The following is a 56,245-nucleotide window of genomic DNA, read 5'->3' as shown; positions in this document are numbered from 1 at the left end:
CCGTCCAGCGCCTCCTCGAGCGCGTCCGCGAACGACGCCGGATCGCTCCCGTACCGGACCGTATCGCCGAACACCTCGCGGATCACCGGCAGCTCCCGCGCGAACACCGGCACTTCCGCGGCGAGCGCCTCCATCGCCGCGAGCCCGAAGCCCTCTTTCGTCGACACGAAGCCGAGCGCTGAGGCTCCCGCGACCAGGGGCGCCAGCCGCTCCTCCGGGATCGTGCCGAGGACGACCGGGGCGACGCCCGACGCCGCCGCGCGCCGGTCGAACTCGGCACGGTACGGCCGGTAGTCGAACAGCGTCTCGCCACCGCCGAACACCAGCGCGATGTCGCGACCGCGCTCGCGCAGGAGCGCCCACGCCTCCAGCAGCTCGATGCTGCCCTTGCGCGGCTCGATGCCGCCCAGCGCCAGCACGTACGGCCCGAGCTCGTCGCGCCAGGCGGCGGTCAGCGGGTCGGAGGCGGCGGCCGCGAAGCGCTCCGCGTCCACTCCGTTCGGGATCACCGTCGCCCGGCGGCCCCAGCCGTCGCGCACCTCCGAGGCCACCGACGACGAGACGCAGAGCAGGGCGCGCGGCAGACGCACAGCCCGGTCGTGGCACGCGCGCAGCTCCGGAGTCGTGAAGTCGTCGAGGTGGTGCACCGTCCGCACCGGGGCGAGCCCTGCGGCGAGCGCCGCGTTCGCCGAGATGCAGTCCTGCGCGTGCACGAGGCCCGTCTCGCCGCGCAGCGCCGCGGCCATCGCGTCGATCGACCGGAGGATCCGCGCGCCGACCGGCTCGTCGTCGAGGGAGGCGAACGGCACCACCTGCAGCTCCACCGCCGGGTCGACCGCTCGGAAGAACGCGTCATCGCCGCCGCGGGCGAGCGTCCACACCGTGACGTCGTGGCCGGCCCGCGCGAGCGCCTCCGCCAGGGCGAGCGTGTGCACCACACCGCCGCGGGGACGAGTGGAGTAGGTGAGCAGGGCGACGCGCATCAGACCCGGTAGGCGTGCTCCGCGCGGTCGCGGAGGTGGTTCATCGTGCGCCGGGCGCGGGCCACCGAGACCGAGACGTCGGCCGAGGCGAGCGCCAGCCCGCCCTTCGCCCAGGTCTTCGCGATGATCTCGCCCGCCGGGTCGACCACCTTCGCCTGCCCGAGGAAGCGCAGGCCGCCGAGCACGCCGGTCTGGTTCGACGAGACGAGGTAGACCTGGTTCTCGGCGGCGCGGGCGCAGTCGTAGAGGTCGAAGAGGTGCGCCTGCCGGTCGTTGCGGATCCGGTCGGAGCGGTCGGTGACACTCGCGGGCCAGGCGCTCAGGCAGGCGAGCACCTCGGCGCCGTCGAGCGCGAGCGACCGCGCCGACTCGGGGAACGTCTTGTCGAAGTCGATCAGCATGCCCAGCCGGCCGACGGGCGAGTCGAAGGAGGCGAACGAGTCGCCGGGCAGGTACGCCTCCGATTCTCCCAGCGGCAGGTGCACCTTGCGGTGCGTGCCGATGACCCGGCCGCCCTGCACGCAGACCGCCGTGTTGTAGCGGAGGTCGCGCCCGCCCTCGAGCACCCGCTCCGAGATGCCGAAGCACACCGTCATGTCGCCGGCCAGCTCGGCCACGGCGGCGACCTCCGGCCCGTCGAGCTCGACGCTGGGCGGGAGGTCGCCGGTGCCGGGGTGGTGCATGTCGAGCAGGTAGCCGCCGAGCGTCGCGTCGGGCAGCACCAGGAGGTCGACGGAGCGCTCCCTCGCCTGCGCGATCATGCCCGGGAGCTTGGCGAGGGTGCGGCCCACGTCGCGGCCGAAGTGGGCCGCGACCGCTGCCATCACCGTCTCCGCCATGCGCCGAGGCTACCCGGCGAGGTCGGACTCGCGCGGCCGGCTGAAGCGCACGCGGCGGATCTCGGACGCGAGGTGCGCCGCGTCGCGGGCGATGGCCTCGAAGCGCCCGGATCCCCAGGTGTGCAGCCAGGGCAGGCCGAGGAACGAGAGCCCCGGGGTGCTCGTGACACCGCGCTGGTGCGTCGGGTGCCCCGCGCCGTCGAAGACGCCGACCTCGACCCACCGGTAGTCGGAGCGGAAGCCGACCGCCCAGATCACGCTCGTGATCCCCGCGGCGGCGAGGTCGAGCTGCTCCCCCTCGACCGGCGGACGCCAGACCGGCTCGTAGCGCGCCTCCACCGGGGCCTCGATGCCGCGGGCGGCGATGAAGCGGTCGATGTCGTCCTTGATCGACTCCGCGACCGAGTCGGCGTAGTCGAGCGACGCCTCCGCCGTGGGCGCGAAGCGGAGGCTCGAGCCCTCGACCGCCGAGAGCCGGCCGTAGAGGTGCATGCCGTCGCGCGCGAAGGCGCGCAGGTCGATGTCGCGACCGCCGCCGCGCCCCGTGACGTAGTGGTTCGTCGACTCGCGCTTGGTGAGGCCGCCGACCTGCGCGTGCACGGGGATGTCGTAGACGCCCATGTCCTGCAGCCAGGCGACGCAGTCGCGCCCGCGGTAGAAGCGGGCGACGCGCGGGGCGCTGCCGAGCGCGAGGTGCACGTCGCGACCGGCGAGGAAGAGGTCCTCGGCGATCTGCGCGCCCGACTGCCCGGAGCCGACGACGAGGACGCCTCCCGGTGGGAGCGCCTCGGCCGAGCGGTAGTCGGCCGAGTGCAGCTGGACGAGGTCGAGCGGGAGGCGCGAGGTGATCGCCGGCAGGACGGGCCGGTGGTAGCCGCCCGTGGCGATGACGACCTGGTCGGCCGTGATCGATCCCGCGCTGGTGACCAGCTCGAAGCCCCCGCGCTCGTGCTCGCGCAGCCGCGAGACCTCGGTGTGCTCGACGACCGGCGCGTCGAAGGAGGAGGCGTAGCGCCGCACCCAGGCGTGCACCTCGTCGCGGGTCATGAACCCGTCCGGATCCGGTCCGTCGTAGGGGTAGCCCGGCAGCCGGCACTGCCAGTTCGGGGTGACGAGCGTGAACGCGTCCCAGCGGCGGTCGATCCAGTCGTGGCCGATGGTGTCGCGCTCGAGGACGACGTGGTCGATCCCGTCGTCCGAGAGGTGACGGCTGAGCGAGAGGCCGGCCTGGCCGCCTCCGACGACGGCGACCTCGACGTGCATCCCCGGAGTGATCGAGGCGGTCACGGTCGCACCGGATCCATCGCCAGCACTCGGACCGTGCCGCCGTCGAAGCGGCGGGCCGTCTCGACGATCTCGCTCCGCTGCTGCATCGCCGAGGTGCAGGCGAAGCCGAACTTCGCGCGCACCCGCTCGGAGGCGATGTCGAGCGCCTCGACGGAGCGGGCGACGAAGTCCTCGACCGGGTACTGGTCGCCGGCCGCGAGGTAGTCGTGCATCACGAGGCTCGGCGAGTAGCAGCGCTCCTCCGAGCCGTCCGGCCAGCGGACGTGGAAGGTCATCTCAGGCATGGACGAGCCCTCCGCCCCAGACGCGGTCGAGCCCGCTGTAGGCCTCGGGGCGTCGATCGCGGAGGTGGAACATCCCTCCGCGCATCGCCTCGAACGTGCCGCGCACGTCGATGTCGGCGACGGCCATGCCCGCACCGAGGAGCGTGGTGGCCAGGATGTTGCCGCCCGGGTCGACCACCTTGGCGTTGCCCACGTAGCGGAGCGAGCCGAAGGTGCCCGACTGGTTCGACGCCAGCCAGAAGACCTGGTTGTCGAGCGCCCGGGCGATGTCGAACTGGTTGAAGCGGTAGGTCCAGCGGTCGTCCTGCAGGTTCTCGGCGGTCGCCGTGCGGGCGGCCGGCCACGCCGAGAGGGAGGCGATGATCTCCGCTCCGTCCAGCGCCATCGAGCGCGCCGCCTCCGGGAACGCCTTGTCGTAGCAGATCTGCAGACCGACGCGGCCGACGGGGGTGTCGAACGTGCTGTACCCGGGGCCGGGCGAGTACGACATGTGCTCGCCGAGCGGCTGGTGCACCTTGCGGTAGCTGCCGTAGACCTGCCCGCCGTCGAGGAGGGCCGCCGCGTTGTAGCGCGTCTCTCCGTCGTCGTCGAGCTCGCAGAAGCCGATCGCGACCATCAGGTCGCCGACGATCTCCTGCACCCGCGCGAGCTCCGGTCCGTCGACGCGGATGGCCGGCGGGAGCGAGCGCGACGTGGTCTTCACCGTGTCGCCGTGGTTGCCGAGCGAGGAGAGGTAGCCGCCGATCGCGGCCTCGGGGAGGACGAGGAACTCGACTCCCCGCCCGCGCGCCTCCTCGGCGAGGGACGCGATGAGGGCGTAGTTCTGATCGAGGTCGCGGGTGAAGTTCGCCGCGACCGAGCCGACGAGGGTCATGGTCTACAGGTTGTAGGTCGAGTTGATGATCGCGCCCTTGCGGGCGTAGTGGATGAGCGCGTCCTGCACGTCGAGCGGGTGGCAGGGGATGCAGCCCTCGATCAGGTCCTCCTCGCGGAGGCCGTGCAGAGCCATGCCGAAGCGGCAGACGAAGACGCGGTTCCCCTCCTGGATGAAGGTCTCGATCGCGTTGTTGAGGTTCTGCTCTCCGGGGAAGCCGGAGTCGCCGACCGTCGGGAACCCGCGGGTGGCCATCGCGTTGATGGTGCCCGGTCCGTAGAAGTAGAGGGCCGACTCGTAGCCCTTGCGGGCGGCGCGGGTCGCCTGCAGCACGGCGACGAAGCTGACGGAGGACTCGTGGGCGATGCCGTGCACGAGGGTGAGGTACGACTCCCCCTCCTCGGCCTGGTAGTCGGGGAACACCTTCGTCGAGCCGTAGAGGTTGCTCCCCTTGGGGAGCGAGGGGTGCGCGATCTCGCCGCGCGACTTCTCGATGTTGGCGCTGACCTGGTCTTCGATCTCCTGCGAGACGGACATGGTTCCTCCTGTTTCCGGGTGTTTCCGGGTCGCCGATGAGACGGCGGGCGAGTGTGCGGGCTCCGGCGGGAGGCGCTGAGACGACGCGGGGAGACGTCCGCCGGATGGAGCGGTGGTGCGGAGTGGAACGTCACCAGTCAACGACCGGGGTGTTTCGAATTGGTTTCGGCCGGAAGAAGCTCGTGTGACGTCGCTTCGTAACGAGACCGCGTTCCGCCCGACATCGAGCCGAAACACGGCGTGCCTTGAATGGGAGGCGAGACGAACGCATCGACATCCCGGCCGCCCCCGCGCGGCCCGTCAGGCCCGCTTCCGCGGCGCCACGAAGGAGTCATCCGTGACCGATCTCGGAATCCCCACGCTCCGCACCCGCGTCGACATCGCCCTGCAGGGCATCCGCGTCGAGGCCCCCGTCCACCGAGAGGCCGGCGCCGGCCCGAGCGACGACGGGCACGTGATGCTCGGCGGCCTCGGCGCCGCCATCCCGATCAACCCGAAGAGCCCCTACACGGTGCGCGGCGATCGCCTGCTCCTCGAGGGCGCCGACATCGGCCTCGACGTCACTCCGGTGCGCCGCCCCCGCTTCTACGACCTCGAGACCGCGGACGGCGTCTCGTACGAGAAGATCGCCCGGCTGCACGGCCGCGACATCCTCGCCACGACCGTCGTGCAGACCTGCATGCGCTACGACGAGGCCGAGCGCTGCCGGTTCTGCGCGATCGAGGCGTCGCTCGAGGCCGGTTCGACCATCGCGGTGAAGACGCCCGCGCAGCTCGCCGAGGTCGCGGAGGCGGCGGCCCGCCTCGACGGCATCCGCCAGATGGTGATGACCACCGGCACCTCCAAGGGGCGCGACCGCGGAGCGACCCACCTCGCCCGCTGCGTGCGCGCGGTGCTGGAGGCGGTGCCGGGTCTGCCGATCCAGGTGCAGTGCGAGCCTCCCTCGGACGTCTCGGCGCTGCAGGCGCTGAAGGACGCGGGCGCGGTGTCGATCGGCATCCACGTCGAGTCGATGGACGACGCGGTGCGGCAGAGGTGGACGCCCGGCAAGGCCCGGGTCACGCTCGACGAGTACCGCTGGGCCTGGCGCGAGGCGGTGCGGATCTTCGGGCGCAACCAGGTCTCGACCTACCTCCTGGTCGGCCTCGGCGAAGACCCCGACGAGCTCGTCGCGAGCGCACAGGAGCTGATCGAGATGGGCGTCTACCCGTTCGTGGTCCCGTTCCGGCCGCTGCGCGGGACGCTCGCGACCGAGGTCGACCACGTGCTGCCTCCCGCCGGCTCGCTGCTCGAGAAGGTCAGCGCGCAGGTCGCCTCGCTGCTGATCGCCGCCGGGATGCTCAGCACCGGGCAGTCGGCGGGCTGCGCGGCCTGCGGAGCGTGCGGCGTGCTCAAGACGGCCGGCGCCTGATGGAGCTCTCGATCCTCGAGGGGGTGCGGCGGGCCGCTCCGTTCACGGTGATGCGGGCCGACGCACGGGAGCTCGGGGCCTACCGGGCGCTGCGCCGCGAGGTCTTCGTCGCCGAGCAGGGCCTCTTCGCGGGCTCGGACGCCGACGACATCGACGACGATCCGCGGGCCGCGGTGCTCGTCGCGGTGACCGCCGAGGGCGCGGTGCTCGGAGGCGTGCGGCTCGCGCCGGTCGGTCCCGGCCGCGATCTCGGCTGGTGGACGGGGAGCCGTCTCGTGGTGTCGCGCGAGGCGCGCGGAGGAGCGGGCATCGGAGCCGCGCTGGTCCGCGCCGCCTGCGCCGAGGCCGAGGCGCGCGGGGTGCTGCGGTTCGAGGCCTCGGTGCAGGAGCGCAACGAGGTGCTGTTCCGCCGCCTCGGCTGGCAGCGGATCGGCGCGCTGACGGTCGCCGGTGCTCCGCACGTGCGGATGCGCTGGCCCCTGGACCGCCTCGATCGCACGGCGCGCGCGGCGAAGGCGGCGCTCGGCTCCCTCCTCGCTCCGTTCGCGGCCGGCGGCGGACTCGGCGGCGCGGGCTTCGTCGGCGACGACGGGGCGCCGGTGCCGGGGACCGATGTGGTCGCGGTCTGCGACGCGATCATCCCCTCGATGGTCGAGCGGCACCCGGAGTGGGCGGGCTGGTGCTCGGTGCTGGTCAACGTGAACGACCTCACCGCGATGGGCGCGACCGGAGTCGGGCTGCTCGACGCGATCGGCGCGCGCGACGCCGCCTTCGCCGCGCGGATCGTGAGCGGGATCCGCGACGCCGCCGAGGCGTGGGGCCTGCCGGTGCTCGGCGGGCACACGCAGCTCGGGGTGCCCGCGGCGCTCACCGTGACGGGGCTCGGGCGGGCGGCCGCGCCGGTGCCGGGAGCCGGGGCGATCGGCGACGAGCTCTCGGCGACGGCGGATCTCTCCGGCGGCTGGCGGCCCGGCTTCGCGGGCGCCCAGTGGGACTCGACCTCGGGTCGCCGCGGCGGGGAGCTGCGGGCGATGGCCGCCTCGGTGGGTCTCGCGCGGCCCCGGGCGGCGAAGGACGTCAGCATGGCCGGGCTCGTGGGCACGGTCGGCATGCTCGCCGAGGCGTCGGGCGGGGGCGCGGTGCTCGATCTCGCGGCCGTTCCGGCTCCCGAGGCGGCCGGTCTCGGAGACTGGCTCGCCTGCTTCCCGGGCTTCGCCATGATCACCGCCGACCGCCCGGGCGAGGGGCGGATGGGCACGCCGCTGACCGCGACCGCCGCGGTCGGGCGGATCGTCGCCGAGCCGGGGGTGCGCCTCCGCTGGCCCGACGGAGCCGAGACGGTGGGCGTGGCCGGGCCCGTCACGGGGCTGGGCGCGGCGTAGCGGCGGCGGTTCGTCGGGAGGTGGGTCTCGAGATCCACCGCCGCCGCAGTCGCCCGAGCGCAACCCCTCCGACAGCGGCGAGTGCGCGGCGCAGACTGGCCGACGAGCCCGCACGACGCGGGTGTCCAGCGACGGAAGGAACGACTCCCATGGTGGATCTCGGAGGTCTGGCCGACAAGGCGAAGAACGCCGCGAACAGCGACAGGGGCGAGGAGCTGACCGACACCGGTCTCGACAAGGCCGGCGACGCCGCCGGGAAGGCGACCGGCGGGAAGTTCGACGACAAGATCGACGGCGCCGAGAAGGCCGCCGACGGTCGCGTCGGCAACGAGTAGCAGCCCTCACCCCCGCCGAGGGAACCCGTTGCCGCCGAGACACCGCCCCCGCGGCGGTGTCTCGCGCGGAACGGGTTCCCTCGGCAGGCCGGCAGGCAGCTGCTAGGAGGCGGGCAGCGCGTCGAGCAGAGCGAGCACCACCACGGCCGAGCGGTCGGCGGCGTCGTCGACGTGGGCTTCGAACTCGCCGGGCGCGCAGAGATCAGAGATCCCGCGCACCGAGACGAACGGCAGCCCGTGCACGAACGCCGTCTGCGCCAGCGACACCGACTCCATGTCGGTCGCGAGAGCGCCCGAGAAGTGCCCGCGCACCCGCTCGACGTGGTCACCCGAGACGAAGGTGTCGCTCGAGACGATCAGTCCGCGGCGGACCGTGATCGTCGGCTCACCGGTGGAGACCGCGGCGGCGAGGGCGGGCGCGTGCCCCGAGTAGCGCTCGGGCATCCCCGGCACCTGGCCGAGCGCATAGCCGAAGGCGCGCGCGTCGGCGTCGGTCTGCACGTACTCGTCGCCGATGACGACGTCACCGACGCGCACCTCGGCGCCGAGCCCACCGGCCGAGCCGGCGCTGACCACCAGGGGCGCGTCCGGCTGAGCCCGGAGGATCGCGGCCGTCAGTCCGCCCGCCGCGTTCACCAGGCCGACTCCGGTGCGCACGAGCAGCACCCGGTGGGCGCCGAGCTCGAGATCCCACTGCAGCGCGTTGCCGACGGCACGCGGTTCGGAGGCGGTGCCCGCCTTCGCGAGGAACGGCTCCGCCTCCTCGTCCATCGCGACGAGGACGATCGCGTCGATCACGCGGTCACCGTCTCCCACTCGTCACGACGCGAGAGGAACGTGCGCGCCGCCTCCTGAGCGCCCTCGAGCGAGTGGTTCGCGCCCCAGCCGCACTGCGTGTCGTTGGCCGCGGGCACCTCGGTCGCCTCGGTGATGTCGCGGAGGGTGTCCTCGACGAGCGAGAGCACCTCGTCGAGCGCCGGCTCGCCCTGCAGGATCAGGTAGAAGCCGGTCTGGCAGCCCATCGGCGAGAAGTCGATGACGCGGTCGGAGTGGTTGCGCGACTTCTCGGCGAAGAGGTGCTCGAGCGAGTGCACGGCCGGCATCTCGAGGTGGGAGGCGTTGGGCTGGGTGAAGCGCACGTCGTACTTGACGATGTGGTCGCCTCCCGGGAGCGTCTTCGCGTCGGCGAGGCGCACGTAGGGCGCGGCGACGGTGCGGTGATCGAGGTTGAACGACTCGACGTTCATGCGCGGCTGATCCACGGTGCTCTCCTTGTGCTGGGGGTCCGTCCATTGTCCCCCCGTCTCTCGACCGGCACGCGTGCCGGGCTCTGTTCCCCGTGGTCCCGCGGCGAGCCCGTCACTCCCCCGAGATCGACGGCGGGCGCGCCGGATCGAGCACCGAGGCCGGGTCGAAGAACGAGTACAGCGTGTCGTTCCGACCCTCGATCGCCGCGCGCAGGCTGATGCCGTCGACGTTGATGCGCGCCTCCCGCAGGTACCCGGGGCCCCACTGCCCCCAGGCCGGCCGCGAAGCGTCGACGGTGAAGAACGCGGTGAACCCCTCGGCCGCCAGCAGGTCGTAGGTCGCTCCGGAGTAGCCGCCCACCCCCGCGATGTCGGCGCCGAACGGGTAGACGAACAGGTCGGTGGCGCCGACGATCGGCTGCACCTCGTCGCGCCACTTGCCGACGTCGGCGGTGATCCGCTCCATCGACGACTCCCGCATGTCGATGTGCCCCCAGCTGTGCGACGCGAACTCCCAGCCGTCGGCCGTCATCGCCGCGGCGACGGCGGTCGCGTCGGCGGTGTCCTGCTCGATCCGCGGGTTCGTGTCTCCGTAGGCGAGGCGGGAGGTGCGGTAGCCGAGCACCCCGTTGTAGCCCGTGAGCGCGATCACGCCCTTCGCGCCCTGGAACGAGAAGTCGGGGTGCGCGGCCACGAAGTCGTCGACGATCGGCACCAGGTCGTCGGCGCCGACCCGGGTGCGACCGGAGGCGTCGGTGTAGCGGGTGCGCACGTCGCCGTTCCGATCGAGCACCAGGGCGTCGGCGAAGCCGTCCCCCTCCATGTACTCGTAGTAGTCGACGTCGTCCTGCGAGATCACGAGCGGCTTCTTGCCGACCGGCAGGGCGAGCGGCTGAGGGGTGACCGTGCCGTCGACCGCGCGTTCGTAGAGGTCGTGCGGGCTGACGAGCACGTAGCCGTTCGCGTAGACCTGCTCGAGGAGCGCCGCGAACTCGTCCTTCGTCACCATGTAGTCGAGGTAGCCCGCGCCGTCCTCGGGCGAGGCGAACGCGCGCGCGGGATCGACGACCAGCGAGTGGAAGAACAGGTGCGAGACCTGCGCGTTGTCGGGCCACACGGCGGTCGCGACGGTCGGGACGGCGCTGGGCGTGAGCGTCGCCGAGGGCGTGGCCGAGGGCGTGGGCGTGGGCGTCACTGTCGGCGGTCTCGAGGGCGCCGGAGTCGAGGTCTGCGTCGCCTGCACCGCGGCCACCGTGCCTGCCGGCACGTCGATCGGCTCAGCGGCGCAGCCCGCGAGCAGCAGCGCGATCACGGCGGCGGTCGCCGCCCGGCGCACCCTCGCGCCCCGTGTCCGTCTTCGCACGGCGCGATTCTGGCACGACCGACGCCTCCGGGCGAGGAGCGCCGTGCCCGGAGGACACCGGGTCTCTGGGGCCCGCCCCCGACCTGCCGTTCGAGCAGCCCGACGACCTGCAGCCGCCGCGCCTCACTGACCCGGCACGAACCGGTAGCCCATCCCCGCCTCCGTCAGCAGGAATCGCGGGCGCGCCGGATCGGGCTCGAGCTTCTTGCGCAGCTGCGCGAGGTACAGCCGGAGGTAGCCCGTGTCGGTCACGTGCGACGGCCCCCAGATCTCGTCGAGCAGCGAGCGCCGCGTCACGAGCTTGCCGGCGTTGCGCACCAGGATCTCGAGCACCTGCCACTCCGTCGGCGTGAGCCGCACGGAGGCGCCGCCCCGCGTCGCGCTCTTGGCCACCAGGTCGACGGTCACCTCACCGATCACCACGAGCGGCTCTCCGTCGGCGGGCTGCACCCGCCGCGACAGCGCCCGGATGCGCGCGAGGACCTCGTCCATCGAGAACGGCTTGGTCACGTAGTCGTCGGCGCCGGCGTCGAGCGCGTCGACCTTGTCGGCCGCTCCCGTGCGCCCGGACACGACCAGGATCGGCGCGCTCGTCCAGCCGCGCAGCCCGTGGATGACCTCGACCCCGTCGAGCCGCGGCATGCCGAGGTCGATCATGTAGAGATCGGGGTGCTCGTCGACCGCCTTGTTGATCGCCTCCGTGCCGTCGCCCGCGGTGACCACCTCGTAGCCGCGCGCCGTCAGCGTGATGCGCAGCGCCCGCAGGATCTGCGGGTCGTCGTCGGCGATCAGGATCTTCATGCGGCTCCCTCGGGGGTCGGCGGTTCGGAGGTGGCGGGCCCGGTGGGGAGGGGCAGCGTCACCACCATCGTGAGCCCGCCTCCCGGAGTGTCCTCGGTCTCGAGTGTGCCGCCCATCCCCTCGGTGAACCCCTTCGACAGCGCGAGCCCGAGCCCCAGTCCGGTGAGGTTGTCGTCGTCGCCGAGCCGCTGGAACGGCACGAAGATCTCGGCCCGCCGCTCCTGGGCGACTCCCGGCCCGTGGTCCACGATCCGGATCTGCGAGGCGCCGCCGAAGGTGCTCGACGAGACCCGCACGCGCGTCCCGGGAGGCGCGAAGCGCACCGCGTTCGCCAGCAGGTTCACCACCACCCGCTGCAGCAGGACGGCGTCGGCGAGCACCGGCGGCCCGTCGAGATCGAGGTCGAGGTCGACCTCCGCGGGGCCGAGCCCCAGTTCGTCGAGCGCCGGCAGGACGACGTCGGCCGCGTCGAGCGGAGCCAGAGCCACGGCGAGCGCCCCCGCCTCGAGCCTCGTGACGTCGAGCAGGTCGGTGACGAGCGCGGCCAGGGTCGTGAGGCTCTCGTCGGCGGTCGCGAGCAGCTCCTCCCTGTCGCGGTCGCTCCAGTCGACGTCGCGCGAGCGCAGGCCGCTGATGGCCGCCGTCGCCGCCGCGAGCGGGCGGCGCAGGTCGTGGCTCACCGCCGACAGCAGGGCGCTGCGGACCCGGTCGGTCTCGGCGAGCGGGGCGAGTGAGCTCGCCGTCTCGCTCAGCGCCGCGTTCTCGAGCACCGAGTCGAGCTGCGCGGCGACCACCTGCAGCAGCCGCCGCTCGCTGCCCTCGAGCTGGCGCCCGTGCAGCTCGAGCTCGGCGTGGGCGCCGACGGCGATGCGCACCGGCTCCCCCTCGGGCTGCGGTTCGCCGTCGGCGGCCACCACTGCGCCGTCGCGGACGAGGCGCACCCCGGTCAGACCGAACGCCTCGCGCGAGCGCTCGAGGATCACCTGCAGAGCCCCCTGCCCGCGGATGACTCCGCCGGCGATCGTCGCGAGCAGCTCCGACTCCGCCGCCGAGCGCTTCGCCGCCCGCGCCCGCCGTGCGGCCCGGTCGACGACCGCGCTCACGAGAGCCGCGTTCAGCACATAGAGGACGAGGGCGAGGGCGTGCAGCGGCTCGTCGACGGTGATCGTGTAGAGCGGGTCGACGAAGAAGAAGTCGAGCGTCAGCCCCGAGAGCACGGCGGCGAACAGCGCGGGCCAGATCCCGCCGACGAGCGCGACGAGCACCACCAGCAGCTGGTACGAGAGCACGTCGCTCGTGATCGACTCGTCGCTGCGGAGGCTCGAGAGCAGCCAGGTGATCAGCGGGCCGCCCACGAGCGCGAGCGCCATGCCCAGGATCTTGCGCCGCAGGGTCAGTGCTCCGTCGAGTCTCGGCAGCACCGCCGTGCGCCCGGCGGCCGAGTGGTTGACGATGTGCACGTCGATGTTGCCCGACTCGCGGATCACGGTCGCGCCGATGCCCGGAGTGAGCGCGGAGGCGAGGCGGCTGCGCCGGCTCACGCCGAGCACGAGCTGCGTCGCGTTCACCGACCGCGCGAACTCCACGAGGGTGCGCGGGACGTCCTCGCCGACCACCTGGTGGTAGCTGCCGCCGAGCTTCTCGACGAGCGCCCGCTGCGCCTCGAGCACGTGCGGCCGCGGGGTGCGCAGCCCGTCGGGCGTGACCACGTGCACGGCGACGAGGTCGCCTCCGGAGGCTCGCGCGGCGATCCGCGCACCGCGGCGCAGCAGGGTCTCGCCCTCCGGCCCTCCGGTGAGCGTGACGACCACGCGCTCGCGCGCCTCCCAGGTGCTGTCGATGCCGTGCTCGCCGCGGTAGTCGCGCAGCGCGCTGTCGACCTCGTCGGCGAGCCAGAGCAGGGCGAGCTCGCGCAGGGCGGTCAGGTTGCCGAGTCGGAAGTAGTTCGAGAGGGCCGCGTCGATGCGCTCGGGCGGGTAGACCCGGCCGTCGGCGAGGCGGTCGCGGAGGGCCTGCGGGGCGAGGTCGACGACCTCGATCTGGTCGGCCGCGCGGAGCACCGCATCCGGGATCGTCTCGCGCTGCGGCGCCCCGGTGATCGCCTGCACGACGTCGTTGAGCGACTCGATGTGCTGGATGTTGACGGTCGAGAAGACAGTGATCCCGGCGTCGAGCAGGGCGCGGACGTCCTCCCAGCGCTTCTCGTGGCGGGAGCCGGGGGCGTTGGTGTGGGCGAGCTCGTCGACCAGCGCGACATCGGGGCGGCGCGCGAGCACCGCCTCCAGGTCCATCTCGTCGAGCCGGACGCCGCGGTGCTCGACCTCGCGCCGCGGGATCACCTCGAGCCCCTCGACCATGGCCGCGGTGGCCGCGCGGCCGTGGGTCTCGACGACCGCGACGACGACGTCCCTGCCCTCGGCGGCGAGCCGGCGGCCCTCCTCGAGCATGGTGTACGTCTTGCCCACGCCGGGGGCCGCGCCGAGCAGCACGCGCAGGCGGCCCTTCGTCATGCTCCGGCCCCCACCTTCGGCTCGCAGGATCGACTCCGGCTCGCGGAATCGGCGGACTCCGACGAGCCGAACGCGATTCTACGAGCCGGAGGTGCGCCGGGGGCCGGAGCGAGGATCACAGGCGGGCCAGGGCGAGGTTGAGCTCGAGCACGTTCACGGTCGGGTCGCCGAGGTAGCCGAGCTCGCGCCCCTGCACCTGCGACTCGACCAGGGCGCGCACGTCGTCCGCGGCCAGGCCGCGCGCCTCGGCGACGCGGTCGACCTGCAGCAGCGCGTAGGCGGGGCTGATGTCGGGGTCGAGCCCCGAGGCCGAGGCGGTGAGAGCGTCGGCGGGCACGTCGGCGGGGTCGACTCCCTCGAAGGAGGCGATCGCCGCGCGACGCTCCTCGATCGCGGCGACGAGGTCGGCGTTCTCGGGTCCGAGGTTGCCGCCGCTCGAGGCGCTCGCGTCGTAGCCGTCGCCCGCGGCCGACGGCCGCGACTGGAACCACTCGGGCAGCGGGGCGCCGTCGGCGTCGGTGAACGACTGGCCGATCAGCGAGGAGCCGACGACCTCGCCGTTCTCGGTGAGCATCGAGCCGTTCGCCTGGTCGGCGAACGCGACCTGGCCGATGCCGGTGATGGCGAGGGGGTACACGACGCCGAGGGCGACGGTGAGGACGAGCATGGCGCGGAGCGCGACTCCGTACTGCCGGAGTCCCGTTCGGGTGGAGGTCATGAGGGTGTCTGCTTTCTGCTGACGGTGGTCCGGCGCTCAGAAGCCGGGGATGAGGGAGACGACGAGGTCGATGATCTTGATCCCGATGAACGGCGCGATCACTCCGCCGAGCCCGTAGACCAGCAGGTTGCGGCTGAGGACCTTCGAGGCGCTCAGCGCCCGGTAGGCGACTCCCCGCAGGGCCAGCGGGATCAGCACGATGATCACCAGCGCGTTGAAGATGATCGCCGAGAGGATCGCCGACGCCGGGGAGTGCAGCTGCATGATGTTGAGCAGTGCGAGACCCGGGAACACTCCCGCGAACATCGCGGGGATGATCGCGAAGTACTTCGCCACGTCGTTCGCGATCGAGAACGTGGTCAGCGCTCCGCGGGTGATCAGCAGCTGCTTGCCGATGCGCACGATGTCGATGAGCTTCGTCGGGTCGGAGTCGAGGTCGACCATGTTGCCGGCCTCCTTCGCGGCCGACGTGCCGGTGTTCATCGCGACGCCGACGTCGGCCTGCGCGAGGGCGGGCGCGTCGTTGGTGCCGTCGCCGGTCATCGCGACGAGGTTGCCGCCCTCCTGCTCCTTGCGGATGTAGTCGAGCTTCTGCTCCGGAGTCGCCTCGGCGAGGTAGTCGTCGACCCCCGCCTCCGCAGCGATCGCCTTCGCGGTCAGCGGGTTGTCGCCCGTGATCATCACGGTGCGGATGCCCATGGCGCGCAGGTCGGCGAAGCGCTCGGCGAGCCCCTCCTTCACGACGTCCTTGAGGTGCACGACTCCGAGGATCCGTGCTCCGGAGGCGTCCTTCACGGCGACGACGAGAGGCGTCCCACCGCTCTCCGACACCGTGTCCACGATCTCGGCGAGCTGGTCGGCGACGGGCCCGGCGAGCGGTCCCTCCTCCTCCACCCAGGCGCGCACGGCGCTGCCGGCGCCCTTGCGGATCGAGGTGCCGTCGGGCAGATCGAGCCCGCTCATGCGGGTCTGGGCGGTGAACGGCACGACGACCGCGTGGCCCGGCTCGGCGACGGCGCGCCCCGAGGCGACCGCGAGGTCCACGATCGATTTGCCCTCCGGAGTGGGATCGCTGAGCGAGGAGGAGGCCGCGGCGTCCGAGAGGTCGGCCTCGCGCACTCCGTCGAGGGTCAGGAACGCGGTCGCGCGCCGGTTGCCGTAGGTGATGGTGCCGGTCTTGTCCAGCAGCAGCGTGGTGACGTCGCCCGCGGCCTCGACCGCGCGGCCCGACATGGCCAGCACGTTGCGCTGCACGAGCCGGTCCATGCCGGCGATGCCGATCGCCGAGAGCAGGGCGCCGATGGTGGTCGGGATGAGGCAGACCAGGAGCGCGACGAGAACGGGCACGCTGACGGGCGCTGCGGCGTAGGACGCGATCGGGTTCAGCGTCAGGGTGACGACGACGAAGACGATCGACAGGCTCGCGAGCAGGATGTTCAACGCGATCTCGTTCGGCGTCTTCTGGCGGGAGGCTCCCTCGACCAGACCGATCATGCGGTCGACGAAGGTCTCGCCCGGCTTCGACGTGATCCGCACGATGATGCGGTCAGAGAGCACGCGGGTGCCGCCGGTGACCGCACTGCGGTCGCCGCCCGACTCGCGGACGACGGGCGCCGACTCCCCGGTGATCGCCGACTCGTCGACGGAGGCGATGCCCCAGACGATGTCGCCGTCGCCCGGGATCAGGTCGCCGGCCTCGACCACGACGTGGTCGCCGAGCTGCAGGTCGGAGGAGGAGACCTCCCGGATCTGCGCGTGCGTCGCGGCACCGTCTCCGGCCCGGTACTCGAGCAGGCGCCGGGCCATGGTGCTGGTGCGCGTCTTCCGGAGGCTGTCGGCCTGCGCCTTGCCGCGACCCTCGGCGACCGACTCGGCCAGGTTGGCGAACACGACGGTCAGCCAGAGCCAGATCGCGATGCCCCAGGTGAAGGAGCCGGGGACGGGCGCGCCGCCCGACTCCTGGGCGCCGCCGACGAACGGCTCGGCTATCGCGAGCAGGGTGGTGAGCGCGGCCCCGACCTCGACGAGGAACATGACCGGGTTCTTCACCATCAGGCGCGGGTCGAGCTTGCGGAACGCTCCGGGGAGCGCGGCGAGGATCTGCTCGACGCTGAACGCCGAACCGCCTCGCTTCGGAGTCTTCTCGCGGTCGGGCGACGAAGCGGGCTTGTCGAGTGTCGTGGTCATGGTGTTACTGGAGTCCTTCTGCGAGGGGTCCGAGTGCGAGCACGGGGAAGTAGGTGAGTGCGGTGACGATCACGGTGACGCCCACGAGCAGGCCGACGAACTGCGGCCGGTGGGTGGGCAGCGTTCCCGCGGTCGACGGAGTCGTGCCCTGCTTCGCGAGCGAGCCGGCGAGCGCCAGCACCATCACGATCGGGAGGAACCGGCCGAGCAGCATCGCGACTCCGAGCGCCGTGTTGAACCACGGAGTGTTCGCTGTGAGCCCCGCGAACGCCGAGCCGTTGTTGTTCGCGGCCGAGGTGAAGGCGTAGAGCACCTCCGAGAGGCCGTGCAGCCCCGGGTTCCAGATCGACGTGCTCTCGACGTCGGCCCGCACGGCGGGGATCGCGAAACTGAGCGCGGTGCCGGCGAGTACGAGGGTCGGCGTGATCAGGATGTAGATGCTGGCGAGCTTGATCTCGTAGGGGCCGAGCTTCTTGCCCAGGTACTCCGGGGTGCGCCCGACGAGCAGCCCGCCGATGAAGACGGCGAGGATCGCGAGGACGAGCATGCCGTAGAGGCCCGAGCCGACGCCGCCGGGGGCGACCTCGCCGAGCATCATGTTGAGCATCGGCAGCATGCCGCCGAGGGCCGTGTAGGAGTCGTGCATCGAGTTGACGGCGCCGGTCGAGGTGAGCGTGCTCGTCGCCCCGAACAGGGCGGATCCGGCGATGCCGAAGCGCGTCTCCTTGCCCTCCATCGCACCCCCTGCGGCCTGCGGAGCGGCGCCGCCGCCCGCGAGCTCGAGCAGGGTGAGCGCCGTGAGGGAGGCGAGGAAGATCGTCGCCATCGCGGCGAGGATCGCGTACCCCTGCTTCGCGTTGCCGACCATGCGGCCGAAGGTGCGCGGGAGCGAGAACGGGATCGCCAGCATCAGGACGACCTGCAGCAGGCTCGTCCACGCGGCCGGGTTCTCGAACGGATGCGCGGAGTTGGCGTTGAAGAAGCCGCCGCCGTTGGTGCCGACCATCTTGATCGCCTCCTGCGAGGCGACCGGCCCGCCGGGGATGCTCTGCGTCGCGCCCGTGATCGTCGTGACGTCGGTGAATCCGGCGACGTTCTGGATCACGCCCCCGGCCAGCAGCAGGATCGCCGTGACCACCGACAGGGGCAGGAGGAGGCGGAGGGTCCCGCGGGTGAGATCGACCCAGAAGTTGCCGATGGAGTCGCTGCCGCGGCGCGCGAATCCGCGCACGAGGGCGATGGCGACGGCGATGCCGACTCCGGCCGAGACGAAGTTCTGCACGGCGAGGCCGATCAGCTGGACCGTGTAGCCCATGGTCACGTCGGGCGAGTACGACTGCCAGTTCGTGTTGGTGACGAACGACACCGCCGTGTTGAACGACAGGCCCTCGGGGATCGCCGGGAACCCGAGCGAGTACGGCAGGACGGCCTGCGCGCGCTGGATCGCGTAGACGAGGAGGACCCCGATGAGCGAGAACGCGAGCACACCGCGCAGGTAGGCGCTCCAGCTCTGCTCGGCGCGCGGGTCGACCCCGATGAGCCGGTAGAAGCCGCGCTCGACGGCGAGGTCCTTCGCCGAGGAGTAGAGGTGCGCCATGTAGTCGCCGAGCGGGCGGTGGAGCAGCACGAGGATGAGGACGACGGAGGCGACCTGGAGGATCGCGAGGACGGCGGCCATCAGAAGCGCTCCGGCTTCACGAGGGCGAAGACGAGGTAGCCGATCGCGGCGATCGCGAGGACCGCGGCGAGGGAGTCGAAGACGATCATCCCCGGCCCCCTCCAACCTTCGCTGCGCGAAGGCCGGAGCCTCCGGGCCGTGGGCCCATGATGTCCTCGCTGATCGCCGCGCGAGAGCCGGAGGTGCCGCGCGGCTTGGGCGCGAGCTTCTCGACCCCCTTGGCGATGACGCCGACGAGCGCGAACACGGCGAGGATGCCGATCACGTAGACAAGGTCGAGCACGAGAGAACTCCATCCGCGGGCGGAGGGCGCCCCCGAGTGCGGAGGCGTCCGGCCGGACCACGACGCACGCGGCACCGGCACGAGTCCTGATGCAACACCCGGACCGGCGGTCCCCTGCGGGCCCTAACGCCTTCCATACGCGTTCCCGGTCGACCCTCACGCTCTGCTCACAGTCGGGTCCTGCCGATCCCGTGCGCACTCCTCCCCCGAGGGGATCGATCGGTCGGAGACGGCCCGTCCGAGTCGGCCGCACGGGCCTTCTGCGACGGATCGACCGTCCGACCCGAGGACGGGCGCTCGGGCCAGTGCGGGCGCTCGACCAGGATCCTCGTGAGGGTCCGCCTCCACTCCGTGAGAGCGATCTCCCGCCGCCGCGGCGCGGATCGCCGGGCGCGAAGGTCACGGTTCGGCAACACCCGCGACTCGGGCCGTTCCGTCCTTTACAGAGCGGGATGGAGCCAATATGTTGTCTCCGTGGACAAAGCCCCTCGGGGCTCCCCGCCCTTCCGGGCGACGACACGACGGTGTGCACGACGTGCACACTCTCGCGCCGTCCTCCCCCACAGGACACTGCTTTCAGAGAGGAATGCACTCCATGAAGTTCTCCCGCGGCATCACGACGCTGGCCGCAGCCGGCATCATCTCCCTCGGCCTCGCCGCCTGTTCGGCGAGCCCCGCCGCCTCCGGTGGCGGAGGAGGCGAAAGCGCTGAAGGCGACTGCACCGTCGGCATCTCGATGCCGACCCGCAGCCTCGAGCGCTGGATCAACGACGGCGAAGGCCTGCAGTCGAAGCTCGAGGACGACGGCTGCACCGTCGACCTCCAGTACGCCGACAACAAGACCGACCAGCAGATCTCGCAGATCCAGAACCAGCTCGCCGGCGGATCGAAGATCCTCGTCATCGCCGCCATCGACGGTGAGGCGCTCGCCCCCGTCCTGGCCGAGGCGAAGAGCCAGAACGCCACTGTCATCGCCTACGACCGCCTGATCAACGGCACCGCCGACGTCGACTACTACGCGACGTTCGACAACTACAAGGTCGGCCAGCTCCAGGGCGAGTACATCGAGGACACCCTCGACCTCGCCAACGCCGCGGGCCCCTTCAACCTCGAGCCCTTCGCCGGCAGCCCCGACGACAACAACGCGAAGTTCTTCTTCTCGGGAGCCTGGGACGTCCTCCAGCCCTACATCGAGAGCGGCAAGCTCGTCGTCCCGTCGGGCAAGTCGCCCGCCAGCGACGACGATTGGGCCTCGATCGGCATCCAGGGCTGGGCGTCCGACAAGGCGCAGGCCGAGATGGACAACCGCCTCTCCTCCTTCTACACCGGAGACCAGAAGGTCGACGTGGTGCTCTCGCCCAACGACAGCCTCGCGATCGGCATCGAGGCCTCGCTCAAGTCCGCCGGCTACGCGCCCGGCGCCGACTACCCGGTGATCTCCGGACAGGACGCCGACAAGGCGAACGTCAAGGCGATCCTCGCCGACGAGCAGTCGATGACGGTCTGGAAGGACACGCGCGAGCTCGGCGACCGCGTCTTCCAGATGGTGCAGTCGATCGTCGCGGGCGAGGAGCCCGAGGTGAACGACACCGAGACGTACGACAACGGCGAGAAGGTCGTCCCGTCCTACCTCCTCGAGCCGCAGGTCGTGACCAAGGACGACGTGCAGTCGGCCCTGATCGACTCCGGCTTCCTCAAGGCCGGCGACGTCGGACTCTGATCCACCCGCGGGGGCGGGGAGGCGCCGTCCTCCCCGCCCCCGCACCCCGCTCGCACCCACCACTCCACAACGAAGTGAGGCCCTGTTGGCCAGTCCCATCCTCATCATGCGCGACATCGTCAAGGAGTTCGGGGGCGGCGTCCGCGCCCTCGACGGCGTCTCGCTCTCGGTCCAGCCCGGCGAGGTCCACGCCATCTGCGGCGAGAACGGCGCCGGCAAGTCGACGCTGATGAAAGTCCTCTCGGGCGTCTACCCCGTCGGCAGCTTCGAGGGCTCCATCGAGTTCGAGGGCAAGGAGGCGCAGTACCGCTCCATCAACGACAGCGAGGCCGACGGCATCGTCATCATCCACCAGGAGCTCGCCCTCAGCCCCTACCTCTCGATCGCCGAGAACATCTTCCTCGGGAACGAGAAGTCGACCCGCGGAGTCATCAACTGGAACGTCACCAACGCGGAGGCGGCCAAGCTGCTCGCCCGCGTCGGTCTCGCCGAGAACCCGGCGACCAAGATCCTCGAGCTCGGAGTCGGCAAGCAGCAGCTCGTCGAGATCGCCAAGGCCCTCGCCAAGGAGGTCAAGCTCCTCATCCTCGACGAGCCGACGGCCGCCCTCAACGACGAGGACAGCGACCACCTGCTCGGCCTCATCGATCAGCTCCGCAAGCAGGGCATCACCTGCATCATCATCAGCCACAAGCTGAAGGAGATCCGCGCGATCGCGGACACCGTCACGATCATCCGCGACGGCCGCACGATCGAGAGCTTCGCGATGGCCGGCGAGGACGCCTCCGAGAGCCGCATCATCCGCGCGATGGTCGGCCGCGATCTCAACAGCATGTTCCCGCCGCGCGATCCGCAGATCGGCGACGAGAAGCTCCGCGTCGAGCACTGGACCGTGCACCACCCCGTCGACATCAACCGCGTGGTCGTCGAGGACGCCTCCTTCACCGTCCGCGCCGGCGAGATCGTCGGCTTCGCCGGTCTCATGGGCGCCGGTCGCACCGAGCTCGCGATGAGCATCTTCGGGAGGAGCTACGGCACCGGTATCTCGGGTCGCGTCTTCAAGGACGGCCGCGAGATCCAGACCCGCACCGTCGAGGAGGCGATCCGCAACGGCCTCGCCTACGCCACCGAGGACCGCAAGCGCTACGGCCTCAACCTCATCGGCGACATCACCGTGAACGTGTCGGCCGCGGCGCTCTCACGGCTCGCCCGGCTCGGCGTGATCGACAAGCACCGCGAGTACAAGGTCGCCGACTCCTACCGCTCGAAGATGAACATCAAGGCTCCGAGCGTCTCGGCCGTGACCGGCAAGCTCTCGGGAGGCAACCAGCAGAAGGTCGTCCTCTCGAAGTGGATCTTCTCGGGCCCCGACGTGCTGATCCTCGACGAGCCCACCCGCGGCATCGACGTGGGAGCGAAGTACGAGATCTACGGGATCATCAACGAGCTCGCGGCCCAGGGCAAGGCGGTCGTCGTCATCTCGTCCGAGCTGCCCGAGCTGATCGGGCTCGCCGACCGCATCTACACCATCTCCGAGGGGCGCATCACGGGCGAGATCGACCGTGCCGACGCCACCCAGGAGCACCTCATGCACTACATGACCGCCGGAAGGGACCAGGCCCGATGAGCGCCACGACCACCACAGCGCCGGCAGGCACGCCGGCGAACACGCCGTCGACTCCGCCGAAGCGCGCACGCCGACTCAACATCAACCTCCGCCAGTACGGCATCCTCGCCGCGCTCGCCATCATCATCCTGCTGTTCCAGATCCTGACGAACGGCCGCCTCCTGCTGCCGGGCAACGTCAACAACCTGATCCAGCAGAACGCCTACGTGCTGATCCTCGCGATCGGCATGGTGATGGTCATCATCGCCGGCCACATCGACCTGTCGGTCGGCTCGGTCGTCGCGATGGTCGGCGCGATCTCGGCGATCGCGATGAACAACTGGGGTCTGCCGTGGTGGGCCGCGGTCGTCGTCGCCCTCGTCACCGGCGCCGCGGTCGGCGCCTGGCAGGGCTTCTGGGTGGCGTTCGTCGGGATACCCGCGTTCATCGTCACCCTCGCCGGCATGCTGATCTTCCGAGGGTTCACCCTGGTGCTGCTCACCGGCGGCACGATCAACGGCCTGCCCACCGAGTTCACCGCGATCGGTGCGGGCTGGCTGCCCGGCTTCCTCGGCGGGATCCTCGGCCGCGACGCCCTCACCCTGCTGCTCGGACTCCTCGTCTGCGTCGCGCTCGTCGCGCAGCAGCTGCGCAGCCGTGCGACGCTGCGCCGCCTCGAGCTCCCTCGCGAGCCGCTCGCCTCCTTCTGGATCAAGTCGGTCATCGCGGTCGTCGCGATCATGGCCCTCGCCTGGCTGCTCTCGGGCTACAGCGGAACCCCGATCATCCTGATCGTGCTCGCCGTGCTGATCCTCGCCTACAGCTTCGTGCTCGGCCGCACCGTCTTCGGCCGCCACATCTACGCGATGGGCGGCAACCTGTTCGCGGCGATGATGTCGGGCGTCAAGACGAAGTGGGTCAACTTCTTCATCTTCGTCAACATGGGCGCACTGGCCGGAGTCGCGGGCATCGTGAGCACGGCCCGCGCCGGCGGCGCGGTCGCCTCGGCCGGTCAGAACTACGAGCTCGACGCGATCGCGGCGGTCTTCATCGGCGGCGCGGCCGTGCAGGGAGGCGTCGGCACCGTCGTCGGAGCCGTCATCGGCGGTCTCGTGATGGGCGTCCTGAACATGGGCCTGTCGATCCTGTCGGTCGACGCCGCCTGGCAGATGGCGATCAAGGGCTTCGTGCTGCTGCTCGCCGTCGCGTTCGACATCTTCAACAAGCGGAGGGCGGGCGGGCGCTAGCCGGAGCTTCCCCCTATACAGTGCTCGGGCGCGGCGCTCTCCTCGAGGGAGCCGCGCCCGAGCGCATCCAGGGCCCGGACAGGGTCGCCCCGACGAGAGACGGACGAGCATGGCAGGAGCAGTCGGCGCCTCCAGCAACGCCCTGCTGCGCCGCCACAACCTCGCCGCCATCGCGACCCTGGTGCACCGGTCGGGCCCGACGAGCCGCGCCGAGCTGGGTCGCCTGACCGGCCTCAACCGCTCCGCGGTCGCGAACCTCGTCGGCGAGCTGACCGAGCTCGGCTGGGTCGACGAGGAGACGACGGCCCCCGACGGGCGCATCGGCCGCCCGAGCGCGACCGTGGTCCCCGGCCGCGCCTTCGCCGCCGTCGGCGTGCACCTCGACACCGACGCGATCATCGTCGGCCTCGTGGGCCTGAACGGCGACCTGCTCCGCCGCGTCCGCTTCGACACCCCCAAGCCGGCGTCTCCCGACACGGTGGTCCGCGTCGTCACGGGCATCGTCGAGGGGTTCCGGGCCGAGCGGGAGTCGCGCCGCATCCTCCTGGGCGCCGGCGTCGCGGTGCCGGGGCTGGTCCACGCCGACTCCGGCTTCATCCACCTGGCCCCGCACCTCGGCTGGCGCGACGTCGACCTCTCCTCGCGGCTCGGCCGAGCGCTCGATCTGCCGGTGTCGGTCGGCAACGACGCGACGCTCGGCGCGATCGGGGAGTCGCTCTTCGGTGCGGCCCGCGGAGTCGCCGACGTCGTCTACGTGACGGGCGGTGCCGGCGGGATCGGCGGCGGAGTCATCATCGGCGGGAACCCGCTGCAGGGCTCCTCCGGGTTCGCCGCGGAGCTCGGCCACACGCTCGTCGCCACGAACGGCCGGCGCTGCGGCTGCGGGCGCCACGGCTGCCTCGAGGCGGAGGTGCGGATGCGCTCCCTCCTCGACGTGCTCGGCGCGAGGGTCCTCGACCAGGACGAGCTCGACATCGCCCTCGGCACCTCCCGCGACCCGGCCGTGCTGGCCGAGGTCGCCCGCCAGGTCGACCTGCTCTCGGAGGGACTCTCGACCTACATCAACCTCTTCAACCCCACGGCTGTCGTGCTCGGGGGGTTCCTCGGCTCGCTGCTGACCGTCGATCGCGAGCGGCTCGCCGCGCGGGTGTCGGCGCGCGCCCTCAGCCACCTCGCACGGGGCGTGCGGATCGAGCGCGCGGCCCTGCGATCACGGCTGGAGCTGGTCGGTGCCGCGGAACTGCCCTGGCGCCGAGCACTGGCCGACCCCGCCGCCGTCGCCGGCGACTCCGATCCGCCCCCCGACGCGATCGCGCCCGCCGACGCCCTCGGCGCCTCCGCCTGACCCCCGACGAACCGAGAAGACCATGGCCGACTTCAACGAGATGATCATCGACGAGTTCCGCGCGAACGACGGAACCGTGACGACCGCGGGGTTCGGGCGCAGCCTCGTCCTCGTGCACCACACCGGTGCCCGCTCCGGTGAGGAGCGCATCGCCCCGCTGATGGCGATCCGCGCCTCCGACGACGTCTGGCTGATCGCCGCGTCCGCCGCGGGAGCGCCGAAGCACCCCGCGTGGTTCCACAACCTGGTGGCGCACCCCGACACCACGATCGAGACCCCCGACGACGGCACGGTCGCCGTGCGGGCCCGGGTGCTCGAGGGGGCGGAGCGCGACGCGGGCTGGGCGCGCTTCACCGCTGCCTCCGACGGCTTCGCGGGCTACGAGAAGAAGACCACCCGGATCATCCCGGTCGTGGAGCTGACCCGCCGCTGACCCGCCTCAGCGGAAGGGGACCGGCACGATGTCCGGGGTCGACCAGCGCAGCGCGATCCGCTCGCGGAACCCGTCGCGGCGCAGCTCGGTCTCGAGCGCGTCGATGACGATCGGGAGGAGCGCCCGGCGCGCGACCAGCACGTCGAGCACGATCGCGCTGCTCGCCGTGACGAGCACCGACCCGACCTCGGGCACGACCGCGATCCACTGCTCGGCGCCGACCTGCACGCTCCGGTGGTTCCGGAGTCGGCGGATCAGCTCGGACGGGACGCGGGCATCGAGCGCGGTGACGTCCGCGCGGAGAGCGATCATGCTGCGATGCTGCCCGCCGCGGGCGTCCGCCCGATGAACGCGGCCCCCTCCCCCGGTGACGGTCGGCCGACGTCCTCGCTCAGCGCCAGCCCTCGGGGAGGAGCGCGAGGACCTTCGGCTCCACCTCCAGCGCCAGCGCGGTCGCGATGGTGAGCCGCCTGCTCCACAGGTTCACGAGCATCCGCGCGTGCGCGTCGAAGAAGAACGACTCGATCAGCCCCGACGCCTCCGCGTCGATCCCGGCGTCGACGACGACGCCCGACTCGAAGCCGACGAACGCGAACGAGTGCCTCTCCACTCCCGCGTCGCGCGTCGCGGCCTCGATCGTCAGGGTCCGGACGACCGCGACGGAGTCGACGATCAGCGGGTGCAGCGCCTGGTGCACGTACTCGTCGAGCTCGAGGAAGGCGGCGTAGCGGGGGCAGTGCGGGCACGTGCCCCTCCCCCCGTCGGTGAGGCCGACCTCGGGGAACGCCAGCCACGCCTGCCACCGCCCGACCTCCTCCGCGATCATCCTGTCGACTGCGCTCACTCTCATCGAGGCTCCTCCGCCACGCCTGCACCGCGACCACCGTCGCGGGCTGCGAGGGCGGCGTCGATGTCCACACCACGCGTACCGGTCCCGCTGCGGGCCTATCGGTGCGGCGCCGGCGCCGAGCGCCTCAGTACTGCGCGCCGCCGTAGATCACGAGGCGGCCCCATGAGGCCACCTCGTCGTGGCGCGTCGGGTTCTCGCTCAGCCACCGCAGCCGCGCGGTGCGCAGGGCGACGACGGGGTTGCCGGTCTCGTGCAGGTCGGCGTAGAAGCGGCTCATGATGAGGGCGGTGGGCAGCGAGTAGATGCCGCCCACGCTCCCGATCACGGTCCGGGCGCCGCGCGCGAACAGCGCGGTCGGGAACCCGGAGAGGTCGACTCCCGCGCCGAGCCGCATCTGCGAGTTGCACGAGGCGAGCACGCACAGCGCCGGGTAGCGGTAGTTGAGCGCCTCGGCCGCCGTCATCGACTCCCCGCTGGGCAGGATCTTCACCTGGTGCCAGCCGTTCGCGTCGTCGCCACCGTGCACCCCCATCACGAAGACGGAGGAGTTCTCGATCTCGAGGTAGGGATTGTCGAGCTCGGAGCGGGAGGCGACTCCGCGGGTCACCGGGAACCAGCGCTCGAGCGACTCCTTCTCGAACGACGTGTCCCCGAACGTGTCCTCGTCGAGGATGGCGACGCTCCCCTCGCCGCCGGAGCGGGGGTTGGCGAGCATGTAGCGGACCCCGGCGAGCGACGTGTGCACGGTGGTCAGCGCCCGGTCGATGAGCCGGAGTCCGCCTCCGATCTCGAGCGCGTCGAAGCAGATGTGGAACAGACCGCTCGCCACGACCAGCAGTCGGAGGGGCTCGTCGGCGGTGGCCGTCTCGAGGGCCTCGACCAGAGGATCGGGGAGGAACGGGGTCCCGTCGAGCCAGTCGTCCTCGCCCGTGAGCGCGGTGTCGGTGAGGAGCCCCGGCCACAGCCGCACGTAGTCGAGGTACTCGGCGGGCTCGCCGTCCTCGAGCCAGGTGAGCCGCCGGTAGAGGCGCGGATTCTGGTCGTGCCCGACCATGGCCAGGGTCGAGGGCAGCAGCTGCAGGATGAACGTGGGCTGCGTCTTCGGCAGCTCGCGGAGCAGGTCGGTGGCGCCCGCCTCGTAGAGGGTGCGCGGGTCCATGAGGCTGCCGATGGGTCCGAGCAGCCGCTCCGCGGAGGCGTAGGCGGCCCTCGCCTTGACCACGACCCGCGCGTCGATCCCGCTGCGCATGAGCTCGTCGGCCTCGGGATCGATGGGCTCCGACTCGGCCGATGCGTCCTGCTGGTCGTCGACCTCGCCTGCCCGGCCGGCGGTCTGCACGGCGAGCGCCGCATCGACCACCTCTGCAGGAGCACCTGCCTCGGACGAGGCATTGGCGAGCAGCACGCCGACGCTGTCGCGGCGGGCGACCTCGGCGGCGAGGTCGGCGAGGGCGGCGTCGTCGTGCTCGCGCGCGAAGTCGAGCGCCCGGCGGATGACCACCGACCAGTCCGCGGCGAGGATGCTGCGCTGCGAGAAGGTCGTGGCGTTGAGCACAAGCCGACCGGCCGCGATCACGGCCTCCTCGAGCGCGGCGCGCTCGGCCTCGGGTTCATCGTCGTCGCGCGCGCACAGCGCCAGCACCCAGGCTGCTCTCGCGATGTCGCGCAGCCGGGTCGCGGGGCGGGCAGGCATCAGGTCGAGCGCCTCCGCGGCGTCGAGGCGCGACTGCGGGTCCGCCGTCCTCTCGCCCGGTCGGGTGAGCCAGGATCGCGCGGTGAGCAGGCGGGCACGGTCGAGCGAGGTGAACTTTTCGTCGAGCATCTCGTCGAGGCGCTCGACGACCCGCGCGAGCCGCGACTCCCCGTACAGTGCTGCGTGCACGACGGCGCTCACCCGCAGGCCTGGGCGACCGGCGGTCCGCGAGATGTCGAGCAGATCGGCGACCGCGGTGCCCGTGAGACCGGGCGCCAGGCGGTGCCGATTGAAGCGCACGGCCATCAGCCCGTTCTTCCCCCATCCGGCCCAGAGGACGTCGGCGAGGTCCAGCCACTCGACGGCCGCCTTGGCGTCGGCAGCCGTCGTCACCGTCCGACCCGAGAGAATGAGACTCGAGGACATCTCGAAGGCCGGATTGGCGACCGCATTGAGGCGCCGGCGCTCCGACACGCTCAGGTCCCGGAACGCCGCCGTCAGGGTGCGCGCAGGCGCCCCCACGAGGTCCGGGCGCAGTGGTGCCAGACGGGCGTCCATCCGACGGCGGTGCCACATCAGCGCCGAGTCGTAGTCGCCGCGCGCCTCCGCGTTGGACGCCTCGTGCTGCAGGTACTTGCCTCGGAGCAGCACGTTGCGCTCGCTGAGTTCGCGCATCTCGGTCAGGTCCGCCTGATCACCCGTGGCGCGCTCGTAGGTCGCGCGCTGCCCGAGCGTCATGACGAGCAGGGTCGGGCGCTCACTCACCAGTCGCAGAGCCACCGCCTTCATGGCGTCGATCGCGGCGTCCCACTCGCTCACCCGCCCCGTGCGCCGGGTCGCCCGCACCGCGACGTCGCGAGCGAACAGCTCGATGACGGCCGTGACCGAGTCGGGCGTCGCCAATCCCGGCCAGACGTGATCCGTCGCGGCTATCGGGCCGAGACCCGGAGTCGCCGACTCGAACGCCTCCACCGCACGGAACGCGTATCGGTCGGCCGTCGCGGTGCGCTGTGTCCGGACGTACTCGCTCGTGGCGACGACGAGCACCCACGTCTCGGTGAGGTGGTCCCCCGCCTCGCGGGCGACCACGGCGGCGCGGTCGAAGTCGGCGCGGCGCTCCGCGTCGTCGGGGTCCTCGCGCTCGATCTTCCAGTGCCGGCCCACGAGACCGAGGACCGTGTCGAGCGGTCCGCGGGTGGTCCGCAGCAGCTCGGAGGCCGCCTCCCGGACGACCGTCGAGGCGGGTCGCGCCGGCGGCAGGCCGACGTCGTCCGTCGAGGCCGCCCGGACGATGGTCGACGCCGAGAGGCAGATCGTGGCGAGGCGCGAGGCCCGGTCGGTGTCTCCGATCGACAGCGCGAGGGTGTCCTCGAGGTAGGCGACCCAGGCGTCCGTCTCGGCGGTCTCCGGCGTCTCGGTGGTCTGTGGCAAGCGGGCCCCTCTTCCTCGGCATCGGGTCATCCGATCGTGGCGGCGGCACCCGAGCACCGCAAGAGCGGTAGTACCCGGATCCGAACCCCGGGTCGGGACCGGTGGGCGAGGAGAGCGGGCCAGGACGTCCCGCCGCCCCACCGTTCGGAGGATCCCGTGTTCAGCATCCGCACCACCCCGATCACTGTCGGCGCAGAGGAGTTCCGCTTCACCGCCGAGATGCCGTCGACACAGCTGACGCTGTGGCGTCGCAGCCGTGTGCGCTGGACGGGTCGGGTCGACCGCATCCGGCAGCGGCAGGTCGGCGACGCCGAGCCCACTCACTACCTGCTCATGCTGCACGCCGCCATCCGCCGCTTCGACGACGACCTGTCGCTGAAGTCGGACGCGGTTCTCACCGCCCTCGACGTCAGACTCGCCGCTCTCCAGTCGGAGGCGCACCCCGAGGCCGGCGCGCTGCAGGACGAGCCGTCCGAGCACGAGCTGGCTCAGCTCGAGGGCCGCCGGCGCCAGGAGTGGGCGGCGCAGGTGAGGGCGTCCCGCCGAGCGAACGCCGAGCGGGCGACGGCACTCGGACGCGCGAGCGCGGCGAGGGCCGAGCGCGACCGCCTGTCGGCGCTCCGGGCGGGCCTGCTCGCCGAGGTCGCGACGGCTCGGCGCCTCTGCGCCGACGCGTACGAGGCGTACGCGGCTCTCTACACCAAGTCGCGCTCGGGCGTGCTCGGCCGACGCCCGTCGGCCGCGCCGAGCATCCCGCGCTACCGATCGGCACCGGAGGCGCCCACCACCCGTTCCGGAGCGCATCCGGTCGCGCAGGTGGACGAGCGCGGGACCGGCGACACCGGCACCGCGCTCTCCGACCGCGCCGCCGGGTGATCGGGACCGGTACGCGACGCACGGGGTCGGCGCACCGACGGCCCGACCCCGCCCACCCCACGAGAGGAACGACAGCATCATGAAGCTCTTCCCCCGCCGCCCCGCCCCGAGCGCGGAGCCCGAGCGGTTCGTGCCCGACACGCGCCCGATCCACACCGCGCGCGTGCCCGACTTCGAGCCGACGGTCGACACCGGCACTCTCGTTCGCCGCGCCCAGCAGAGCGCGGTCAACGAGGTGCACGGATCGTCGCAGGCCCCCGAGCAGGTGCTCGCGGGCCAGGGTCCGCTGCTGAACGACTCCACCGTCGACGCCGAGACGCGGCTGCGCTCGGTCGAGTCGGTGAAGCGCCGCACCGACGAGCGGCGGCAGGGTCTCGTGCACATCCTCGATGCGATCGGCGGGCTCCTCACCGCCCCCGTCGGTGCGGCGACGGGGGGCCTCGACCGCCTGCGCGAGCGCGAGACCGTCCTCACGGATCGCCTCGGCGCCGCCCGGGACGACGCCGAGAAGTGGGCCGAGGTGCTCGAGGGCACCCGCGAGGACGATGACGGAGCGATCAGGACGGGATCCCCGATCGCCGCGACGGCCAGCGACCATCGCCGCGTGCTGCTGCGGCTGGCGATCATCGACGCCGCCGTGGTGCTGGGGGTGGCCTCGATCGAGTTCGCCGCGGCGAGCGACTCGCTCGACCAGATCCTGCGCCCCGAGAATCCGTGGATCCCGGTGCTGTTCGCCGGCGCCGTCGTCGTCGCGTTGACCGTTCTGCCCCATCAGGTGGGCCGCGCGATCGCCGACCTCGCTGCGCTCCGGCGCGCGAAGCGTCCCGCGCCCCGCGATGAGGCGTCCACCGCGGCCGCGACGCCTCCGGCTGCCGAGCTGCTGCGCCGCGGCCGGGCGCTCGCCACCCGCTCGGTTCTCACGGTGGTGCTCGGAGGAGCGACCTGGCTGAGCGCCGGCGTGCTGCTGGGCACCCTCCGCGGGGCCGCCGAGGCGGCGCACGCGCTCAGCGAGTACGACCGCGCCCAGCAGGAGCTGCTCGCCGTCACCGGCAGCGGCAGCGTCGCCGAGGGCAGCCTGCCGTTCATCGTCGAGTACCAGGGCCTGACGACAGCGATGTGGGTGTTCTTCCTCCTGGGGATGGGCATGACCGTGCTGGTGATGAGCCTCCGCCACAATCCGGCCCGCGAGCGCGAGCTGCACGCCCGGGTGGCGGTGGAGGTGCTCGAGACCGACCTCGCCGACGTGAAGGAGCGGGCGGGGGCCGTGGAGCGGCAGATCGACTACCAGATCTCGGACATCGGGATCACCGACGGCATCTGGGCGATCGAGCCGACGAAGCTCGCCGCGCAGGCCGACGTGATCAAGGCCGAGTACTCCCAGGAGCTCGCCCTCGCGCACGGGACCCCCGAGATGACGGGCGCGGTGGAGGTGCGGGTCGAGGAGACCCGCCCGGCACCCACCGCGGTGTGGGTCCCCGAGCGGGAATCGGACGACCTCGGTTCGCTCGACCTGCCGGACTGGGCGACGTCGTGGAGGCGGGAGCCCGCCTCCGGGAGCGCCACCGAGCCGCTGCACCTCGTGGTCCCCGGCGCCGCGGCGAGCCCCGAGGCGGCACGCGGCCAGGGCGATGACGACGCGGCGGCGGCTCGATGAACCGCCTGCTGCGCTGGATGTTCGTGCGCTCCCGAGTCGACGAGCGCGACCACGGCGCCTGCGCCTGGTGCTCGTCGCCCCTGCAGCTGTGCCCGTCGTGCCTCGGCGGCTGGCGCGGCCGCCGCTGCGACTGCGGCACCGGCCTCGTGTGCCCGCAGCACGCGAAGCGCTGGATGTGACCCTCCCGATCGGGACCGGTACTCGCGCTGAGGGGGCGGCGACCCGACCGCCCCTCAGCCCCCCTCACAGGAAGAAGGACACCACCATGATCGCCACCACCCCCACTCGCGCGAGCCGCCGTGCCCGCGCCCGCCGTGCCCGCGCCCGCCTGGCACTGCTCGCCGCCGCAGCACTGGGAGCGTCCGTGCTCGCGGGCTGCGTCCCGGTCGAGAGCACGGGCGGCGACGAGGTCGTGATCATCGCCGGCACCCGCGCGAACTCGCCGGCCGTCTCGACCGGCATGGTCCTCGAGGCGCTCGACCGGATCGACGCGGTCGGCGACCGGCTGGTCGTCATCGGCGTCGAGGGGTCGCCCCGCGTGCTCTTCGATCTGACCCTCGACGAGCTGCCCGCGAACGGCCGCTCCCGCTCCGACCGGCTCGACCAGGTGAAGAACACGGCAGCGGCGGCGACGATCGCGGCTCACCCGGAGTCGGCGGAGGCCGACCTCACGGAGGCGATCGCGCTCGGGTCCACGCCCTTCTCCTCCGACGCGCGGTCGCGGACGATGGTGATCCTCGACAGCATGCTGCAGACCGCGGGGAGCCTCGCCATGCTGGACGGCGCCCTGTTCAGCGAGCCCGCCGACAGGATCGCCGCCCTCGAGGAGGCCGGCGGAGTGCCCGACCTCGAGGGCGTGACGGTGTCGGCTCCGAGACTGGGAGTGGTGGTGAGTCCGCAGGGCGAGCTGACCAGCACGGCGCGCGCGGCGCTGCAGTCGCAGTGGCAGGCGTTCTTCGAGGCGTCGGGCGCCGAGGTCGACTGGAGCAGCGACTCGCTGGTCGCTCAGCCCCAGCCGACCGCCGATCTGCCCGCCGTCACTCCGATCGACGTCTCGCGCCCGCCGGTGGTGGTGGCCGGGGACTGCCGCCGCGTCCTCCCCGACGCCGCCATCGGCTACCGGAGCGACTCGGCCGAGTTCGTCGACGAGGCGTCGGCGCTGGCGACCATCGCCGAGATCGCGCAGGCCCTCGCCGGCTGCGAGGGCGAGGTGCTGGTCGAGGCGTCGACGAGCTCCGTCGGCGACGACACCGTCAACGTGCCCCTCTCGGAGGAGCGCGGCCTCGCAGCGGCCCTGCCCCTCGCCGCGGCCCTCGGAATCGACGTGTCGGCCGTGCGCATCGTGGGCTACGGATCCTCGTGGCCGTGCCGCGTCTCCGACCGCGACGCCGAGGGTCGGCTGATCGAGCAGGCCGCGGCGCAGAACCGGACGGTCGTCGTCTCGCGGGGTGTCGCCTCCGGCACCTGCCCGTGACGGGAGCGCAGCGGGTCTCGACGGGGACCACGCGGGCGACGGGGTGTGCCGCTAGATTGACACCAGTCGACCACTACTTCGTCGGGATCACCGCTGTGCTGCTCACGTCCGTCCTTGCCGAGGTCTGGCCCCATTCGGCGCCCGAGGTGCTGCAGCTGCGCGCGTTCACCGGGTCCCTGGGGCAGCCGACGAAGAGCGCTCGGGAGTACCTGCTGCCGCCGGTGCTCGCGGGTGTGCTGAGCAAGACCGCGCTCAGCTCGCCGAGGACCGTGCTGTCGGACGACGCCGCCGAGCAGGTGCGTGCGCTCCTGGTCGAGGGGCGCGCCTCCCTCCGGGCGGCGGCGGTCTGGTGGGCGGCCCTGATCGAGGCCAACAGGCTCGAGCGCGTGATCCGCGACGATGCGGCCGCCGTCACCGCTCCGACTGCTGTCGCGCTGGCCGAGGAGCTTCCCGAGCCCTGGACGCTGGAGCCCGCGGCTCTGGCCCGGCGGGCGTCGGAGGCGCTGTCGATCAGAGGTCGGGCGCTGGCGCGGCACGGCATCCGGAGCACCGACCTCGCTCGCGCCGTGAGGGATCACGCCCAGGAGCTGACGATGCTCCTCGAGGAGGCGTGGGCCGGCGGATCCGTCGACGGCCTCCCCGCGGGGTGGGTGGAGGAGGGCGGCGCAGTCCGCGAGGCGACCTCCGCCGAGAGGGATGCGCGCGCACGCGACGACGCGGGGTGGCGAGCCGCGCTGGAGAGGTTCGTGAACCAGTGCACCCTCGCCGTCGAGGACGGAACCGACCGCGTGGTCACGGTGGTGTCGGACGCGGGCGAGCAGCGTTGGCGGGCTCTCGTCGCGGCGGCCGATTCCCGGCAGTGGTCCCCGGCCGCGAGCCTGTCGCTGACCGGCGGATCCGCGCCGGTCCGGCCGGCGCTCACCGGAGCGCTTCCGGGAGTCGCGGGCAGGGCGGGCGACGACCTGCGCGCCACGCCCGCGTACCCGCTCGACGCGAGCATCCACTCCCGGCTCTTCCGCGTCGTCAAGGACAACGACGCGAGGTTCCCGCCCGAGCTCACGGCCGAGGACGCCTTCCGCAGGGTGATCGGGGCGTCGACGCGCGTCTACGGCCTTCCGGAGTCGTGGTCCCGCGCGATGCTCGCCACGGGCATGTCCGCGATGTCGGGCGCCACCTGGGACGACGGCGGCGGGACGCTGGTGACGGCCTCGGAGGCGGCGGACCCCGCTGATCGGCTCGTCGGCGGCTATCGGCAGATGGTGGTGTCGTGGCGCGCGGTGGTGTCGCGGGCGTTCAGCACCTACGGCGATCAGGTGCGCAACCCGATCGTGCGCGCCTACCTCCGCGATGCCGGGCCCTACTACGCGGGCCGCCTGTGGACCCACGTGCTGCGGCTCGGCCTGACCTCGTCCACTCCGCCGACCGGCGAGGTCGCGTGGTCCCGCATCCACGCCGCCTTCGTCTCGACGAAGAAGCGCACCGACGACGTTCTCAAGCAGGCCGTGAACCTGGTGGGCGTCACCGGAGGCGCCCCGGGCGGCCCACCGGACGGCTCGGGCCCGGGCGGTGACGGCTACCCGTCGACGGCGACGGCGGACGACCCGGCACGGCTCCCCGCCGGCCCTCGTCCCGACCTGCCGATCGTCTCGGCGACGGCCGAGACCCTCGGTGTCGCCCGCGAGACGGTCGGCGACGACGAGGTCGACCGGTTCGTGCTGGTGGTGGGGGCGCCGACGCCCGACGCGGCGGCGCGAGCCGGCGCAGCGGAGCGGTGGGCGGCGTGGTCGCTCGAGGCGGAGCGGGCGGGGTTCCCGACCGTGCCCTTCGAGCTGGCAGCACTGCAGATACGCACGGCGATGGGCCGCGACACACCCCCAGGAATCGGGATCGGATCATGACAGAACTGCTCATCAGCCGTGACGGCGACCTGGTGGTCGTCGCCCCCGTCGGCTTCCCCGCCTCGCTCGAGCGCCGCCACACGCTCGTCGCCCTGAGCGGCGGGCACGTCGCCTTCGCGGTCGACGAGCCCGAACCCGACCTGCGCGCCGTGATCCACGACCTCGACGCGGCGATGTGGTGGCTCCCGCTCGTTCTCGGCGCCGAAGTGGCCGAATCCGCGGCGACGGCCGGCTCCGAACCGATCACCCGATCCCCGGAGGAGGCGGCTCACCCGCTGCGCGCGACCCTGCTCCGCCTCGGTCTCGCTCTGTGGCTGCGCCGCTGGTGGCCCACCCGCACCGACACCATCCCGAAGCTGCCCGCCTGGCTGCTCGACGTCGAGGCCGGCGATGTGGCGTTCGACTGCGAGGTGGCACTGGGTGACGACGACGCGCTCGCCCGTCTCCTGCTCGAGCCCCAGGTGGCGCCGCTGGGGGCGCTGCGCCTCCGGCACCAGTCGCTGCTGGGCGGCAGGCCGCTGCTCGTCTACGCCGACTCGATCCTGCAGCGGGCGGCGCACGCACTCCTCGAGAGCGGCGACCCCGACTCCGACGGCTACGCCGAGCTGGCCGAGGCCGAAGCCCGCGCCGGTCGCGAGGACGAGCTGGTGGCGCGCGAGCTCGACGATCTCGACCTCGAGCTGCTCACGATCCCGGTGGACGAGCGCGCGATGCGGGCCTCCTCCGGCTCCTCCGCCGACCGCTTCGGGTCTGCGGGCGGTGCAGATCTCAGCGGCTCGGCGTCGGTGGATCCGCTGGCGGTGCCGCCCCGGGTCGTCTCGGCGGAGGACGACGCCGTGCGCTGGCAGATCTTCGAGTTCGACGGCCGGCGGCAGTTCCGGGTCATGGTCGATGCCGACGCGGGAGCGGTCGAGCGGCGCCTCCCGCTGGGCGGCCTGTTCGCGCGCGTGGACTACGGCGACGGTCTGGTGGCGGGCGTCGCGCTGACCGCGGTGGCGGGCGGGTACGACGGCGAGACCGACCTCGACGCGACGGCTCGGCTGTCGGAGGTGCTGGTCACGGTCTACAGCGACGCGGTCGGGGCCGACGGATTCACGCCCCGCAGCGAGGCCGAGCGCAGTGCCGACCGGGCCGCGATCGCCGCCGTCGTCGACGCGCGGGTGGACCAGGCGCGTCGCGCGGTCTCGCGGGGAACCGTGCCCGAGGGCGCCTGGGCCGACCCCTTCCTCGCCGAGCTCCGGGCTGCGGGCCTCGACCTCGGCGACGAGCGATGACGGGCCTCTCCGAGCTCCTCCTCGACACCGAGAACATCTTCCGCGGCTTCCGCGCGACTCCTCCGGCGGAGGATCCGGAGCAGGAGGAGGGCGCCGAGCCGGAGGTGACGGAGGAGAGGCAGAAGCTCGCGCGGAGGCTCGCCCGCACCAGGGCCGACATCAGCTCGGTGCAGTCCCAGTTCTACGACCTCGACGAGGCCGATCACGTGCGCGGCGCGAGCGCTCGGCTGGCTCGCCTGCTGGCGGATCTGATCGACTGGACGGCTCTGACGACCGAGCTGCCCGTCGGGGCGGTCCGCAGCTACGGCAAGCCCGCCGACCAGGCGGTCCGGGCGCTCTACGCGGGTCTCGCGTCGGAGGAGGCGGACCGGCGGACGAGCTTCGCGCGCGCGCCGGCCCCCGAGATGTCGGTGTCGACCGTCCCCCCTGCCGAAGGAGCGGTGCTGCTGCTGTGGTCGGGCACCACGAAGGTGTTCCACGAGAACGTGTCCGAGGGGCCGGACGAGGGCGAGCTGGCCATGGTCGCCGGATTCCGCGCCCGCTCCGCGTCGGTGCCGTCCTTCGCCGTCGCGTGCGGCGACCGCAGGGGCCTGCGACTGATCGACGCCGAGCTGGCCGCGCGGCCGCGGGAGGTGTGGGTGGTGCTGCCGTCGTTCGCCGCCGATCTGGTGGAGCGGTTCGGAGTGGGGGCGGAGATCACCCGCGTCCCGCCGGAGCGCGCGATCACGCTGCCGCAGATCCTCCTCGACATCCGCCGCCATCGGCGGGTGGTGGTCGATGCGACGGACGAGCGCCTCGAACGCGTGCTGGCACGGGCCGCCGAGCGGCGCCGCGAGCGCGAGCGCACCCGCCAGGAGGCGCGGGACGCGACGACCCGCGGCCGGCGCATCGAGGAGCGCCTGGCCGCCCTCGACAGGGTGGACTGGGATGCGCTGGCCACCGGAGACCTCAGCTCCCCCCTCGGCGACCCGTGGCTGACGACCGCCGTCGACGTCTGGCTGCCGCGCGCGAGCGGTGACGAGGAACGCGCCCTCCTGACCTCCGGCCTGCTGGGTCGCGACCGCTCCCGCCAGCTGGTGACGACCTGCCTGCTCCTGCAGCTGACCACCGAGGTCGGCGCTCTGGCCGCGAGCGATCTCGGCGATCGGCCCCCCGCTGTCTTCTCGGCGTGGTCCACCGCCTGCCTCCTCCTCGACGGTCCGTCGACCGCACCGCGCTGACGGCCGTGTTCACCGACGGATTCGACGAGGGGCGCCTGGATCCCGAGCGCTGGGTCGACCACTACCTGCCGCAGTGGACCACTCCCGAGCGCTCCCGGGCCCGCTACGACCTCGACGGCGACGGTCTGCTCCTGCGCATCGACGCCGACCAGCCGGCCTGGCGCGACGAGGACGGCCCGATGCGCGTCTCGAACCTGCAGACCGGCTCCTTCTCCGGGCCGGTCGGCTCCGATCGGGGCACGCACCGCCACCTCCCCGGGCTGCGGGTGCGCACCGAGGTGCCGACCCGGCGGTGGTGGACTCCCCGCAGCGGCCGGGTCGAGGCGGTGCTCGAGGCGAGCCCTCACCCGGCGTGCATGCTCGCGATCTGGCTGGTCGGAGTCGAGGAGTCCGGTCCGGACGACTCCGGCGAGATCACCGTCGCCGAGCTGTTCGGCTCCCTCCGCGGCGAGCGCCGCTCGACCGTGCGCCTCGGAGTGAAGGCGGTCAACGATCCGCGGCTCCGCACCGACATCGTCGACCTCGATCTGCCGATCGACACCGCCGAGCCGCACCGCTACGCCGCCGAGTGGTCGGAGGCGGGCGTCGCCCTCTCCGTCGACGGCGCGCTCGTGCACACGGTCGAGCAGACCCTGGCCTACCCGCTGCAGTTGATGATCGACCTCTTCGAGTTCCCGGAGGCGGGCCCCCGCGATCCGGCCGCCTACCCGCGCACCGCCCGCGTCCGCAGCGTGCGCGGCGACTCCTGAGACGGCTCGCGCCCGCGCCCGGACGGCAGAGCGCTCGTCGGCCGTCCAGTCCGCGACGCGAAGACGACGAAGCCCCCGACCGGATCTCCGATTGGGGGCTTGTCCACTGCTGGTGCGCGAGGGGGGAGTTGAACCCCCACGCCCTTTCGGGCACACGGACCTGAACCGTGCGCGTCTGCCTATTCCGCCACTCGCGCTCACCACGGCACCGAAGCGCCGACGAGAAAGACTAGCACCCCGCGCCCGGCAGCCGCACCGCCGGCCTCTCCGCTCACCCCGTGCACGCTCGATGCGGCCGTGCACGCCGGATTCCGCACATCGGCGTGCACCGCGGCAGCGACGGTGCACCGCACCCCGCGCCGCACTCCGAAACCCCTCGGAGGAGCCCGCGTCCAGAGCATCCCAGTAACATGCCCGTAGCCGTGCGCGGCGCAGACCAGATCGGACTCGGCGAGGGGCGCACAGACACCCCGATCCGAGCGTGGCCGCCGAGAGGCGATGAACCGGAAGAAGACCGTGGGCATACTGGACAACTTCGAGAAGGGACTCGAGCGCGTCGTCAACGGCGCGTTCGCCAGGACCTTCAAGTCGGGGCTGCAGCCGGTCGAGCTCGCGTCGGCGCTCCGCAGGGAGCTCGACACCACCGCCGCGGTCGTCAGCCGCGACCGCATCCTGGTCCCCAACCGCCTCGCACTGCGCATGTCCGCCGCCGACCTCGACCGCATGGAGCGGCTCGGCTCGACGCTCATCGACGAGCTGACCACGGTGGCGACCGAGCACGCCAAGAAGCAGGGCTACCGCTTCTCCGGCCCCATCGAGATCTCCCTGGCCGCGGACGAGTCGCTGAGCGACGGGATGGTCGAGGTCGACTCCCGGAGCGTCAAGGGCACGGTCGCCTACTCGCCGGTGCTCGACATCGACGGCAAGCGCTACCCCCTCACGAAGGCCCGCACGGTCATCGGCCGGGGCAGCGACGCCGACATCACCATCGACGACTCCGGCACCTCCCGCAAGCACGTCGAGATCCTCTGGGACGGCACCCGCGCCCAGGTGCACGACCTCGGCTCGACCAACGGCTCCAAGCTCGACGGCAAGCCCGTCACCCAGGCTCCCCTCTCCCCCGAGCAGACCATCTCGATCGGCCGCACGCGGATCGTCTTCCGCGTCGTCCAGGGCTCCGCACCCGCGCGGGCCCCCCGCTCGTCGTCCGGTCCGGCCGGGCGCTCCTCCGACGGATTCTGGGACGACCGGCTATGAGCGAGCTCACCCTCTTCATCCTGCGCATCGCGTTCCTCGCGCTGCTCTGGTTCTTCGTGTTCGGCATCGTCTACGCGCTGCGCTCCGATCTCTTCGGGCAGCGGGTGCGCAAGCTGCCCGCGGGCGCCCAGCAGCCCGCCGGTCAGAACGACGCCCCGTTCGTCACGGCCGCGCAGCCCGTCGTCGCCCCCGCGCCGGCCGCCGCCGCGCAGCAGCCCGCCGCCCCCTCCGCCAGGCGCCCCCGCGAGACGCAGGCCGAGCGCACCGATTCGGGAGGCGTGGCCACCGTCCACACCGCTCACCGCCTCGTCATCACCTCGGGCCCGAAGCGCGGCACCGAGCTCGAGCTGAACGGCGAGCCCCTCACGATCGGCCGCTCCGCGGAGTCGGCGCTCGTGATCCGCGACGACTACACCTCGACGCACCACGCCCGCCTCCTGATCTGGAATGACGAGTGGATGATCCAGGATCTCGACTCGACCAACGGCACCTACCTCGACGGCCGGCGGGTCGGCGCGCCCACGAAGGTGCCGCTGAACACCCCCGTCAAGGTCGGCACGACCACCTTCGAACTGCGGCGGTCGTAGCGCGTGGCATCCACCCGGGAGAGCGCCGCGGAGTCGGGCGCCGTGCGTGAGAGCGCCGCCGTCTCGCACGTCGGGCGGATCCGCTCCAACAACCAGGACTCCGGCTATGCCGGGCGCCAGCTCTTCGTCGTCGCCGACGGCATGGGCGGTCATGCGGGAGGCGATGTCGCCTCCTCTATCGCGATCAAGCGCATCGCGGAGGCCGACCGCCGCTACGCCTCCACCTACGAGGCCGAGGACGAGCTCAAGCGCACCCTCCTCGCGGCGAACACCCTGCTCGCCGAGGCGGTCATCGATCACCCGGAGCTGACCGGCATGGGCACGACGGTCAGCGCGATCGTGCGGGTGGGCGAGTCGGTCGCGATCGCCCACATCGGCGACTCCCGCATCTACGTGCTGCGCGAGGGCAAGCTCGAGCAGGTCACCACCGACCACACCTTCGTGCAGCGCCTCGTCGACTCCGGGCGCATCACCGAGGAGGAGGCGATGACGCATCCGCGCCGCTCCGTCCTCATGCGGGTCCTCGGCGACGTGCACACCAACCCCGAGATCGACACGCTGACCCTCGAGACCGAGCCGGGCGACCGGTGGCTGATCTGCTCCGACGGACTCTCGGGAGTCGTGCCGCACGACGAGATCCTCAAGGAGCTCTCGCGGAGCGAGTCCGCGCAGCAGGTGGCCGACCGGCTCATCCGCGACAGCCTCTCGCACGGCGCACCCGACAACGTCACGGTCGTGATCCTCGACGTCCCGGGCGAGAACGACACCGCGCAGATGCTCGAGCCGAGCCCCGAGCCGGTGATGGTCGGCTCCGCGGCGGCCCCGACGCCCATCAGCACCGACGACTCGCAGAACCGGATCCGCATCCCGGGTCTCCGCCTGCACACCCGCGCCCCCGCGGCGCAGGGGCCGACCCACTTCGAGCCGGCCTCCGAGGACTACCTCGACGAGCTGATCGAGGAGGACCGCCGCCGCCATCTGCGCCGCCGGATCACCTGGCTGGTGGGGCTCTCGCTCGTGCTGATCGCCGGGTTCCTCGGCGTCCTGCTCGCCTACGACTGGACCCAGTCGCGCTTCTACGTCGGGACCGACGGCGACACCGTGATCATCTACCAGGGCATCCAGCAGTCGGTCGGCCCGCTCTCGCTCTCCTCGGTCAAGGAGGACACCGGCATCCCGGTCGACTCCCTCCGCGAGTACGACGTCGAGCAGCTCGAGCAGACGATCAGCGCCGACTCCTACGCCGGCGCGGTCGACATCGTCGAGCGCCTGACGGACGCGAACGGAGCACCGTGACCGCCACCGCCCCCCGACTCGAGACGCCGAAGCGAGAGCGCCCGCGCGTGCTCAAGCAGCGCCTGCGCAATCTCGAGCTGCTCCTCCTGCTCGGCGCGTGCCTGATCGACGCCTCCGCGATCCTCCTGGTGCAGCTCGGCGCTCTCGGCGCGATCGACACCACGCTCGTCTCGCTCGGCGCCGGACTGTCGGCGCTCGTGCTGGTCGTGCACGTGGTGCTGCGGTTCGCGGCTCCGGAGGCGGATCCCTTCCTCCTCCCCATCGCCACCGTCCTCAACGGCCTCGGCGTCGCCGAGATCTACCGCATCGACATCGCCGACGGCGCGACCGGCTGGGAGTCGGTCGCGGTGCGCCAGATCATCTGGAGCGCGCTGGCCGTCGTCGCGGCGATCGTGGTGCTGCTGGTCATCCGCAACCACCGGGTCCTCTTCCGCTACACCTACGTCGCCGGGTTCGCCGCGATCGTGCTGCTCCTGCTGCCGCTGCTCCCCTTCATCGGCAAGGAGGTCAGCGGGGCCCGCGTGTGGATCGGGATCGGCGACTTCTTCAGCTTCCAGCCCGGCGAGATCGCGAAGATCGCGCTCGCGGTGTTCTTCGCGGGCTACCTCGTCCGCAACCGCGACTCGCTCTCGATGGTCGGCACGACCTTCCTCAGGATGCGCTTCCCGCGGCTGCGCGACCTCGGCCCGATCCTCGTGGTCTGGGCCGTGTCGATGGCCGTGATCGTCTTCCAGCGCGACCTCGGCACCGCGCTGCTCTACTTCGGCCTGTTCCTGGTGATGCTCTACGTCGCCACGGGGCGCACGAGCTGGGTCCTGATCGGCGTCGGCCTGTTCCTCGGCGGTGCGATCATCGCGAGCCAGACGCTCGGCTACGTCGGCAACCGCTTCGCGAACTGGCTCGACGCGTTCAGCAGCGAGCGCTACAGCGCAGACCCCGGAGGCAGCTATCAGCTCGTGCAGGGTCTGTTCGGACTCGCGCACGGCGGCCTCCTCGGCACCGGTCTCGGTCAGGGCATGCCCGACATCACCCCGGTCCCCCAGTCCGACTACATCATCGCGAGCCTCGGCGAGGAGCTCGGCCTCGCGGGTCTCTTCGCGATCTTCGGCCTCTACCTCCTGCTCGTCTCGCGGGGCTTCCGCATCGGCTTCGCCGGTCAGGACGACTTCGGCCGTCTGCTGGGCGTCGGGCTCTCGTTCGTGATCGCCCTCCAGTGCTTCATCGTGATCGGAGGCGTCACCCGGGTCATCCCGCTCACCGGCCTGACGACGCCGTTCCTCGCCGCCGGCGGCTCGTCGCTGGTCGCGAACTGGATGATCGTCGCCGTCCTGCTCCGCCTGTCCGACACAGTGCGCAATCAGCCTCGTCTGGTGGTGTGATCCGTCGATGAATCCGGAACAGTCATGAACCGAGAACTGAAGCGCGTGAGCTTCGTCGTCCTGGCCATGTTCGTCGCCCTCTTCCTGTCGACGACCACCATCCAGGTGCTGCAGGCCGATGCGCTGTCCGTCGACGCGCGCAACACCCGCACGCTCTACGAGAGCTTCTCGACCGAGCGCGGTGCGATCCTGGTCGGCGGCGAGCCGATCGCCTCGTCGACGCCGTCCGACGACGTCTACAAGTTCCAGCGCCAGTACGCGAACGGCCCGCTCTACTCGGCGGTGACGGGCTACTTCACCCTCAACCAGGGCACGACCGGCATCGAGCGCTCGCTCAACGACTACCTCTCCGGCACCTCCGACTCGCAGTTCTTCGACGAGATCGACAACCTCGTGTCCGGCCAGGACCCGAAGGGCGCCTCCGTCGAGCTCTCGATCGACCCCGTCGCTCAGCAGGCCGCGTTCGACGCGCTCGGCGACTACACCGGCGCCGTCGTGGTGACCGAGCCGGCGACCGGCCGCATCCTCGCGATGGTCTCCAAGCCCACCTTCGATCCGACCTCGCTCGCCTCTCACGACACCGACGACGTGCTCGCGGCCTACCAGGCGCTGAACGACGACTCCTCGGAGCCGCTCGTGAACCGCGCCATCGGCGGATCCCTGAACCCGCCGGGCTCGGTCTTCAAGCTGGTCGTCGCCTCCGCCGCGCTCGAGTCGGGCCGCTTCACTCCCGAGTCGAGCTTCCCGAACCAGCAGGCCTACACCCTCCCCGGGACGAGCACGCAGGTGACGAACTCCGGAGGCGGGCTCTGCGGCTCCGGAGACACGGTCACGCTCGCGACGGCGGTCTCGCTCTCGTGCAACGTCCCGATGGCCGAGATGGGCGTCGAGCTGGGCGCCGACGCGATCCGCGGGCAGGCCGAGAAGTTCGGGTTCGACACCGAGATCGAGATCCCGATGTCGGTGGAGGCGAGCACCTACCCGCAGACGACGGACGACGCGCAGACGGCCCTCACGGCCTTCGGCCAGTACGAGGTCCGGGCGACCCCGCTGCAGATCGCGATGGTCTCGGCGGCCATCGCGAACGGCGGAGAGGTCATGCAGCCGAGTCTCGTCGACGTGATCCGCTCGCAGGATCTGAGCGTGCTGCAGCAGTTCGAGGAGAGGTCCCTCGGGCGGGCCGTCAGCCAGGAGACGGCGGACGCCGTGAAGGCCATGATGGTCGCCAGCGTCGAGGACGGCGCGGCGACGAATGCAACAATAGGGGGCGTCACCGTGGCCGGTAAGACCGGCACCGCCGAGAACGGCGGGGACGACCCCTACACCCTCTGGTTCACCGGATTCGCGCCTGCGGACGACCCGCAGTACGCCATCACCGTCCTCGTCGAGGACGGCGGGGGGCTCGGCCAGACCGGGTACGGCAATCTCCTCGCCGCACCCATCGGACAACAGGTACTAGAGGCGGTGCTGAACAAATGAGACCCACCACAGGGCTCACCTTCGGGGGACGTTACGAGCTGCAGTCCCGGATCGCCATCGGCGGCATGGGAGAGGTGTGGCAGGCGACCGATCTCGTGATCGGCCGCACCATCGCGATCAAGATCCTGAAGGACGAGTACCTCGGCGATCCGGGCTTCCTCGAGAGGTTCCGCGCCGAGGCGCGTCACGCAGCGCTCGTGAACCACGAGGGCATCGCCAACGTCTACGACTACGGCGAGGAGGACGGCTCGGCCTACCTCGTGATGGAGCTCGTCCCCGGCGAGGCGCTCTCGACCGTCCTCGAGCGCGAGCGGGTCCTCTCGACCGACAAGGTCCTCGACATCGTCGCGCAGACCGCGCTCGCCCTGCACGCCGCCCACGCCGCGGGTCTCGTGCACCGCGACGTCAAACCGGGCAACCTGCTGATCACGCCCGACGGCCGCGTCAAGATCACCGACTTCGGCATCGCGCGCATCGCCGACCAGGTGCCGCTGACGGCGACCGGTCAGGTCATGGGCACCGTCCAGTACCTCTCCCCGGAGCAGGCGAGCGGTCAGCCCGCGTCGCCCGCCACCGACATCTACTCGCTCGGCATCGTCGCCTACGAGTGCCTGGCCGGGCGCCGCCCGTTCACGGGCGAGTCGCAGGTCGCGATCGCCATGGCTCAGATCAACGACACGCCTCCGGAGCTGCCGGTCACGGTCGCCGAGCCCGTGCGGAACCTCGTCTACTCCTGCATCGCCAAGAAGCCGGCCGACCGGCCGGCGACCGCCGCGCACCTCGCCCGCGCCGCGCAGGCCCTGCGCTCCGGCGACGTCCGGGGCGCGGCCCTCGCCGTGCCCGCCGTGGCGGGGGATCTGCCGACGACGCAGGCCACCACCGTCCTGCCGTCCGCCCCCGGCTCGACGCAGGCCACCACCGTGCTCCCCTCGAACGCGACGACGGCCCTCGGCGTCGGCGCCCTGGTGGGAGTCGAGGACGCCCCGCTCGCGGCCGAGGAGCCGCGCAAGCGCAGCCCGTGGACCTGGCCGCTGCTCGCGCTGATCGTGATCCTCGCGGTCGTGATCGCCGGCACGATCTTCGCGCTGACGACCGGAGGCGGGACGCAGGCCGATCCCACGCCGAGCGTCACGCAGAGCCAGACTCCGAGCCCGACTCCCACACCGACCCCCACTCCCACGCCGACCCCCACCTCGAGCACCGAGGTCATCGACCGGGCCGCCTACGTCGGGCGCCCGTTCGACGAGGTGCAGGCCGAGCTCACCGAGCTCGGCATGGGCGTCTCGCGCGAGGACGGCTCGAGCGCCGCCTCCGCCGACCAGGTCGGGCTCGTCGAAGACGTCAATCCGACCGCCAACGTCGTCAAGGGCACCACCATCGTGGTGACCACCTACACCGAGGTCGCCGTCCCCGATGCGCCGAGCGCGGTCCCGACCGTGACGCCGGCCGCGTCGAGCGTCGCGACGGGAGCCGTCTTCAACGTGACCTGGAGCAACTACAACCAGTGCCCGAGCGGCACGTCGGTCACCGGGTACCGCACCACGGTCTCCGGAGAGGGCGCGGCGGTGACGAGCACCAACCCGTCGAACTCGACGACCGCCACGATCCAGGCGGGCCCGGAGGCGGGCACCATCGACGTCACCTACACCGTCATCTGCGGCGAGACGGAGTCGGCCGCCTCCCCGACCCTGACCGTCACGGTCGACGCCCCCGCCCCAACGCCGACCCCGTCCGCGACGAGGACGCCCACCTCGTCGAGCACCCCCGCCGAGTAGCCGCCGGCGCGACGCGGGAGGACCGCCGGCGTCGACGCCTCCTGGTCGAGCAGCCGCCGCAGGCGGCGTACCGAGACCGACCTCGCTGCGAACCCCGGCCACTCTCCCGCTTCTGCCCCCCGGCCGCGCCCGACGGGAAGTGCCGGGGGCCGAATGTACACTTGCCGTGGCTCCCCCGGGGGCCGTGCCACACGGGAAGTACAGGGGAGCGTGCGCGTGACGGATGAGGGTCGCCTGATCGCTGGACGGTATCAGGTCGGGCCCCGGCTCGGGCGCGGCGGCATGTCCGAGGTCTACCTCGGCACCGACACCCGCCTCGGGCGGACGGTCGCCATCAAGGAGCTGAAGCTCTCCCTCTCCTCCGACTCCGCGTTCCGGCTGCGGTTCCGGCAGGAGGCGCAGGCCGCGTCCCGCATGTCGCACCCGACCATCGTCCGCGTCTTCGACGCCGGCGAGGAGGTCTCCCTCGACGAGAACGGCGCAGAGAGCCGCCGTCCGTTCATCATCATGGAGCACATCGAGGGCCGCCTGCTCAAGGACGTCATCGCCGAGGGCCCGGTCGACGTCGACGAGGCCGTGCGCATCACCGAGGGGATCCTCACGGCCCTCGAGTACTCGCACCGAGCCGGAGTCGTGCACCGCGACATCAAGCCCGGCAACATCATGATCACCCCGTCGGGTCAGGTGAAGGTGATGGACTTCGGCATCGCGCGCGCCGTCTCCGACTCGGCCGCCACCGTCGCTCAGACCACGGCCATCCTCGGCACCGCCGCCTACTTCTCCCCCGAGCAGGCGAAGGGCGAGCAGGTCGACGCCCGCAGCGACCTCTACTCGGCGGGCATCGTCCTCTTCGAGCTCCTCACCGGGCGCGCGCCCTTCCGCGGCGACACCCCGGTGGCGGTCGCGTACCAGCACGTCAGCGAGACCCCGCCCGCGCCGAGCTCGATCAACCCCGCGGTGAGTCCCGGACTCGACGCCGTCGTCGCCCGGGCCCTCTCGAAGGACCGCTACGAGCGCTTCCAGGGCGCCGCCGAGTTCCGCGACGATCTGCGCGACGCGGCCGCCGGGCGCCTCCCCGACCACCGGCCGATCGACGAGCTGACGACCTCGCTCTTCGCGGCGCGCAGCCAGGGAGGCATGAACGACTCCGAGCTCGCCCTGAGGCAGCTCGCCGAGGACAACTCGATCGTGCGGACGCAGCGTCGGCCCCCCGTGCTGTGGATCTGGTCGTCGATCGTCGTCCTCGCGGTGATCGTCGCGGCCCTGGTGATCTGGGTCCTCACACTCCAGCCCACCACCACCCTCCCCTCGCAGTCACGGGAGGTGCCGACCCTGACCGGCACGAGCTACGACAGCGCTCAGGCGACCCTGACGGCACTCGATCTGGTGCCGAGCGAGCTCACCGAGTTCAGCGACACGGTGGCCGCCGGCGACGTGATCCGCACCGATCCGGGATCGGGCACGATCGTCGCGCCCGAGACGGTGATCCGCGTCTACGTCTCTCAGGGCGCCGAGCCCATCGCCGTTCCCGAGATCGCGGGCACGGCGCTCGGCGACGCCATCGCGGCGCTGACGGAGGCGGGCCTCGTCGAGGGCTCGCAGACCCGGCAGAACTCGCCGACCGTCGCCGCCGACGTCGTGCTCTCGAGCTCCCCCGCCGCCGGGCAGCAGGCCACGCCGGGCTCCGCGGTCGATCTCGTCGTCTCCTCGGGCAATGTCGCACTCCCCGATCTGGTCGGCCAGTCGCTGAGCAGCGCACTGGCGACCCTCGCCGGCGAGCAGCTGCAGCTCATCGGCGTCGAGGCTCCTGACGAGACCTGCGACTCGGTGCGGGCGAATCCGCCCATCACCACGCAGTCGCTTCCTCCGGGAGACGTCCCTCAGGGCTCCACGGTGACGCTCGGGTACTGCGCCGGCTGATCGATCACGTCTGCTGACCAACAAGGGCGACTGACCGGGCGGGGCGAGCGACCGGGCGGGGCGGCTGCCCCCGACGGGCGACTATGCGCGCCGGGCTCCGGCGAGCGGCTGCTCGAGCCGAACCAGGTTGTCCTGCCCGTCGCGCTCGACGGGAGCGCCGATCCTCCCGCGGATATCGCTCGGGGTCAGCCCCTCCCGGCGCTTCAGCGCACGGCGCAGGTGATCAGCGGAGGAGAAACCCGAGGCGCTCGCGATCGCCTCGAGCGGCACCTCCCGGGGCCGCCGGCGCAGCAGCTCGACGGCGCTCGCGACTCGCGAGCGCTCGATCTCGCTGGCGACCGTCGTGCCCGCGTCCTCGAACAGGCGCTGCAGCGATCGGGTCGACACGTTCACCGCGTCGGCGACGGCCTCCGGCGTGCAGCGGGGTGTTCGGTGGGTGCGGTCGATGACGGTGCGCGCCCTGCTGAGCGTCGCGGCTCGCACGCTGGTGGTCCCCGGCTGGGAGCCGACCGCGGCGAGGAACGCGCTGACCAGCAGCTGCTTGACCACGTGGGTGAAACCGCCGACCTCGGCCTCTCCGGGAAGCCCGGTGCCCGATTCGGCCGCCAGGGCGAACGCGGTGGTGAAGGCGAAGGCGGCGCGGGTGGATCGGGCGTCGGGATCGAGCGCGTACACGCCGGACTCGGTGTCGAAGCCGTAGCGGCGCATCTCGTCCGAGCGGAGCGAGATCTGCAGAACGGTCGCCGGAGTCGTCGACTCCGTCGTGAACGTCGTCATCCCCGGCTGGTACGAGATCGAGCCCGGTCGCAGCAGGACCGTCCGCTCGGGACCGACGAGGCGGATGAACCCCTCGACGACGAACGTGAAGTTGAGGACGGAGGCGTCGTCGGCACCCCACGTCCCGCGGAGCACCCGGAGGGGCGACATCGTCATGAGCGTCGCATTCATCCCGCCCGTGGCGAAGCCGGATCCGGAGATCCGCGGAAGAGTTCCGGGCTTCACGACGATCCGCGGACCGAGACTCTCGATCTCGCGAATTCCCGAATAGGACCAGGAAATCGGATCCACCATACGATCTCCCGACAGTGTCGTCATCGCGTGCAGCCCCCTGCTGACGCCCTCCGATTATGCATGGAAGGAGCGCCGCATTCTCCGTCGCGAGTCCGTCAAATCGCGACACCACCTTGGGGGGCTTCAGACCGAGACCGATCTGTGTGCGCCCCGTTCTCGCGGCGATCCGGCCCGCCGGGGGCGCCCTCCTAGCGCCTCGGTGGCGCAGACCGCATGCCGCTTGACGGGTATGCACCACCCCCGAGCGGGGCACAGGAGGCCGACAAGACTTTCGCACTCCTCGTCGTGAATAGCCGGGCGATATCTCTGACGACTTCTGCGCAAAGGCGATCGGAGAAGCAGGAATCGTGCTCGGACCCATCGAAGAGGGGGCCGATCCTGCGACTTCTCCGCCGCCGGCTTAGCCCGGCCGGACTTCGCCCAGCCAATTGCCGAGAAGACGGCGCCCGCCCTCCGTGAGCACCGACTCCGGGTGGAACTGCACCCCGACGATCGGCGCACGTCGATGCCGGACGCCCATCACCACGTCCTCCCCCGTCGTCGCGATGACCTCGAGCTCCTCGGGCAGCGACGCGCGATCGACCGCCAGCGAGTGGTAGCGCATCGCCTCGAAGCCGGAGGGGAGCCCCGCGAAGAGTCGATCGCCGTCGTGCAGCACCGGCGAGGTCCGACCGTGGAACAGCACCGGTGCCGTCGTCACGCGCCCACCGAGCGCGCGCGCGATCACCTGCTGGCCGAGGCACACCCCGAGCAGTGGCCTCCCGGTGTCGACCGCGCTCTGCACGAGGGCGAGCGAGGTCGTCGCCTCCTCCGGACGCCCCGGTCCCGGCGACAGGAGGACGCCGTCGCTCCGACCGGCACGTGCGATCGCCTCGCCGGCCGAGAGGTCGCCGCCCTCGACGAGCTGCACCTCGGCGCCCAGCTCCCTGAGATAGTCGACCAGGGTGAAGACGAAGCTGTCGTGGTGATCGACGACGAGGATGCGGGTCGTCGAGGACCCCCCGGTCCGGATCACTCCTGGACGGTGACGTTCTGATCGAAGACCAACGTCTGCACCCAGGGGAAGACCCACTCGACGAGAGCCGCCAGGACGGCCGCCACCAGCACGAGCACGAGAAGCAGCCGGACCCACCAGGGCCCGGGGAGGATGCGCCACAGTGCCGCGTACACGCTCAGCCCTCCTGCGCGAGCGATGCCGCGATCTCGGCGGGCGCTCCGGCCGAGCGGGGCTGCCACGACTCGAGTACCCCGTAGGCGATGATCCGCTCGGCGGTGGAGTAGAGCGGATTGCAGCTCGTGAGGGTGATCAGGCGGTCGGTCGGTGCGACGTCGGTCGTCCACGGCACCGGGTCGATGACCTGGACGTCGGAGGGCTGCACGTACTCGAGGTTGCGGAACCGGTAGGTGTACCAGCCGTCGGCCGTCTCGATGTAGATCGCATCGCCCAGCTGCAGCTCGTCGATGAGGTGCATGCCTCCCCCGTAGGCGCTGCGGTGCGCCGCGAGGGCGAAGTTGCCGATCTCGCCCGGCATCTGCGTGCCCGGGTAGTGGCCGATGCTGCCCTCGTCGAGGACCCCGGCCGCGTCGACGCCCTCGGCGATCGTCCTGACCCAGCCGTCTCCGTACCGGGGGATGTAGAGGTTGCCGAACGACGTGTCGATCGCCGCGACCGACGCGACGACGGGGTCTCCGTAGCCGGCGGGTGCCTCCCCCGCCGTCTCGGTCGGCTGGGGGGCCGGCACGGTCTCCGTGTCGCCCCAGCTCTGACGCAGCTCGGCCGCCTCCGAGGTCTGCTGACCGGCGATGACCGCGTCGTTCCACCACAGCTGCCAGCCGAGGAAGAGGAGGACGAGGACACCGGCCGTGATGAGCAGCTCGCCGACCACGCCGAAGAACGAGATCCGGCGTCGAGGGCGGGCCCGGCGTCGCGTCGTCCGGGGGCGCAGCTGTCCCGCCTCTGCCTGCTCCTCGGTCATGCGTCGAGTCTAAGCGCGCGTCGGATGCCGGCGGTCCGGCTCGATCGCGGTCTGTGGAGGGCTCTCCACAGGCCCCGACCAGGGCCTCGACTGCCGCGTCGACGCCTCGGCCCGGTACAGTGGAGGCCATGGCACGAGCGACGAAGAGCCCGAATCCCGAGCGCGACGACGCCCGAACGGGAGAGACCACTCCCAACCCGGTCTGGTTCAAGCCGGTGATGTTCGGCTTCATGCTGCTCGGGCTCGCCTGGATCATCGTCTTCTACGTCAGCCAGGGCCTCCTGCCGATCCCCGATCTCGGCAATCTCAACATCCTCATCGGTTTCGGGATCGCCTTCATCGGGTTCCTCATGACGACCCGCTGGCGCTGATCCCTTCTCTCTCGTGAACGACGCCCCGTCCGGCCCGCCGACGGGGCGTTCGTCGTCCGTCGCGCGACTGCGCGCGGCGGGCTGCGTCTTCGCGGAGGAGGAGGCCGAGCTCCTCGAGGAGGCGTCCGGGTCCGAGGGCGTGCTCGACTCGCTGCTGCGGCGTCGCGAGGCCGGAGAGCCGCTGGAGCAGATCCTCGGCTGGGTCGCCTTCCGCGGTCTGCGGATCCCCGTGGCTCCCGGAGTGTTCGTGCCGCGAGTGCGGACCGGGTTCGTCGTCGACACCGCCCTCCGCATGCTCGGCCGAGCAGACGCGACCGTTCTCGATCTGTGCTGCGGTGCGGGCGCGATCGCCCGCTCCCTCGCCGAGGAGCGGCCCGGTCTCCGCCTGATCGCCGCAGACCTCTCCCCCGTCGCCGTCGCCTGCGCGCGGCGCACGCTCGCCGGGATCGCGCCGGTCTTCGAGGGCGACCTGTTCGACGCCCTGCCCGCGTCGGAGCGCGGAGGCATCGACCTCGTGGTGGTGAACGCGCCCTACGTGCCGACCGCGGCCATCGCCCTCATGCCTCCCGAGGCACGCCTCCACGAGCCAGCCCTCTCGCTCGACGGGGGGACCGACGGCCTCGACCTGCACCGGAGGATCGCACGCGAGGCTCCCGAGTGGCTCGCGGAGTCGGGTGGGGTCGTCATCGAGACGAGTCGCGTCCAGTCCGGAGCGACGGCCGGGGCGTTCACCGAGGCGGGTCTCGCGACGGAGATCCTCACCGACGACGACCTCGATGCGACGGTCGTCGTGGCGACCCGCCGGCGAACTACACGCCTGTAATTATCCCCAGCTGTGGAAACTCCTGTGGAGAAGTACCTCGGGCGCCCGTTCGGGAGCCGTAGCGGCCCGATTCCCGTTCCGACGCGGGACGTCGAGCCGTCGGGCGGCTCGGGAGGGCTGTCCTGGGAATTACAGGACCGTAGTTCTCCCCAGTGTTAACAACACTGTGGATAACTCCGTCCCCACCCCGACGCGAGGGTGTGCAGAACGCGGTGGCCGAGTCGTGAGGTCGTAACCGTCGAGACCGGTTATCCCAGGGGAGACCCGCCTCGCGCTCGCTCCCGAACGCCGAACGCGTCAGGCTAGGACGTACGCCGCCGCGGTGATCGCCACGAGACCGGCACCGATCGACGCCACCAGGAGGTTCTGGGTCCTCCGCTGAGCGCGCTGACGGGTCCGCGTGTAGACGAGCCCGATGAGGGCGCCGGCGACGAGCCCGCCCACATGCGCCTGCCATGCCACGTTCATCCCGGGGAGGAAGCCGATCACCAGGTTCAGTCCGACCAGCACCAGCAGCTGCGACGCCTGACCGCCGAGGTGCCTCAGGATCACCAGGTAGGCGCCCATCAGGCCGAAGATCGCTCCGGAGGCGCCGAGCACCGGGGTGAGCGGGTTCGAGAGCAGCAGCACGCCGACGGAACCGGCGAAGCCGCTCAGCAGGAACAGCGCCAGGTAGCGGCCGCGGCCGAGCATCCGCTCGAGCGCCATGCCGAACACCCACAGCGTGTACATGTTCAGCACCAGGTGGAACGGGACGACGAAGAACAGCGATGTGCTGTGCAGGAAGACCGAGGTGAGCATCCGCCACGGCTCGAAGTCGGCTCCGAAGCCCGGGAGCGTGTACGCGGGTGCATAGAGGAGGGAGTTGATCACCGGCCCACCGACGAACGGCAGGACCTCGAGGATCCAGACGAAGACGCAGAGCGCGATGATCGCGTAGGTCACGGTGGGCTGATCGGCCCGGGTCATGCTCCGCAGGCGCACCATCAACGGGCCGCGGGTGCGCGGAGCCTGGCTGCGCTGCTGCGCCATGTCGTCGGGGCAGATGACGCCGACCGGCGCAGCGGTCTGGCACTCGCCGCAGATGGTGCGGCCGCACCGCTGGCAGCGCACGAAGCTCTGCCGATCGGGATGGCGGTAGCACGTCGTGGTGCTGCTCGGCGGAACCTGGGTCACTGACGCGCCTCCGGGGAGAACGAGGGCCGGGCCCGAACGGACCCGGCCCTCGAGAGGATGGTGGATGAGGCGATCAGACCTCGGTGATCTCGACGCTCTCGATGACGACGTCGTCGAGCGGCTTGTCGCGACCATCGGTCGGAACGGAGGACAGCGACTGGACCAGCTTCTTCGACTCCTCGTCGGCGACCGCACCGAAGATGGTGTGCTTGCCCTGGAGCCACGTCGTCGGCGCGACCGTGATGAAGAACTGCGAGCCGTTGGTGCCGCGCCCCGCCTGCTTGCCGGCGTTCGCCATCGCGAGGATGTAGGGCTCGGTGAAGTCGAGCTCGGGGTTGATCTCGTCGTCGAACTGGAAGCCCGGGCCGCCGATGCCCTGACCGAGCGGGTCGCCGCCCTGGAGCATGAAGTCGGGGATGATCCGGTGGAAGACCGTGCCGTTGTAGAGCGGCTCCTTGGTCTTGGCGCCGGTCGCCGGGTGGGTCCACTCGATGTCGCCGGTCGCGAGACCGACGAAGTTGCGGACCGTCTTGGGAGCGTGATTCCCGTAGAGGTTGACGACGATGTCGCCCTTGTTGGTGTGGAACGTCGCGACTGCGGTGTGCAAAGGCATGGGCACATTCTCGCATGGCGCGTATGTAGAGCTCCGCAACGCACGGTGTCAATGCGCTGGGTGCGCGATGCGGACGCCGATCGATGAGTGGCAGTATGTAGGCGTTCGCTGCTCGTAGCCGATGGAGGACCAAGTGGGTCTGTCACGTAAGCACAAGAAGGATCTCAAGCGTCTCCGCAAGAACGCCGAGGCGGTCTGGAGCGAGCAGCAGGAAGTGCTGGCGCACGCCGCTTCCGTTCTCGAGCAGAGCCGTCGTCACGCCACGACCTACGCGAAGAAGGAGGTCGTGCCCCTCGTCAAGGACACGTACCAGTCCCGCGTGAAGCCGGTCTACGACACCGGTGTCTCGGCGGTCGAGGGAACGTACTCCTCGGCCCGCGACGCCTACAAGCACCGGATCCTCCCGACCTTCGCCGCCGTCGGAGGCACTGCCGCCGCGGCGTTCGAGGCTGCGAAGGACTCGAAGAACCGCGCGAAGCTCGCCGAGATCTCCAAGGCGCGCTGGGAGGAGCTCACCACTCCCCCGAAGAAGAAGTCGAACGTCGGCACCGTCTTCGCCATCGGCGCCGCACTCGTCGCCGTCGGCGGCATCGGCTACGCCGTCTGGCAGACGTTCCGCGCCGACGACGAGCTGTGGGTCGCCGAGGACGAGCCGGCGAGCGCTGCCGAGAGCCCGGCGTCGACCGCCTCCTGAGGCTCGGCACCTCTCGAATCTCCGACGGAAGGGCCGGATCCTGCATCGCGGGGTCCGGCCCTGACGCATGTCCGGAGGGTCCCCGTTCCGGGGTTAGGCTGTCGCGGTGGACATCCGGGTAGCCGCCTACGGCGTGATCATCGACGGCGATCGCATGCTGCTCGCGCATTGGAGCCAGGGGCCGTGGGAGGCGTGGACGCTCCCGGGCGGAGGCATCGACGAGGGCGAGTCGCCGGCTGACGCCGCGGTCCGCGAGATCTTCGAGGAGACCGGCTTCCACGCCGAGCTGGAGGCGCTGATCGGCGTCGACTCCCATGTCATCCCGGCGCATCGCCGCAGCGTGCCCGAGGCCGGTCCCCTGCACGCCATCCGGGTCGTCTACCGCGCCCGGATCGTCGGAGGCGAGCTCACCCACGAGGTCGACGGCTCGACCGACGCCGCCGCCTGGTTCCCTCTCGCAGAGGTCGAGGCCCTCGAGCGGGTCGAGCTGGTCGATGTCGCTCTCGGCATGAACGAGGCCTGGCTGCTGCGCTGAGGCCGTGGGGAATCGAGGGGGCGCCGCGAGCGTTCTCCCTCGTGTGATCGTCGAGCTCTACACCTCCGCCTTCTGCGGCGCCTGCCACGCCGCACGCTCGGTCCTCGAGCGGGCCGCCGAGCTGGTGCCCGCCGCCGAGATCCGGGAGTTCGACGTCGCGTTCGAGTCGAGCCGCGCCGAGACGGCCGGCATCCGCTCCACTCCCACCGTCATCGTGCGAGGTTCGGCGGGCGAGCCGGTGTTCCGGGCGGAGGGGGCGCCCTCGCTCCCCCAGGCCCTCTCCGCTCTGGCCCTGGCCCTGCCCGTGGTCGCTGCCGCGCCGTAGGGTGACCCCGGGAGGTCTCATGCGGCATCGCCACCGACAGGTGAGCGCGTCCCTCGTGCTCGCTGCAGCGGCCGCGGTGGCCCTCGCGGGCTGCGCCTCGGAGCCGGTCTCGACCGCGACCGTCGGGTTGGGGCGCGGTGGTCAGTACGCGCGCGTGCTCGGGGTCGTCGTCGTCTGCTCCGGGATCGTCGACGGCCTCGACCTCTCGGCCGACGACCAGGCGCCGCTGAGCATCGGGGACGGCCAACGGCGGATCACGCGGTGGGTCTCCCCCGACGCGGTCAGCGAGCTCGGCGCCACCGACCTCACCGGCAGTACCATCTGGCCGGCGGAGCGCGAGATCGAGCGCTTCGCCCTCGGTGTCGACTACTCGCTCGGTGCCTACGCGGAGGACCGCTCGGTCGTGGCGAGGCCCGTCGTCTTCACGGCGGAGCAGTTCGACACGCTCTCGGTCGGGGAGATCATCATCGGCGACGTCCGCGACGGCACCTCGCAGACCATCTCGGTCGAGAGCTTCCTCGGCCGCGCCTGCGCGGACGCCTGAAGCCGGTGCGGCGCTCCGGTGGATCTCGACACGCCCGCTGCGCGGCTACTCGCGACGACGGTCCGCTGCGAGGACCATCACTCAGAAGCCACTGCCGTGCGGTGACGACACCTGTGGAGCCTGGGAGAATCGAACTCCCGACATCCTGCTTGCAAAGCAGGCGCTCTACCAACTGAGCTAAGGCCCCGTGATCGGCGAGCCGATCAGGAGGGATCCACCGCCGGATGAAGGCGGA

The 56,245-nt window shown here is 71.8% G+C and carries 54 protein-coding genes and 2 tRNA genes (1 of these 56 running past the window's edge); 29 read left to right on the top strand and 27 right to left on the bottom strand.

Annotated features, from left to right (window positions below; genetic code table 11):
* The 6 genes in view from B9Y99_RS16365 to B9Y99_RS16340 are tightly spaced (at most 9 nt apart) and all read right to left on the bottom strand, a layout consistent with a single transcriptional unit that may run on beyond the window.
* A protein-coding gene (locus B9Y99_RS16365; protein WP_085477683.1) for an MSMEG_0565 family glycosyltransferase crosses the window boundary here: on the bottom strand, window positions 1–983 show its 5' portion. 169 nt of this gene lie to the left of the window's left edge; only the first 983 of its 1,152 coding nucleotides appear in the window; it begins with the start codon at window positions 981–983; its stop codon lies off the left edge, out of view.
* A complete protein-coding gene (locus B9Y99_RS16360; protein WP_085477682.1) occupies window positions 983–1,822 on the bottom strand; it encodes a carbon-nitrogen hydrolase family protein in 840 nt (279 codons plus the stop codon). The genes B9Y99_RS16365 and B9Y99_RS16360 overlap by 1 nt, the downstream gene beginning before the upstream one ends.
* Before the next feature lie 9 nt (window positions 1,823–1,831).
* Window positions 1,832–3,109: an MSMEG_0569 family flavin-dependent oxidoreductase gene (locus tag B9Y99_RS16355; protein WP_244275013.1), complete on the bottom strand. Its 1,278-nt coding sequence runs from the start codon at window positions 3,107–3,109 to the stop codon at window positions 1,832–1,834.
* Window positions 3,106–3,393 (bottom strand): MSMEG_0570 family nitrogen starvation response protein, encoded by a 288-nt coding sequence (locus B9Y99_RS16350; protein ID WP_085477681.1) that lies wholly within the window; start codon window positions 3,391–3,393, stop codon window positions 3,106–3,108. The genes B9Y99_RS16355 and B9Y99_RS16350 overlap by 4 nt, the downstream gene beginning before the upstream one ends.
* The gene (locus B9Y99_RS16345) at window positions 3,386–4,267 is read right to left on the bottom strand and encodes a carbon-nitrogen hydrolase family protein (protein ID WP_085477680.1); all 882 of its coding nucleotides are present in this window, start codon (window positions 4,265–4,267) and stop codon (window positions 3,386–3,388) included. The genes B9Y99_RS16350 and B9Y99_RS16345 overlap by 8 nt, the downstream gene beginning before the upstream one ends.
* A 3-nt stretch (window positions 4,268–4,270) precedes the next feature.
* A complete protein-coding gene (locus tag B9Y99_RS16340; RefSeq protein ID WP_085477679.1) occupies window positions 4,271–4,804 on the bottom strand; it encodes an MSMEG_0572/Sll0783 family nitrogen starvation response protein in 534 nt (177 codons plus the stop codon).
* A 337-nt stretch (window positions 4,805–5,141) separates the two neighbouring features.
* Between B9Y99_RS16340 and B9Y99_RS16335 the strand changes: the two genes are divergently transcribed.
* The 3 genes from B9Y99_RS16335 (at window position 5,142) to B9Y99_RS16325 (ending at window position 7,932) form a co-directional block, all read left to right on the top strand.
* A complete protein-coding gene (locus tag B9Y99_RS16335) occupies window positions 5,142–6,215 on the top strand; it encodes an MSMEG_0568 family radical SAM protein (RefSeq protein WP_208857000.1) in 1,074 nt (357 codons plus the stop codon).
* Complete coding sequence (locus B9Y99_RS16330; RefSeq protein ID WP_085477678.1) at window positions 6,215–7,597, top strand: MSMEG_0567/sll0787 family protein; 1,383 nt, start codon at window positions 6,215–6,217, stop codon at window positions 7,595–7,597. Before B9Y99_RS16335 ends, B9Y99_RS16330 begins: the two co-directional genes overlap by 1 nt.
* A gap of 149 nt (window positions 7,598–7,746) precedes the next feature.
* On the top strand, window positions 7,747–7,932 hold the full coding sequence (locus tag B9Y99_RS16325; RefSeq protein WP_085477677.1) for an antitoxin: 186 nt from the start codon (window positions 7,747–7,749) through the stop codon (window positions 7,930–7,932).
* A 102-nt stretch (window positions 7,933–8,034) separates the two neighbouring features.
* Here the strand turns inward: B9Y99_RS16325 and mtnN are convergent, their stop codons facing one another.
* The 10 genes from mtnN to B9Y99_RS16275 form a co-directional block, all read right to left on the bottom strand.
* A complete protein-coding gene (gene mtnN / locus B9Y99_RS16320; RefSeq protein WP_244275011.1) occupies window positions 8,035–8,730 on the bottom strand; it encodes a 5'-methylthioadenosine/S-adenosylhomocysteine nucleosidase in 696 nt (231 codons plus the stop codon).
* The gene (locus B9Y99_RS16315; RefSeq protein ID WP_085477874.1) at window positions 8,727–9,179 is read right to left on the bottom strand and encodes an S-ribosylhomocysteine lyase; all 453 of its coding nucleotides are present in this window, start codon (window positions 9,177–9,179) and stop codon (window positions 8,727–8,729) included. The genes mtnN and B9Y99_RS16315 overlap by 4 nt, the downstream gene beginning before the upstream one ends.
* A 112-nt stretch (window positions 9,180–9,291) precedes the next feature.
* A complete protein-coding gene (locus B9Y99_RS16310; protein ID WP_244275010.1) occupies window positions 9,292–10,542 on the bottom strand; it encodes a polysaccharide deacetylase family protein in 1,251 nt (416 codons plus the stop codon).
* 123 nt (window positions 10,543–10,665) lie between these two features.
* Window positions 10,666–11,343, bottom strand: coding sequence for a response regulator (locus tag B9Y99_RS16305; RefSeq protein ID WP_085477676.1), 678 nt, complete (start codon window positions 11,341–11,343; stop codon window positions 10,666–10,668).
* Entirely contained in the window at window positions 11,340–13,853 is a 2,514-nt protein-coding gene (locus B9Y99_RS16300) for a sensor histidine kinase (protein WP_085477675.1), read from the bottom strand. Before B9Y99_RS16300 ends, B9Y99_RS16305 begins: the two co-directional genes overlap by 4 nt.
* Before the next feature lie 115 nt (window positions 13,854–13,968).
* Window positions 13,969–14,571 (bottom strand): K(+)-transporting ATPase subunit C, encoded by a 603-nt coding sequence (gene kdpC, locus B9Y99_RS16295; protein WP_085477674.1) that lies wholly within the window; start codon window positions 14,569–14,571, stop codon window positions 13,969–13,971.
* Between the two features lie 36 nt (window positions 14,572–14,607).
* Complete coding sequence (kdpB, locus tag B9Y99_RS16290; protein ID WP_085477673.1) at window positions 14,608–16,758, bottom strand: potassium-transporting ATPase subunit KdpB; 2,151 nt, start codon at window positions 16,756–16,758, stop codon at window positions 14,608–14,610.
* 4 nt (window positions 16,759–16,762) lie between these two features.
* On the bottom strand, window positions 16,763–18,436 hold the full coding sequence (gene kdpA / locus B9Y99_RS16285; RefSeq protein ID WP_085477672.1) for a potassium-transporting ATPase subunit KdpA: 1,674 nt from the start codon (window positions 18,434–18,436) through the stop codon (window positions 16,763–16,765).
* Window positions 18,436–18,525 carry a potassium-transporting ATPase subunit F gene (locus B9Y99_RS16280; protein WP_085477671.1) on the bottom strand — a complete coding sequence of 30 codons (90 nt, stop codon included), beginning with the start codon at window positions 18,523–18,525 and terminating at the stop codon, window positions 18,436–18,438. The genes kdpA and B9Y99_RS16280 overlap by 1 nt, the downstream gene beginning before the upstream one ends.
* Complete coding sequence (locus B9Y99_RS16275; protein WP_085477670.1) at window positions 18,522–18,719, bottom strand: hypothetical protein; 198 nt, start codon at window positions 18,717–18,719, stop codon at window positions 18,522–18,524. Before B9Y99_RS16275 ends, B9Y99_RS16280 begins: the two co-directional genes overlap by 4 nt.
* Window positions 18,720–19,314: 595 nt before the next feature.
* On the opposite strand from B9Y99_RS16275, the gene chvE reads away from it, so the two are divergent.
* The 5 genes from chvE to B9Y99_RS16250 all read left to right on the top strand — a co-directional run bounded on the left by chvE (window position 19,315) and on the right by B9Y99_RS16250 (window position 25,070).
* A complete protein-coding gene (gene chvE / locus B9Y99_RS16270) occupies window positions 19,315–20,439 on the top strand; it encodes a multiple monosaccharide ABC transporter substrate-binding protein (protein WP_425298491.1) in 1,125 nt (374 codons plus the stop codon).
* A gap of 106 nt (window positions 20,440–20,545) precedes the next feature.
* Entirely contained in the window at window positions 20,546–22,066 is a 1,521-nt protein-coding gene (gene mmsA, locus B9Y99_RS16265; RefSeq protein ID WP_085477668.1) for a multiple monosaccharide ABC transporter ATP-binding protein, read from the top strand.
* Window positions 22,063–23,292, top strand: a complete 1,230-nt coding sequence (gene mmsB, locus B9Y99_RS16260) for a multiple monosaccharide ABC transporter permease (RefSeq protein WP_085477667.1) — start codon at window positions 22,063–22,065, stop codon at window positions 23,290–23,292. Before mmsA ends, mmsB begins: the two co-directional genes overlap by 4 nt.
* 109 nt (window positions 23,293–23,401) lie before the next feature.
* Complete coding sequence (locus B9Y99_RS16255; RefSeq protein WP_085477666.1) at window positions 23,402–24,637, top strand: ROK family transcriptional regulator; 1,236 nt, start codon at window positions 23,402–23,404, stop codon at window positions 24,635–24,637.
* A gap of 22 nt (window positions 24,638–24,659) precedes the next feature.
* Window positions 24,660–25,070, top strand: coding sequence for a nitroreductase/quinone reductase family protein (locus B9Y99_RS16250; protein ID WP_085477665.1), 411 nt, complete (start codon window positions 24,660–24,662; stop codon window positions 25,068–25,070).
* A 6-nt stretch (window positions 25,071–25,076) separates the two neighbouring features.
* Here the strand turns inward: B9Y99_RS16250 and B9Y99_RS16245 are convergent, their stop codons facing one another.
* The 3 genes from B9Y99_RS16245 to B9Y99_RS16235 form a co-directional block, all read right to left on the bottom strand.
* Window positions 25,077–25,382 (bottom strand): hypothetical protein, encoded by a 306-nt coding sequence (locus B9Y99_RS16245; protein ID WP_085477664.1) that lies wholly within the window; start codon window positions 25,380–25,382, stop codon window positions 25,077–25,079.
* Window positions 25,383–25,461: 79 nt separating this feature from the next.
* Window positions 25,462–25,920 (bottom strand): hypothetical protein, encoded by a 459-nt coding sequence (locus B9Y99_RS16240; RefSeq protein ID WP_129588092.1) that lies wholly within the window; start codon window positions 25,918–25,920, stop codon window positions 25,462–25,464.
* A gap of 124 nt (window positions 25,921–26,044) precedes the next feature.
* Complete coding sequence (locus B9Y99_RS16235; protein ID WP_129588091.1) at window positions 26,045–29,044, bottom strand: CHAT domain-containing protein; 3,000 nt, start codon at window positions 29,042–29,044, stop codon at window positions 26,045–26,047.
* A 156-nt stretch (window positions 29,045–29,200) separates the two neighbouring features.
* Between B9Y99_RS16235 and B9Y99_RS18605 the strand changes: the two genes are divergently transcribed.
* From B9Y99_RS18605 to B9Y99_RS16200, 8 genes are all read left to right on the top strand, one after another.
* On the top strand, window positions 29,201–29,920 hold the full coding sequence (locus B9Y99_RS18605; RefSeq protein ID WP_129588090.1) for a hypothetical protein: 720 nt from the start codon (window positions 29,201–29,203) through the stop codon (window positions 29,918–29,920).
* A gap of 79 nt (window positions 29,921–29,999) precedes the next feature.
* The gene (locus tag B9Y99_RS16230) at window positions 30,000–31,574 is read left to right on the top strand and encodes a hypothetical protein (protein WP_129588089.1); all 1,575 of its coding nucleotides are present in this window, start codon (window positions 30,000–30,002) and stop codon (window positions 31,572–31,574) included.
* On the top strand, window positions 31,571–31,753 hold the full coding sequence (locus B9Y99_RS16225; protein WP_085477660.1) for a hypothetical protein: 183 nt from the start codon (window positions 31,571–31,573) through the stop codon (window positions 31,751–31,753). The genes B9Y99_RS16230 and B9Y99_RS16225 overlap by 4 nt, the downstream gene beginning before the upstream one ends.
* 86 nt (window positions 31,754–31,839) lie before the next feature.
* Window positions 31,840–33,048 (top strand): OmpA family protein, encoded by a 1,209-nt coding sequence (locus tag B9Y99_RS16220; protein WP_085477659.1) that lies wholly within the window; start codon window positions 31,840–31,842, stop codon window positions 33,046–33,048.
* Window positions 33,049–33,104: 56 nt separating this feature from the next.
* Window positions 33,105–34,946, top strand: a complete 1,842-nt coding sequence (locus tag B9Y99_RS16215; protein WP_085477658.1) for a hypothetical protein — start codon at window positions 33,105–33,107, stop codon at window positions 34,944–34,946.
* On the top strand, window positions 34,943–36,220 hold the full coding sequence (locus B9Y99_RS16210) for a hypothetical protein (protein ID WP_085477657.1): 1,278 nt from the start codon (window positions 34,943–34,945) through the stop codon (window positions 36,218–36,220). The genes B9Y99_RS16215 and B9Y99_RS16210 overlap by 4 nt, the downstream gene beginning before the upstream one ends.
* A complete protein-coding gene (locus B9Y99_RS16205; RefSeq protein ID WP_085477656.1) occupies window positions 36,217–37,440 on the top strand; it encodes a hypothetical protein in 1,224 nt (407 codons plus the stop codon). Before B9Y99_RS16210 ends, B9Y99_RS16205 begins: the two co-directional genes overlap by 4 nt.
* Window positions 37,389–38,189, top strand: coding sequence for a glycoside hydrolase family 16 protein (locus B9Y99_RS16200; protein ID WP_208856998.1), 801 nt, complete (start codon window positions 37,389–37,391; stop codon window positions 38,187–38,189). Before B9Y99_RS16205 ends, B9Y99_RS16200 begins: the two co-directional genes overlap by 52 nt.
* Before the next feature lie 110 nt (window positions 38,190–38,299).
* Here the strand turns inward: B9Y99_RS16200 and B9Y99_RS16195 are convergent.
* Window positions 38,300–38,386, bottom strand: a tRNA-Leu gene (locus B9Y99_RS16195).
* Window positions 38,387–38,705: 319 nt separating this feature from the next.
* Here B9Y99_RS16195 and B9Y99_RS16190 point away from each other — a divergent pair.
* The 7 genes from B9Y99_RS16190 to pknB all read left to right on the top strand — a co-directional run bounded on the left by B9Y99_RS16190 (window position 38,706) and on the right by pknB (window position 47,882).
* A complete protein-coding gene (locus tag B9Y99_RS16190; protein ID WP_085477871.1) occupies window positions 38,706–39,446 on the top strand; it encodes an FHA domain-containing protein in 741 nt (246 codons plus the stop codon).
* The gene (locus tag B9Y99_RS16185) at window positions 39,443–40,033 is read left to right on the top strand and encodes an FHA domain-containing protein FhaB/FipA (RefSeq protein WP_085477655.1); all 591 of its coding nucleotides are present in this window, start codon (window positions 39,443–39,445) and stop codon (window positions 40,031–40,033) included. Before B9Y99_RS16190 ends, B9Y99_RS16185 begins: the two co-directional genes overlap by 4 nt.
* A 3-nt stretch (window positions 40,034–40,036) precedes the next feature.
* Window positions 40,037–41,329: a Stp1/IreP family PP2C-type Ser/Thr phosphatase gene (locus B9Y99_RS16180; protein WP_244275008.1), complete on the top strand. Its 1,293-nt coding sequence runs from the start codon at window positions 40,037–40,039 to the stop codon at window positions 41,327–41,329.
* Window positions 41,326–42,708: an FtsW/RodA/SpoVE family cell cycle protein gene (locus B9Y99_RS16175; RefSeq protein WP_085477654.1), complete on the top strand. Its 1,383-nt coding sequence runs from the start codon at window positions 41,326–41,328 to the stop codon at window positions 42,706–42,708. Before B9Y99_RS16180 ends, B9Y99_RS16175 begins: the two co-directional genes overlap by 4 nt.
* 24 nt (window positions 42,709–42,732) lie before the next feature.
* Entirely contained in the window at window positions 42,733–44,187 is a 1,455-nt protein-coding gene (locus B9Y99_RS16170; RefSeq protein WP_085477653.1) for a peptidoglycan D,D-transpeptidase FtsI family protein, read from the top strand.
* On the top strand, window positions 44,184–45,962 hold the full coding sequence (locus tag B9Y99_RS16165) for a protein kinase domain-containing protein (protein WP_085477652.1): 1,779 nt from the start codon (window positions 44,184–44,186) through the stop codon (window positions 45,960–45,962). The genes B9Y99_RS16170 and B9Y99_RS16165 overlap by 4 nt, the downstream gene beginning before the upstream one ends.
* 153 nt (window positions 45,963–46,115) lie before the next feature.
* A complete protein-coding gene (gene pknB / locus B9Y99_RS16160) occupies window positions 46,116–47,882 on the top strand; it encodes a Stk1 family PASTA domain-containing Ser/Thr kinase (protein ID WP_085477651.1) in 1,767 nt (588 codons plus the stop codon).
* A gap of 81 nt (window positions 47,883–47,963) precedes the next feature.
* On the opposite strand, the gene B9Y99_RS16155 is transcribed toward pknB, so the two are convergent.
* The 4 genes from B9Y99_RS16155 to B9Y99_RS16145 form a co-directional block, all read right to left on the bottom strand.
* Window positions 47,964–48,815: a helix-turn-helix domain-containing protein gene (locus tag B9Y99_RS16155; protein WP_129588088.1), complete on the bottom strand. Its 852-nt coding sequence runs from the start codon at window positions 48,813–48,815 to the stop codon at window positions 47,964–47,966.
* Between the two features lie 538 nt (window positions 48,816–49,353).
* A complete protein-coding gene (locus B9Y99_RS16150; protein WP_244275004.1) occupies window positions 49,354–49,968 on the bottom strand; it encodes an anthranilate synthase component II in 615 nt (204 codons plus the stop codon).
* Window positions 49,965–50,123 carry a hypothetical protein gene (locus tag B9Y99_RS18895; RefSeq protein ID WP_165759654.1) on the bottom strand — a complete coding sequence of 53 codons (159 nt, stop codon included), beginning with the start codon at window positions 50,121–50,123 and terminating at the stop codon, window positions 49,965–49,967. The genes B9Y99_RS16150 and B9Y99_RS18895 overlap by 4 nt, the downstream gene beginning before the upstream one ends.
* A 2-nt stretch (window positions 50,124–50,125) precedes the next feature.
* Window positions 50,126–50,929, bottom strand: a complete 804-nt coding sequence (locus tag B9Y99_RS16145; protein WP_085477649.1) for a class E sortase — start codon at window positions 50,927–50,929, stop codon at window positions 50,126–50,128.
* Window positions 50,930–51,057: 128 nt separating this feature from the next.
* On the opposite strand from B9Y99_RS16145, the gene B9Y99_RS16140 reads away from it, so the two are divergent.
* Both B9Y99_RS16140 and B9Y99_RS16135 read left to right on the top strand, forming a co-directional pair.
* A complete protein-coding gene (locus tag B9Y99_RS16140; protein WP_085477648.1) occupies window positions 51,058–51,300 on the top strand; it encodes a cell division protein CrgA in 243 nt (80 codons plus the stop codon).
* Between the two features lie 13 nt (window positions 51,301–51,313).
* Window positions 51,314–52,123 (top strand): putative protein N(5)-glutamine methyltransferase, encoded by an 810-nt coding sequence (locus B9Y99_RS16135; RefSeq protein ID WP_085477647.1) that lies wholly within the window; start codon window positions 51,314–51,316, stop codon window positions 52,121–52,123.
* A gap of 297 nt (window positions 52,124–52,420) precedes the next feature.
* Here B9Y99_RS16135 and B9Y99_RS16130 read toward each other — a convergent pair whose 3' ends face one another.
* Window positions 52,421–53,299, bottom strand: a complete 879-nt coding sequence (locus B9Y99_RS16130) for a rhomboid family intramembrane serine protease (protein WP_085477646.1) — start codon at window positions 53,297–53,299, stop codon at window positions 52,421–52,423.
* A 73-nt stretch (window positions 53,300–53,372) separates the two neighbouring features.
* The gene (locus B9Y99_RS16125; RefSeq protein ID WP_085477645.1) at window positions 53,373–53,912 is read right to left on the bottom strand and encodes a peptidylprolyl isomerase; all 540 of its coding nucleotides are present in this window, start codon (window positions 53,910–53,912) and stop codon (window positions 53,373–53,375) included.
* A 133-nt stretch (window positions 53,913–54,045) separates the two neighbouring features.
* Here B9Y99_RS16125 and B9Y99_RS16120 point away from each other — a divergent pair, with 133 nt between their 5' ends.
* The 4 genes from B9Y99_RS16120 to B9Y99_RS16105 all read left to right on the top strand — a co-directional run bounded on the left by B9Y99_RS16120 (window position 54,046) and on the right by B9Y99_RS16105 (window position 56,010).
* Entirely contained in the window at window positions 54,046–54,606 is a 561-nt protein-coding gene (locus B9Y99_RS16120) for a hypothetical protein (RefSeq protein WP_085477644.1), read from the top strand.
* A 106-nt stretch (window positions 54,607–54,712) separates the two neighbouring features.
* Window positions 54,713–55,141: an NUDIX hydrolase gene (locus B9Y99_RS16115; protein WP_085477643.1), complete on the top strand. Its 429-nt coding sequence runs from the start codon at window positions 54,713–54,715 to the stop codon at window positions 55,139–55,141.
* Window positions 55,142–55,184: 43 nt separating this feature from the next.
* Window positions 55,185–55,466: a thioredoxin domain-containing protein gene (locus B9Y99_RS16110; RefSeq protein ID WP_129588086.1), complete on the top strand. Its 282-nt coding sequence runs from the start codon at window positions 55,185–55,187 to the stop codon at window positions 55,464–55,466.
* A gap of 40 nt (window positions 55,467–55,506) precedes the next feature.
* On the top strand, window positions 55,507–56,010 hold the full coding sequence (locus tag B9Y99_RS16105; RefSeq protein ID WP_085477641.1) for a hypothetical protein: 504 nt from the start codon (window positions 55,507–55,509) through the stop codon (window positions 56,008–56,010).
* Window positions 56,011–56,124: 114 nt separating this feature from the next.
* Here B9Y99_RS16105 and B9Y99_RS16100 read toward each other — a convergent pair.
* Window positions 56,125–56,197, bottom strand: a tRNA-Ala gene (locus tag B9Y99_RS16100).
* Window positions 56,198–56,245 lie beyond the last annotated feature (48 nt).

Source organism: Rathayibacter oskolensis, from assembly GCF_900177245.1.
GTDB lineage: Bacteria > Actinomycetota > Actinomycetes > Actinomycetales > Microbacteriaceae > Rathayibacter > Rathayibacter oskolensis.
This window is presented reverse-complemented; position numbering and strand designations above follow the sequence as displayed.

Coding starts and splice junctions, on each gene's coding strand:
- B9Y99_RS16140 (WP_085477648.1), top strand. CDS start 51,058: ATGGCACGAGCGACGAAGAGCCCGAATCCCGAGCGCGACGACGCCCGA.
- B9Y99_RS16300 (WP_085477675.1), bottom strand. CDS start 13,853: ATGACGAAGGGCCGCCTGCGCGTGCTGCTCGGCGCGGCCCCCGGCGTG.
- kdpB (WP_085477673.1), bottom strand. CDS start 16,758: ATGACCACGACACTCGACAAGCCCGCTTCGTCGCCCGACCGCGAGAAG.
- B9Y99_RS16330 (WP_085477678.1), top strand. CDS start 6,215: ATGGAGCTCTCGATCCTCGAGGGGGTGCGGCGGGCCGCTCCGTTCACG.
- B9Y99_RS16255 (WP_085477666.1), top strand. CDS start 23,402: ATGGCAGGAGCAGTCGGCGCCTCCAGCAACGCCCTGCTGCGCCGCCAC.
- B9Y99_RS16325 (WP_085477677.1), top strand. CDS start 7,747: ATGGTGGATCTCGGAGGTCTGGCCGACAAGGCGAAGAACGCCGCGAAC.
- B9Y99_RS16245 (WP_085477664.1), bottom strand. CDS start 25,382: ATGATCGCTCTCCGCGCGGACGTCACCGCGCTCGATGCCCGCGTCCCG.
- B9Y99_RS16125 (WP_085477645.1), bottom strand. CDS start 53,912: ATGCCTTTGCACACCGCAGTCGCGACGTTCCACACCAACAAGGGCGAC.
- B9Y99_RS16230 (WP_129588089.1), top strand. CDS start 30,000: ATGAAGCTCTTCCCCCGCCGCCCCGCCCCGAGCGCGGAGCCCGAGCGG.
- B9Y99_RS16305 (WP_085477676.1), bottom strand. CDS start 11,343: ATGAAGATCCTGATCGCCGACGACGACCCGCAGATCCTGCGGGCGCTG.
- B9Y99_RS16170 (WP_085477653.1), top strand. CDS start 42,733: ATGAACCGAGAACTGAAGCGCGTGAGCTTCGTCGTCCTGGCCATGTTC.
- B9Y99_RS16165 (WP_085477652.1), top strand. CDS start 44,184: ATGAGACCCACCACAGGGCTCACCTTCGGGGGACGTTACGAGCTGCAG.
- B9Y99_RS16240 (WP_129588092.1), bottom strand. CDS start 25,920: ATGAGAGTGAGCGCAGTCGACAGGATGATCGCGGAGGAGGTCGGGCGG.
- B9Y99_RS16340 (WP_085477679.1), bottom strand. CDS start 4,804: ATGTCCGTCTCGCAGGAGATCGAAGACCAGGTCAGCGCCAACATCGAG.
- B9Y99_RS16145 (WP_085477649.1), bottom strand. CDS start 50,929: ATGACCGAGGAGCAGGCAGAGGCGGGACAGCTGCGCCCCCGGACGACG.
- B9Y99_RS16220 (WP_085477659.1), top strand. CDS start 31,840: ATGATCGCCACCACCCCCACTCGCGCGAGCCGCCGTGCCCGCGCCCGC.
- B9Y99_RS16350 (WP_085477681.1), bottom strand. CDS start 3,393: ATGCCTGAGATGACCTTCCACGTCCGCTGGCCGGACGGCTCGGAGGAG.
- B9Y99_RS16185 (WP_085477655.1), top strand. CDS start 39,443: ATGAGCGAGCTCACCCTCTTCATCCTGCGCATCGCGTTCCTCGCGCTG.
- pknB (WP_085477651.1), top strand. CDS start 46,116: ATGTACACTTGCCGTGGCTCCCCCGGGGGCCGTGCCACACGGGAAGTA.
- mmsB (WP_085477667.1), top strand. CDS start 22,063: ATGAGCGCCACGACCACCACAGCGCCGGCAGGCACGCCGGCGAACACG.
- B9Y99_RS16155 (WP_129588088.1), bottom strand. CDS start 48,815: ATGACGATGTCGCCCCTCCGGGTGCTCCGCGGGACGTGGGGTGCCGAC.
- B9Y99_RS16225 (WP_085477660.1), top strand. CDS start 31,571: ATGAACCGCCTGCTGCGCTGGATGTTCGTGCGCTCCCGAGTCGACGAG.
- B9Y99_RS16345 (WP_085477680.1), bottom strand. CDS start 4,267: ATGACCCTCGTCGGCTCGGTCGCGGCGAACTTCACCCGCGACCTCGAT.
- B9Y99_RS16280 (WP_085477671.1), bottom strand. CDS start 18,525: ATGATCGTCTTCGACTCCCTCGCCGCGGTCCTCGCGATCGCCGCGATC.
- B9Y99_RS16205 (WP_085477656.1), top strand. CDS start 36,217: ATGACGGGCCTCTCCGAGCTCCTCCTCGACACCGAGAACATCTTCCGC.
- B9Y99_RS16315 (WP_085477874.1), bottom strand. CDS start 9,179: ATGAACGTCGAGTCGTTCAACCTCGATCACCGCACCGTCGCCGCGCCC.
- B9Y99_RS16210 (WP_085477657.1), top strand. CDS start 34,943: ATGACAGAACTGCTCATCAGCCGTGACGGCGACCTGGTGGTCGTCGCC.
- kdpA (WP_085477672.1), bottom strand. CDS start 18,436: ATGGCCGCCGTCCTCGCGATCCTCCAGGTCGCCTCCGTCGTCCTCATC.
- B9Y99_RS16360 (WP_085477682.1), bottom strand. CDS start 1,822: ATGGCGGAGACGGTGATGGCAGCGGTCGCGGCCCACTTCGGCCGCGAC.
- kdpC (WP_085477674.1), bottom strand. CDS start 14,571: ATGACCTCCACCCGAACGGGACTCCGGCAGTACGGAGTCGCGCTCCGC.
- chvE (WP_425298491.1), top strand. CDS start 19,315: ATGAAGTTCTCCCGCGGCATCACGACGCTGGCCGCAGCCGGCATCATC.
- mmsA (WP_085477668.1), top strand. CDS start 20,546: ATGCGCGACATCGTCAAGGAGTTCGGGGGCGGCGTCCGCGCCCTCGAC.
- B9Y99_RS16250 (WP_085477665.1), top strand. CDS start 24,660: ATGGCCGACTTCAACGAGATGATCATCGACGAGTTCCGCGCGAACGAC.